The following is a 46372-nucleotide window of genomic DNA, read 5'->3' as shown; positions in this document are numbered from 1 at the left end:
CCGCCGACCGGAACCCTCCCGTCTATTTAAAGGAACAAACCAGACATTTAACATCTACACCAATGAAGCATCGACGCGTTTCGAACCGTCGGCCCTGACAATACGGACCCCCATTCACACCCGCGCGGGATCAGGGGCGATTTCCGGGCACCCCTGGCCGAGAGCCGACCGCAGTGACGTCCGTCACATCTGTGAAGTAACGGAATATTCCATTCACATGACGCCACACGCCATTTCCGTTTATCCCGCGCCGTTTCACCCCTACACTCCGCCCGGCCCCCGCACCGCGACACGGAGGGACACATGACCAATCCGGCCCCCGCGCCTCCCCAAGGACGCCGCCAACGCAACAAAGCCAGAGTGCAGGAACGCCTCTTCACCGCAGCCCTGGAACTCATCGCACACCACGGCTACGACAACACGTCCATCGACGACATCGCCGCACACGCCGATGTCGCCCGCGGCACGTTTTTCAACCACTACCCGCACAAAGACGACCTCATCACGGAATGGAACACCCGCCGCGCCACCCAGCTCCACCGCGCCCTCACCACCCGGACCGGCGAACTCTCGCCCGGTGACACCCTCACCCGCTTCCACCACTGCCTCGCCGCGCTCACCGAACTCAACGAACAGCACCAGCAGCTCAACCGCACCATGATCACCGCCGCTCACCGGACCGGTCGCCTCACCACCCACCCCTCCCCCACCGCCCGGCTCTTCACCGCCATCCTCACCGACGGGCAGAAGCGCGGAGAGATCACCGAAGACCTCGATCCGCACCGCCTCGGCCACCTCATCGACGACACCTACCACGGCGTCCTCACCCGCTGGGCGGACCCCGCCACCCCCCGGGACACCTCCCTCTACCGCGAACTCCACGAGGCCTTCAAAACCTTCCTCACCGGCACACTCCCCCGCCCCGCCCACCCCGGCGAACACCCCCGCACCACCTGAGAGGCCCGGCAGCCACGCCCGGCCCGCACCGCCGTCCTGATCCACCCGGCAAGGGAGGAGCAACCGCCCGGACGCCCCCGGCACTTCAGCCGGTGAACCGACACGTCCGGGTGGAGCGGCGAGGGACCGTGCCGCAGCGGCCGGCGACGGCCGCGTGCATGCCGGCCGGAGAAGCGCGTAGCTGCCGGGCGGAGAAGGCGGTGAGGCAGGCCGCCGCCTCCTGGCGCACCACGCCACGTCGCCTCACCACAGATTCGTACCCCAAGACCCTGGCCGGCGCGGATGCCCTGCACCTGAAACCTCCCGCGGCCCGGGGCGAGGCGCGCGGTCCGCGTCGTTCTGTCACCTTGGCCCGGAGAGAGGTGACGCACGAGCGTGTGCAAGGGAGGCGCCATGAGCATGGGTCCCGCCCGGCAGGAGAGACCGGAACACGAGGCGGTCCCCGGACGGCGGCCGCCGCGCAGGCGCTTCCTCGGAGCATGCGCCGGCCTCGGGCTCGCCTCCGTGACGGCCGCCGCCTGCGACGCGCCCGGACACCGGCGGGCGGCCGTCTCCCACCGTCCCGAAACGGAACAGGACCGTACGGGTACACCCGATTGGCGTATCGCTTCCCGAGGTCCCGCTCCGGCCGTCGCCGGCTACGCGGACCGGGTGAGCGCGACCCCGGGCGAGGAGTGCGGCCTGTACGTCTCTACGACCGCGGCGTCCTTCCGGGTCTCGGCCTTCCGCGTCGGCTGGTACGGCGGAGCCCAGGCCCGGCTCGTGTGGACGTCGGAGCGCGTCCGGGGCCGCCGCCAGGCGGAGCCCCGCCTCCTGCCGGACACCCGCACCGTGCGCGCGGACTGGCCGCGCACCCTCACGTTCGGCACCTCCGGCTGGCCGGAGGGCGCGTACCTGCTACGGCTGGAGACGGACAGCGGTCACCAGCGTTACGTCCCGCTGATCCTGCGCTCCACGCAGGGCGCCGGCCGAACCGTCCTGATGCATGCCCCGGCCACCTGGCAGGCCTACAACCGGTGGGGCGGCCACAGCCTCTACGCCGGTGCCTCCGGCGCGTACGCCACCCGCTCCCTGGCCGTCAGCTTCGACCGGCCCTACGACGCCGACGGCGCGGAGAAGTTCATGGTGTACGAACGGGCCGCGGTCGTGCTGGCGGAACGGCTCGGCATACCGCTCGCCTACACCACCGGCACCGACGTGCACCGCGACCCGGAGGTCCTGCGCGGGGCGTCCGCGGTCGTCTGCCTGGGACACGACGAGTACTGGACCCCGGAGCAGCGCCGGCACGTCACGCGGGCCCGCGACGCCGGCAGCAATCTGGTGTTCCTGGGCGCCAACACCTGTTTCCGCCGGGTCCGCCTGGAGGACGGGCAGACGCGGCCGGACCGCACGGTGGTCTGCTACAAGACCTCGCTGCGGGCCGACCCCTGCTACCCCACCCGGCCCGCCCAGGTGACCACCGACTTCCGCAGCGCTCCGGCGCCGGATCCGGAGTCGTCGCTCACGGGAGTGCTCTACGAGGGGTATCCGACGGACGCGCCGTACGTCGTCCACGCGGCGGACCACTGGCTGTACGAGGGGACAGGCGTACGGCCCGGCGACGGCTTCGACCACCTGGTCGGCGTCGAATACGACCGGATCACCCCCGCCGCGCCCGTCCCCGCGCCACTGGAGATAACGGCCCACTCCCCGCTGGTGTGCGGTGGCCGCCGCAGCCACAGCGACTCGGCCTACTACACCGCAGCGAGCGGCGCGGGGGTCTTCGCCACCGGCACCATGCGCTGGGTGGAGGCCCTCATGGCCGGCACCCGGGACGGCGGCCGCGACCACGCGATGGACGCCCGTACCCGCGCCTTCGTAACCCGCACGACCGACAACGTCCTGCGCGCCTTCGCGGAGGGCCCCGCCGCCCGGCACCGCCCGGCACCGCGCCCGAACGTCACCGAGGTGTACAAGGGCCCGGCGTGAGACATCCCCGCCTCCGGCTCGCCGGCCACCGCCAACGTTCCACAGCGGCGGCTACGGCGACACCAGCGGGAACTTGACCGGAGGTAGCCTCCGTTTTAAGCTCCTCTCGTGCGGAGGCAGCCTCCGTTTCAGTGCCCGCCGGATCGTCGCGCGAAGAGTGGGGAGCGGTGCCACAGGCAAGCGGGGCCGCTGAGCTCGCGTGGGCCGCGCGGCGCTCGAGGAGGCTGCCGCCGCACCCGGAAGCCGTGCGGGGCGTCCCTCCCTGCCCTGCCGGTGCCTCATCACACCTGCCCGCCGTCTCTCCCGGGGGACGACGCACCCCCGGAAGGACCCCTCATGAAAATCGGCATCCTCGGAACCGGAGAGATCGGGACGACGCTGGCGCGCACGTTCGGCGCCCGCGGACACGACGTCGACGTGGCGAACTCCAGGGGACCCGAGACCATCGGCAGCGCCGTGCGGGAGTTCGGGGCGCGCGCGGTGACCGCGGAAGAGGCCGTTCAGGGCAAGGACGTGGTGATCCTGTCCGTCCCCTTCGCCCGTGTCCCGGACGTGGCCGGGCTCTTCGCCTTCGTCCCCGAGGAGACCGTGGTCATCGACACCTCCAACTACTTCCCCCAACTCGGCGGTCCCGTGGACGCGGTGGAGCAGGGCCAGGTGGAGAGCCTGTGGGTGGCGGAGCAGTTGGGGCACCCCGTGGTGAAGGCGTGGAACGCGGCTCTGGCAGGCACCTTGCGGACCAAGGGCGTACCGGCGGGCACCCCGGACCGCATCGCGCTCCCGGTCGCCGCCGACTCCGGCGAGGCGCGGCGCGTCGGCATGCGCCTCGTGGACGAGAGCGGCTTCGACCCTTACGACGCCGGCGTGCTGGCCGACTCCTGGCGTCAGCAGCCGATGACACCCGCCTACTGCACCGAGCTGGGTCTCGGGGAGCTGGGACCGGCCCTCGCCGCGGCCGACCGGACCGAGGCCCCGCGCCGGCGCGACCGTCAGATGGCACGCTTGGCCGCTCTCACCTTCACGCCCACGCTGGACCAGACCGTCGAGCTGAACCGCTCCCTCCACCGCTGACACACCCGCCCCGGCACCTCGAACCACACGTCCCGGAAAGGCACTTCCTTGTCCAGCACCGTCTCCTTCTTCACCGATCTCGTGCGCGCCAGGCACTCGCCCCGGCAGTTCCTGCCCACCCCGCTGTCTCCCGCGGACATCCGCGGGGTGCTGGAGGACGCGCAGACGGCACCGTCCAACAGCAACACCCAGCCCTGGACGGTGCATGTCGTCTCGGGTGCGGCCCGGGACACCCTGAGCAAGGAACTGCTCAAGGCGGAGGAGGAAGGCCGGACTTCCCCCGACTTCACCGCCGACTACGGCGACGGTGTCTACCGCGAGCGGTCCTACCAGCACGGCGCGCTCGTGTACGGGGCCCGGGGCATAGCGCGCTCGGACCTCGAAGGCAGGCGGGAGGTGTTCCGCGAGAACCTGCGCTTCTACGGCGCACCCCATGTCGCCCTGCTCTTCATGCCGAGACTCGGCGACGGGGTACGGACGGCCGGTGACATCGGCATGTACGCCCAGAACTTCCTGCTCTCGCTCACCGCACGGGGTTTCCACGGCATCCCGCAGGCCCTGCTCGGCATGTACGCGGGAACGGTCCGCGCGTCACTGGGTGTTCCGAGCGAACTCACCATGGCGTTCGGCATCGCCTTCGGCATCGGCGACCCGACGTCACCGATGTACGACATCGGCATGGGCCGGGTCCCGTTGGGGCAGAGCGTGGTCCTGCACGACACCCCCGGCGTCCTCGACGAGCAGTAGCTCCTGCGCTCGCGTACGCGCCGGGTCCCGGGCACCCCGCCTGCCGGGGCGCGCGGGACCCGGCCCAGGTCACTCCGTTCCGGCCGGGCGCGTGCCCCCGAGCCGCCTCTCGTCCAGTGCTTTCAGCAGGTGGCGCTCGCGCTCGCCGCTGAGGCCGGCCCGGCGGGGCCGGTCCAGGCCCTGTTCCCGTTCCCAGCGCAGGATGTCCGCCAGCATCTGGGCCCGAGGCCGGTGGCGCAGGCCTGCCGCGCTCGCCGCGGCGCCGTTGCGGGCGCCGAAGCCGGACCAGTCCGGGTCGGCCACCCACAGCGCGAGGGACTCCGGACCCATGGCCTGGACCACGTTCTGTTCGAGCAGCCAGGCCTCGTCGGCTTCCCTCACCGGCCCGGTGTGGCCGCCGATCCGCCGTGACAGCGCGACCCACTCCCCGAAGGGCACGACCGGGCCGACCGCGTCGTACGTTCCCGTCGTGCCGTTCTCCGCACAGTCCAGCAGCCATGCCGCGAGGTCTCGCGCGTCGACCACCTGCGTGGGAAGGGCCGGGGAGGCCGGCACCAGGAGCGGGGCCGACGGCTCGCGGGCCGCGCGGGCGACCCAGTAGCCGGAGCGCCCGCTGTGGTCGCCGGGGCCGCCGATCAGTCCCGCCCGCGCGATGAGGAGCCGGTCGCCCACCGCGGCCGTCGCGGCCTGCTCACAGGCCACCTTGGCCTCTCCGAACAGCCCGTGGTCGACCTCGTCGCCGCGGGCGGGCGGGAGCAGTTCCGCCGACTCGTCCGCGTCCGGCCGCGCATGCGAGGCATAGGCACTGACCGACGACACGTACGACCAGTGGCCCGCCCGCTCGCCGAGCGCCGCCAGCGCCCCGCGGACGAAGCCCGGCTGCCACGACACCTCGACCACGGCGTCCCAGTCCTGGCCCTTCAGGCTGTCGTACGCCTTCGGGTCGGCCCTGTCCGCGGCGGCCAGCACCGCGCCCTCGGCCGGTTCGCCGCTCTTCCCCCGGGCCAGACAGGTCACCCGATGCCCACGTGCCAGTGCCTGCCGCGATACCTCGCGGCCCACCCACGCGGTGCCGCCCAACACCAAGATCTTCATCAGTGCACTCAACCAGAGACTGCCGGCCCAGGCCTGCCCGCTTCGCTGAGGGCATAGCGGCGTCCGCGTGGACTCGTTGCCCTCGCGTCCACGGGCGCGGCCTCGCAGTGCGGTGGCCGAACTCGCCTGATTCCACCAGGCGTTGACGGCCCCAGGCTCACCAGTGGCCGGGCGCGCTCCCGGTGATCGCCTCCGAAGGGCGGCCGTCCACCCCGGTGGGCACGTCCCCGGCGAGCATCACCCGGTGCATGATCCGCGGGGAGCCGAGGTGGGCGTGGTCGCCGGGCGCGAGGTGGACGGTGGCCCGGTTGTCCCAGAAGGCGACGCTGCCCGGCTCCCAGCGGAAGCGCACGGTGTACTCGGGGCGGACGGCCTGCTCCAGCAGCATGTCCAGGACCGCCCGGCTCTCGGCGCGGGAGAGCCCGGTGATCTGCTCGACGTAGTAGCCGTTGACGAAGAGGATCCGCTCCCCCGTCTCCGGGTGGACCCGCACCAGCGGGTGCACGGTGGCGGTCTGGTGCTCCAGCAGGTGGCGGACGTAGGCGTCGTCGCCGGGCCGCGGCTGGTAACCGACCCCGAGCCGGTGCTCGGCCCGCAGGCCGTCCACGAACTCCCGCACGGGCGCGGAGAGTCCGGCGTACGCGGCGGCCAGATTGGACCAGGCGGTGTCGCCGCCGTACGGCGGTACGGCCTCGGCGCGCAGGATCGTCGCGGCGGGCGGATCGATCCGGGCACCGTGGTCGCAGTGCCAGCCGCGCAGCAGCGAGTGGCGGCGACGCCGCAGCCATTCGTCGTGCTCCATGCCGAACCGGCCCCCGAGTTCCAGCCGGTCGGCGGTGGTCTCGACCTCGGGCACACCCGCCGGGGAGGCGCTGCCCCGCCTGGGCAGCGCGACCGGCTCGCCGAACCGGCGCGCGAACGCGACATGGGAGGCGTGGTCGAGGCGCTGCCCGCGGAAGAACACCACCTTCCAGCGCAGCAGCGCCGCGCGGATGACCGCGACCACCGCCTCGTCCAGTTCCCCGGCCAGGTCGACGCCGTCGATCTCCGCGCCGATGTATCCGGCGGCCGGCCGCACCTCCACACCGGCCGCGCGCGCCGCCCCGTCCGTCCCCGGGCTGTCCGTCGTCATGCGCACTCCGGTGGTCGTAGTCGTCCGCGTTCCCGGGTGGCGGGCGGGAGGCTGCCGTCGGCACGCCCGTGGAAGAGGGCGGAGACGGCCGCGTACGACGCCCCGGCCGCCCCCCGGGCAACGGCCCGAAAATCAGACAGGCCCAGGTCCCCGCCCGGTCCGGTCGGTCACCGCTCACCCTATCCGTGGCGCCGGCGGGACGGCAGGGACGGGAAGGAGGTCCGTACGTACGCGAGCGGTGTTCCCGGGGTCAGGAGCCGACCCGGTCCCGCCGGCGTCGGGGCAGGACGGGCCCGGAGGTCCTGGCCGTGCTGCCGCGGACGGCGGCGCGGGCGGGGCCGTCGGGCAGGGTGAAGGCGAGGACCGCCGTCGCCGCCGCGATCGCGGCGAGGGCCAGGTACGCGTGCTGGTAGGCGGTGACGGGCGGCGCCGCGGCGGTCTCGGGCGGGGTGCCGAGGACGAGGGCGGTGGTCACGGCGGCCGGCGCGAGCGCGCCACCGGTCTGGCGTACGACGGTGTTCAGCATCGTGGCCTGGGCCAGGTCGATCCGGTCGAGGGTGGCCAGGGAGGCCACCGTGGTGGGCATGAAGAAGGTGCCGATCGCGGCGCCGAACAGGAACATGTAGCCGCGGACGGTCCACAGGTCCGTGTCCGCGTCGCAGGTGGCGAGGAGCAGCAGTACGGCGCCCAGACCGACCAGACCGCAGCCGACGATCAGGCGCGGACCGACCCTGGCGTACAGGGCACCGGCGACCTGCACGGTCAGCAGTACGCCGAACGCCTCGGGGAACGTGGTCATACCCGACTCCAGCGCGCTGCGGTGCTGGGCTTGCTGGACGAAGAGAGGGGTCAGGTACAGGGCGCCCATGATGGGTATCAGGCCGATGAGATTGATCAGGTTGGTGTCGCGGAAGAGCCGGTCGGCGAACAGGCGCAGCCGGAGCAGGGGTTGGGCCGTGCGCAGTTCGACGGCGACGGCGCCGGCCAGCAGGACCGCGCCGAGCAGGAGCGTGGTGAGGATGGTGCGGGAGGTCCAGCCCTGGTTGGGTCCCTCGCAGATGCCGAACATCAAGGCGGCCAGCGCGCCCGCGCTCAGCAGCAGTCCGGGCAGGTCGAAGCGGCCGGGCCGGCCGCCCCGGCCGCCGGCCAGGAACAGGGCGCCGAACAGCACGGCGGGCAGGCCCACCGGCAGATTGACGTAGAAGACCCAGCGCCAGGACAGGTGGTCCACCAGCAGCCCGCCCAGCACGGGTGCCGCGGCCGGCGCGATCTGCTGCGGGATGATCATGTAGCGGGAGATGCGCACCTGCTCCGCCGAGGTGAAGGTGGCGAACAGCAGGGCGGTGGAGGCGGGGAAGAGGACACCGGCGGACAGGCCCTGCACCGCACGGCAGGCGACGAGCTGGCCGAGCCCGGCCGCCGCCCCGCACAGCAGCGACGAACCGAGGAAGACGGTGAGCGCGGTCAGCAGGACGCGTTTGCCGCCGAACCGTTCGACCAGCCAGGCCGAGGCCGGGATGGCCATGGCCAGACAGACCGGGTAGACGACGACCACTCCGTCCAGCGCGGCGGTGGTCAGCCCGAACTGACGGGCGATCGAGGGCAGGGCGACGGTGGTGATCGCTCCGTCGACGATCGCGATGAACGTGACGCTGACGCTGACGACGGGGACGACCAGGCGCTGGCTGAGACGGGACGGCAGGGCGGACAGCACGGAGTGGCGTCGGAGCATATGCTGAGCATACTCACTATGAGGGATCTCAGCGTATGGCGGGGGCGAGGGCGGACAGGAGAGACTGAGCGCCATGACAGTGCAGGGCAGCAGCGACATCCTGATCGACGAGCTGTACGAGACGACGCACCGGCTACGACAGTTCGTGGAGGCCCGGTTGAGGGCGAGAGGGGCGTCGGTGGCCCGACTGCGGGCCCTGCGCATGCTCGCCGGGGCCCGGGAGCCGCTCCGCATGCGGGATCTGAGCGAGAGGGCGGGCATCGCCCCGCGCACCGCCACCGCGATCGTCGACAGTCTGGAACGGGACGGACTGGTGGAGCGGCTCCGCCATCCGCAGGACCGGCGCGCGTTCCTGCTGCGGCTCACCGAGGAGGGCCGGCGCTGTCACCGCGAGGCGGAGGAGATCGACCGCCTCGCCCTCGCCGAAGCGACCGCCGGGGTGGACCCGGACGAACGCGAACAGCTACGGACCCTGCTCGCGCGCATCCGCGCCAACACCGAGTGAGGGGACGCGGAACCCCCGGCCGAGGCACTTCCCGGCGTCCGGGACGGGGCGCCCGGCACCGCCCCGCGCCGGCCGTCGAGCGTCGCCGGCTCCGCGCGGCCGTGTCCCGGGGACCTCGCCGACGCCCTCATGGAACCCTGGCCGCGAAACGCGCAGGCGCGGGCCGCGGCAGTGGCCGACAGGCCGTACGGAGCGGGCCGTTGACCCGCCGTCGTGACGTACGCCACAGCCCGGCGGCCGGGACCCTGATGAAGTGTCCCGATGCGCACAGCCACTTGTCTCTTCCTGCCGGCTCTTGCCGCACTCCTGCTGCTCACGGCGTGCGGCTCCGGACAGCCGGGCAGCCTCGGCCCGGACGTGACCGGTCCCGCGAGCCGGCCGGCTGTCACCGCGCCGTCCGTGGACGGCGTCCGGATCACCTCGGTGACCCTCCCCTCCGGCACGCCCGCCGCGAGCCCAGGTCCGGACGGTTTCTCCGTCCACCCCGACCCGCTTCCTGACCGCGTCTCCGGCGTCTCGGCCGCCTACGAGGTCACCAACGACGGCACCGCGGCCCTGACGTACACGGTCCTCTTCGCCTTCACCACGGACACCGGCGAGGTCATGGCCAGCAGGGAGGAGACCGTCCGCTCGGTCGGTGCCGGGGCGACCGTAGGCGGCACGGTCCGTCTCGGGGAACTGGTGCCCGGAGCGTCGCCGGTGACCCGGGTCAAGGTCGCCAGGGTGACCAGGGTGCCGGCCGGCGAGGCGCCGCCGGCGTCCGGTCAGTGCCCGCCTTCCGGCATCCGCCTGAGCGCCGATCAGGGCGATGCCGCGATGGGGCTGCGCGTGGTGGGACTGCACCTGGAGAACTGCGGGACACGCGCGTACGCCCTCGACGGCTACCCGCTCCTCGAACTCCTCGACGAGGACCTGTCCCCCGTCGAGGGCGTCCGGATCGTGCGGGGCAGCGGGGGCATCAGCACCGGGACCGGATTCGACGAGCCGGCCCGCCCGCTGGTCCTGAAGCCCGGAGAGAGCGCCGTTTCCGGGCTGATGTGGCGCAACACCACCGAGGACGGCGCGCCCGTCGACGTTCCGTACGTCAGGGTGCGGGCGGAACGCGGCGCCGATGCGGTGACCGTCACGCCCCACCTCGACCTCGGCACCACCGGGAAGCTGGCCGTCCGCGCCTGGGCGCGCCCGCCGCAGTAAGGCCCCGCTCCGAGCCCCGGGCCCCGGGTTCCGGGGAACCACGGTGCGGGGGCCGCGGACCGGACTGGCCGTTCCGGGCGGCGCGTTGCCCGGGCACACGCCTCGTCCGGGCAGGCTTTCGGGTGCGCGGGGAGGGCTCGGCCGCCTGGCGTCAGGCGGCCAGGGTCTGTGTCGCCCTGGCGGCCGCGGGACGGTCCGTCCGCAGCCGGTCCAGAAGGGCGTCGGCGGTGGCGAGGGCCTGGTCCACCGACTGGGTGCCGGTCATGACGCACAGCGTGTAGGTGGCGTCCTCCAGTTCGCGGCTGGAGTGACCGGTGGGCTGCAGGTCATGGCGGAAGCGAGCGTCGGCGAAGCGGGCCAGCACCGCACGCAGTTCCTTCTCCGCAGGCAGCAACACAGCGACAACCTTCCCGAAAGGCGGGCCGTTTCACGGGGCCCGCGACGTCCGTGAGCGCGCACCCTCCACGCGGCTGCGCTGCCGGGAGTGGTGGATGCGTGTCCAGGGAGCCGTCTGCCCCGGTCTGATCACCGTATGCACGTTTGCTGTCGCGTCGAACAGAGAACCGGCGAACGGCCCTCCCGCTCAGTCGGCTCCCGGCCGCCGGCCGGGGGGCACGGCACAGGCCGGCGTGCCGCCGGGGAGGCGGTGGCGGTTGCGGGCGATGACGCGGTAGACGCCGTGGGCGGCCCAGCGCAGGGGCGGCAGTCGCAGGAGCGCCCCGGCGACGGCCCAGCCGCGGCCCGCGCTCAGCAGCGCCCTGGCGACCGCCTGCGCACCGCCGTACACCCGCCCGTCGGGGGTCACCCACAGGGCCTCGTACTCGGCCCGCTGCCGGGTGACGCCGAGGGCGTCCAGCTCGGCCCGCTGGCTGGCCTCGATGTCGCAGCGCGGCTTGACCCGTCTCCGGGCGAAGGCCACCGAAGCGGAGCAGAAACCGCAGTCGCCGTCGTAGACCAGCACAGGCAGCGTTCGCATGCCCTCCATGATGCGCCCTGACGGGCCTCGGCGGCCCAGCGACCGACGGCCGGCCCGCCGCCCGCGTGTCCGCGCGGCCGCGACGGACGCCCGGAGCCGGGGACGCGCGGCCGGCCGGACGGCGTGGCCGCCAGCCGGCGTCGTCGTCAGCCGGTGCCGTGGGTCCGGGGGCTGTGCCCGGTGGGTGCCGGGCCCGCGCCAGGGCCGGCGGAGGTCGTCTCGGCGGGTGTGGTCCGGTCCGGCAGGTCGGTGCGACCGCGCCGGTCCAGCAGGGCCAGCAGCGGGCTCGTCATCACCGTCGTCACCAGGGCGACGATCACGAGCACCCCGAACAGCGCGGGCGAGGCGATGCCCGCGGCCAGGCCGACGTTGATGGCGATGAGCTGCATCAGGCCGCGCGCGTTCATCAGCGTGCCGACGCGGACCGCGACGGCCTGCGGCTCGCCCATCAGCCGCGCCATGGCCCAGCAGGCACCGAACTTGCTGACGATCGCCACCAGCACGCAGGCCGCGGTGAACAGCAGCAGCCGGCCGTCGGACAGCAGCGTGAAGTCCGTGTTGAGTCCGGAGTAGGCGAAGAACAGGGGCAGGAACACGATGCGGCTGATGGGCGCGATGGCCGTCACCGCACGGGTCACCACCGGGTCGCGGGGGAAGGCGATGCCGAGGCTGAAGGCGCCGAACACGGCGTACAGGCCGATGCGGTCGGTGTACCACGCGGCGAGGAACAGCAGCAGGACGGTGACCAGCAGCATGTGGTCGTCGGTCAGTTGCCGCGCCCGTTCCAGGGCCGCGGGCCGGACGCGGAGGAAGAGCCACAGCAGCACGGCCAGGCCCGCCGTGCCGGCCACCGCCAGCAGGAAGGTGTCCGCTCCCCCGCCCGCCATGCTGAGCACTCCTGCCAGCAGCACCCACGCCACGGCGTCGTCCAGCGCGCCCGAGGCCAGGGAGACCGCCCCGAACCGGGTGTGGGTCAGGCCGCGTTCGGTGATGATCCGGGCCATCATCGGGAAGGCGGTGATCGACACGGTGACTCCGACGAACAGCGCGCCCACCGTCGTGGAGACGCCGTCCGGGTAGAGGTCCACCGTGCCGTGCGCCGCCCAGGCCAGCCCGGTGCCCAGGACCAGCGGGACGACGATGCCGGCCGCGGAGACCGGGACCGCCGTGCGGCCCACCGACCGGAGCCGGTCAGTGCGGAACTCGTATCCGGACAGGAACATGAACACGACGAGGCCGACCTGCCCCGCCACGTACAGCACGGGGCGGATCTCGTCCGGGAACACCGCCTTTTCCAGGCCGGGCGAGACGAGACCGAGGACGGAGGGGCCGAGGGCCACCCCGGCGACCATCTCGCCGACCACGGGCGGCTGGCCCAGTCGGCGCAGCAGCCAGCCGACGAGGCGGCACACGGTGAGGATGACGGCCACGGCGAGGAAGAACGCCGGACCCGTCTCGGTGGTCGACAACGGTGACTCCTTGGTGAGGAGACGCGGAGGGGAAGGTGGGGCCCGTCAGGCTCGCCGGCCCGGGTACGGGCAGGTGCGCGCGGCCTGCTCCCGCCCCGTCCCGGTGCCGGGCAGACCTTGGTCGCCGTCGAGCGGGCGGCCCTCGGTGTCGTGCCGGGCGAAGTACGTCGCGGCGGGCCTGGTGCGGTGGGCCTCCAGCACCATCCAGGTGCCGAAGAGGAGTTGCAGCAGGCTGCGTCCGACGTCCTCGGCCCGGTCCCGGACGGTCAGCGCCGTCCGCAGGACGCCTCGCAGAGGCCGTGGGAGCGGGCGGTCGCGGGGGACGAGCAGGCAGGGGGCGCGGTGCGGGATGGAGCGGGTGTGGCCGACGGGAGAGTCGAGTACGTACCGGGCCAGCACCTCGCGGGTCGCGGCGCGCATGACGACCGGGGCCAGGCGCCAGGCGGGGCAGGGCCGGTTGGCGGCGACGCCGAACGGGATGTGGTGGGCGTCCCGGGCGGAGAGCGACTCCCAGCGCGCGGGGTCGAAACGCTCGGGGTCCGGGTAGCCGGTGGCGTGGTAGTCGGGGTAGCTGAAGGCCAGGACGGAGCCCGCCGGGATGACCGGCAGGCCGTCGAGGGCGAGGTCCGCGGTGGTGATCCGGTGGGCCACCCCGAACAGCGGGTAGAGGCGGAACGTCTCGTTCATGACGTGCGTCAGGTAGCGGTCGTCGGCGGGGGTGGCCGCCACCCGCCGCTGTGTCTCCGGGTGCTGGGCGAGGACCAGCAGGAGGTGGGCCATCGCCTCGGACATCTGGACGACCGCGGTGTTGAAGAAGGTGCCCTGGAGGTAGAACGCCTGCTGGCGGCGGGTCAGGCCGGCGGGCAGCGCGTGGGGCACGTCCCCGGCGGCCAGCCGGCGCAGCAGATAGCGGGTCAGCCGGTTCCGGCGGCGCATATGGCGCAAGCGGGTGCACTTGAGGGCGTTGACGACGTCCTCGGCGTGGGCGACGATCAGCCGCCGGGCCTCGGCCGGGCACGGCTCCTCGAAGACCAGCCCGTAGAAGAACTCGGCCCACACCGGCATCATCAGGTCCCGCAGCCGCACCGCGCGCACGCGGCCGGTGCCGGCCGCTTCCAGGGCCTGCCGGGTGTGCCGGGCCGCGGCGGCGGACAGCCGCGCCGACGGGCCGGAGAGGATGTCGAGGGTGCGCCGGGCGACCTCGTCGTAGCGGGGGCCGGCCTCCAGGTGCTCCTGGTGGACGTCGGCGCCGGGCGCGAGCCAGTACCAGAACAGGTCGGACAACGCCGCGCCCTTGCTGCGGCCGGCGGCGGCCGGATGGCCGTAGACCTCCTGGAAACGGTCGGGCCCGAAGACGGCGTCGGGCAAGAGCATGCCCTCGTCGCCGTTGACGCGGGCGAAGACCTTCGTCCGCAGGGCGACGACCCGGTCGGGCAGCCAGGCCGGGGAGGACAGCAGCAGCGCGCCGCCCGCGGCCAGTGCCGCCGCCGTCGTCCTGCTCACCATGTCCGCTCTCCTTCCGGTGGCCGGTGCGGGAACCCGCGCGGGACCACCTGGTCGGCCGTGAGGTCCCCGGGCCGGTGTCCGCCGCACAGGGCGAGCACCCGGCCGAAGTCCTCGCGCAGCGCCGTCAGGGTCTCCCGCACCCCGTCCTCCCCGGCCGTGGCCAGGGCCCACAGCACGGGCCGGCCCACCCCGACGGCCCGTGCGCCGAGGGCGAGGGCCAGGGCGATGTCGGTGCCCCGGCGCACCCCGCCGTCCATGAGCACCGGCACCCGTCCGGCGACGGCGCGGGCCACGGCCGGGAGCGCCTCGACGGCGGCGGGAGCGGCGTCGAGCTGTCGTCCCCCGTGGTTGGAGACGAGCAGCGCGTCCACGCCCCGCTCGACGGCCACGCGGGCGTCCTCGGGGTGCAGTACGCCTTTGAGGACGAGGGGCAGACCGGTCAGTTCGCGCAGCCGTGCCAGGTCGTCCCAGCCGGCCGGCCACATGGTGATGTCACGGGTGCCGCCCGGCGCGGTGCCGGGCAGGTCCCGCATGTTCTCGGCCGCGAGTCCGGGCGGCAGATCGTGGAAGCCGTTGCGCAGGTCACGGGTGCGCGGGCCGAAGACGGGCGAGTCGACGGTGACGACGAGCGCGGAGCATCCCGCCCGTTCGGCGCGGCGCACGAGGGCGGCGGTGACCTCGGTCTCCGGTTGCAGGTACAGCTGGAACCAGACCACGGCCTCCGGGTCCGTCCCGCGGGCGGCGGCGACCACGTCCGCGACGGCGGTGGTGGCGGCCATTGGGGTCACCAGCGGGGTGCCGGTCGCGGCGGCGGCCCGCGCGGTGGCCAGTTCGCCCTCGGGGTGGGCGAGGCGGTGGAAGGCGGTGGGCGAGACGAACAGCGGCGCCGGCCACTTCCGGCCCAGCACGCCCACTTCGGTGTCGCGGCCGGCGCCGCCGCGCAGCACCCGGGGAAGCAGGGCGAGCCGGCCGAAGGCGTCCTCGTTCTCCCGGAGCGCCGTCTCCTCGCCCGCGCCGCCGGCGATGAAGTCGTAGTGCTCGGGGCGGAGCCGTTCGCGGGCCCGCTCGGCCGCGTCGCGGGAGCGGGCGGGGCGCGGGCGGGTCATGCCGGGGGCGCGGCGGGTTCCGCACCGGCCGGGAGGTCGTTCCCGGCGGGCAGCCGGGAGGCGAGGAAGGAGCGGAGCGGGCCGACGTGCACGTCGGGGTTGTCCCACTCGTTCTCCAGGTTCTCGGTGAGGTGGTGCTGGGCGACCGTCTCGCCGGTGCCGTCGGGGCGGAACTGCCGTACGACGGGGTGCAGATACCGCGCGTCGAGGCCGCCGGTGTCCTGCTGGGGCGTCCTGCGGACGGTGATGTCGAAGGGGTCGACCCGGTCGTGGTCGGCGCCGTACTCCAGCGTGACGGTGAAGTAGGAGGCCAGGTCGCCGAAGTCGCCGCGGGCGGCGGCCTCGTGCAGATGCGCCACCGGGACCTCCTCGCAGTAGCGCACCCGGCCGTCGGTGCCGGCCAGCACCGCGTCGCCGAGGAATCCGAACAGCTGCCACAGGGCCGAGGTGCGGTTGACCCGCTGGACGACCGCGCCCGTCACGGCGCCGGCGGAGGCGGGCAGAACGGTGTGCGGCCATTCCCGGCCGTGGTAGCGGCGTTCGAGTATGCGGTGCAGCGCCTTCACGCCGTACCGGAAACCGTGAATGAAGCCGTTGGTGGACTTCCTGAAGTCCAGGGACTGGGTGATGGTACCGGCGAAATACAGACCGGGCACGTTCACGGATTCCCAGGCGGGGGTGAGTCGTGGGAAGCGGTCCTTGACGACGAGGTCGGGACGGCAGTCGTCGTCGAACACCGATGCGTCGAAGCGGAATCCGGTGGCCAGAATGACCCGGTCGTACGGGATGTCCTTCACCACTTCCTCGACCCGGGCGAATTTCACGCTCACCACATAGGTGCCGTCCGGATTCCGCGCTATGCGCAGGATGTCACCGTCCAGTACGGCGTTCTGGGACTTGAGCTGGTAGGTGTCCAGGAAGTTGTTGTTGACGGCCCGCAGGTGTCCGACGAAATGCGTCCGCCAGGCCAGCTTGAGCGAGCCGGGGCCGGCGACGTGGATGACCGCTGCGGTCTCGATGAGGTTGTCCGCGGTTTCGAACGCGGAATTGCCACGCCCGACGATCAGCACCCGCTTGTCGGTGAACTCGGCCGGGTCGACGGACACCTCGGCGTAGTGTTCGGCCTCCTCGGCGCCCTCGATGGGCGGCACGTAGGGCCGCGAGACGCCCGTCGCGACGATGATCCGCCGGGCCCGGACAACGTTGCCATGCTGGTCCGTGGCGACGAACAGGCTGCCCTCGGACCGGCCGACGCGACACACGCGGGTGTTGAACCGGATGCGCAGCTCGTGCGTCCGCGCGAAGTCCGCCAGATAGCGGACCATGTCGTCGGCCGGGGGGAAGTACCGCGGGGAGTAGGCGGTGAACAGCGGCCCTTCGTCCGAGAGCAGCGAGTTCCAGTCGACGCGCAGCCGCAGCTCCGGATCGCTCCAGCCGGTGTGCACCTTATTGGAGGAGATAAGCGTCCGATGCCTGGGAAAACGGGTGAAGAAAGCGCCCGGAGCGTCACTCTCTTCGACGACGAGGTAATCTCTGCCGCTTTTCCCTAGAAAGTACCCGGCCTGAAGTCCGGCGGGACCGCCGCCGATGACGAGATAGTCAACCTGTCCTAAATCAGACATGGTTTTCTGCCTTCCGTGGGGGCGACGAAGACGATACTTGATGATTAAAGGACGAGGCCAGTCCGCCTCAACGTGATGTAGGTCACTCCCCCTCCGATGGGGTGAATTCTCCTGGTCGGATAACGTGGGCGGGTCATTGGCGGGTCATGTGCGCTCCCCCCTGCCCGGCATGGACGTTTTCCAGTCATTCACAGCGCCTTTACGTCGGTTTTTCCGGCCCACAAGGAGCCGAAGTGGACGAAAAGCCCGGAGAAGTCTTCCCGCGAGCACTGCTCGACGCGTTCCGCGACGCCCCCGGCCTGACCGCGTTCGAGTACGCGGGACGCGCGGTCACCCGCGGAGAGGTGCTCGTCTCGATCGCCGGCTTCGTGCGTGGCCTGCGCGGCGCGGGCCTGACGGCGGGCTCCCGCGTGGCCCTCGACACCGGGGTCACACCGCAGGCGTTCGCCGTCCGGCTGGCCGCCCATGTCGTCGGCTGCCAGGTCGTCGGTCTGCGACCGGGGCTGACCGGCGAGCACCTGCGCGACATCCTGGCCCGCGGGGTCGACGCCGTGGTGACGGACGACGCCGCGAGCCGGCCCCACCTGGCCGCTGCGGCGGACGGCATCCCGGTGCTGGAGACCGGCGGCGCGCTGCGGCCCCCGGCGTCCTTCGTCCCCGGCCCCGACGACCTCACCGCGCGGGGCGAGCCCGACGGCATCGGCGTTATCCACCTCACCAGCGGGAGCACCGGCCGGCCCAAGGGCACGCTGGTGACCTACGGCGCCCTGTCGCGGGGCTGGGCCCTGCAACCCGCCCGCTGGACCGACCGCACCCGACGCCTCGCGGCACGCTACGCACGGTTCCTGCTCTTCGGGACGCTCACCAGCGCCGTCATGTTCGAACACCTGGTCCTGGCGCTGCAGGGCGGAGGCACCGCCGTCATCCCGGCACAGCCCCTGCGGTTCCCCGAGGTGTTCGCCGACCTGCGCATCACCGCCTGCATGACGACGGTGCCGCGGCTGTACGGCATCCTCGACGCCGTACGCGACCGCGCCGTGGACACGAGCAGCCTGCGCGCCCTCGTCGTGGCCGGATCCCCCCTCGCGCCCCACCGGCTGACCGAGGCGGCGGAACTGCTCGGACCGGTGGTCCACCACGCCTACGGCCAGACCGAGACCGGGATGCTCACCCTGCTGGAACCCGACGAGCTGGCGGCCGATCCCGGCCTCGCCGACAGCGTGGGACGACCGCTCGACACCGTCGAGATGGCCGTGCGCGACCCGGACGGCCGGGACCTCCCCCGGGGACGGACGGGCGAGGTGTGGGTCCGGCTGGCGGACGCGTTCTGCGGCTACTGGGAGGACCCGCGGGAGACCTCGGAGGTGCTGCGGGACGGCTGGGTCCGCACCCGGGACCTCGGCCGGCTCGACACCCGAGGGCACCTGCGGCTGGCCGGACGCACGCGCGACATCGTCATCGTCGACGCCGTCGTCCACTACGCGGGCCCCATCGAGCGGGCCCTGGCCTCCCACCCCGGCGTCGACCAGGCGTACGTCGTCGGGATACCGGACGAGCGGACCGGCGAGGCGATCCACGCCTTCGTCGTCCCGCAGCCCGGCGCCGCCCCGGAGACGGACGCGCTGCGCGAGCTGGTCGCCCGGGAGGTGGGCGATGCCTGCGTCCCGGCCTCGATCGTCCACCTCACCGAGGTCCCCACCGCCCCCAGCGGCAAGCCGGACAAAGCCGCGCTACGGGCCCTGCTCACACCCCGCTGAACGACTCTGCGACGCTGCTGGGAGACGGCCGCGCACAGCCGGTGCCGGGCTGCCGTACGGCCCGCGATCCGTGGTGGGCGGGCGCCCGGCGGACCCGGGTTGACGGGCCGCCCACGGGGACGATCCACGGCGGACGGGCGTCAGCGGTCCCGGGCGTCCGCCACACGGAGGTGCTCCGCGTTAGGCGGGCGTTCCGCGTTAGGCGGGCGTCGACGGTCCGGGCGCGGGGAGCCGAGGGCGGAGCCGTATCGCGGAACGCGGACGCGAAGCCGGGTCCAGGCATCCCGACACCGGGAGCCGGCCGCGGACCCGGAGCCGGAGCCGGATCGCGAACCCGGACGCGGTCCCGGAGCGCGGCCACGAAGCCGGTACCCGGACCCTGACCCGGATCGCCGCGCCCCGACGGCGGCGGGGAGTCGTGGTCCAGTGGTTTCCGCACCGCGGGCGGGGCGGCGCTGTCAGCGTCGTCCAAGAGGGAAGCGCACGGGCAAGGGGCCCTGCCGGTCCCAGTCCGGCGGGGCCCCTTGCCGAGGCGGGGTGATCAGTCCGTGCCGGATTCCATGGCGGCGCGGTCCAGGGCCTCGTCTTCCTCCGAGACCGCGCCCCGGGAGGCGATCGCCTCGGCGCCGCCCTGGGGCATCGCGCCGATCAGACCGGTGGAGGCGGCCTGGGCCGCGCCGATCAGCGCGGGGTGCTCCGTGCCGACCATGCCGAGGTCCGCGTACTGCTCCAGCCGGGCGCGGGAGTCGGCGATGTCCAGGTTGCGCATGGTGAGCTGGCCGATGCGGTCGGACGGGCCGAACGCGGAGTCCTCGGTCCGCTCCATGGAGAGCTTGTCCGGGTGGTAGCTGAACGCCGGGCCCGTGGTGTCGAGGATCGAGTAGTCCTCGCCGCGCCGCAGTCGCAGCGTCACCTCACCGGTGACCGCGGCGCCGACCCAGCGCTGGAGCGACTCGCGGATCATCAGCGCCTGCGGGTCCAGCCAGCGGCCCTCGTACATCAGGCGGCCCAGCTTGCGGCCCTCGTTGTGGTACTGGGCGAGGGTGTCCTCGTTGTGGATCGCGTTGACCAGGCGCTCGTACGCGGCGTGCAGCAGCGCCATGCCGGGCGCCTCGTAGATGCCGCGGCTCTTGGCCTCGATGATCCGGTTCTCGATCTGGTCCGACATGCCGAGCCCGTGCCGGCCGCCGATCGCGTTGGCCTCCATGACCAGTTCGACCGGGGAGGCGAACTCCTTGCCGTTGACCGTCACGGGGCGGCCCTGGTCGAAGCCGATCGTCACGTCTTCGGGGGCGATCTCCACCGACGGGTCCCAGAACCGCACACCCATGATCGGGTCGACCGTCTCGACGCCGGTGTCCAGGTGTTCCAGCGTCTTGGCCTCGTGGGTGGCGCCCCAGATGTTGGCGTCGGTCGAGTAGGCCTTCTCCGTGCTGTCGCGGTACGGCAGCCCGTGCGCGAGCAGCCACTCGGACATCTCCTTGCGGCCGCCCAGCTCGGTCACGAAGTCGGAGTCCAGCCAGGGCTTGTAGATCCGCAGGTGCGGGTTGGCGAGCAGACCGTAGCGGTAGAACCGCTCGATGTCGTTGCCCTTGAAGGTGGAGCCGTCGCCCCAGATCTGTACGTCGTCCTCCAGCATCGCCCGGACCAGCAGCGTGCCGGTCACGGCGCGGCCCAGGGGGGTGGTGTTGAAGTAGGCGCGCCCGCCGGAGCGGATGTGGAACGCGCCGCAGGCGAGCGCGGCCAGCCCCTCCTCCACCAGGGCCGCCCGGCAGTCGACCAGGCGCGCGATCTCGGCACCGTAGTTCGTCGCGCGGCCGGGCACCGAGGCGATGTCGGGCTCGTCGTACTGGCCGATGTCGGCGGTGTAGGTGCACGGGACGGCGCCCTTGTCGCGCATCCACGCGACGGCGACCGACGTGTCGAGGCCGCCGGAGAAGGCGATGCCGACGCGCTCGCCGACCGGAAGGGAAGTGAGGACCTTGGACATAGGAAGAGTATGCACCCTTCCACATAGACATGCATAGTGCGGGTCGCTTTCGAGACTCTCCAAGATCCTCTGGCCGGATCCGGTACCGCCGCCGGCGCTGCGTCCGTCACCGCGGCGCGGGCCGCGCCGCGGCGGTCACGGGACGCCGCTCGCGGCTCAGCCGCCGGCCAGTTCGCCCAGCAGCGCGAACGTCCGGCGCTGGTCGGCCTCCCCGCCCAGGTCGGTCGCCGTGAACACCACCTCCGTCGCTCCGGCGTCGCGGTAACGGCGTACCTCGGCGGCGACGTGCTCCTCGTCGCCGATGACGGCTACGTCGACGGCCCGGGTGCCGCCGGACAGCTCGATGACCCGCTGGTAGGACGGGAACCTCTCGTAGAAGGAGAGCGTCTCGACCGCCGTCCGCCGCACCTTCTCGGCGTCGGAGGTGACCACGCCGGGCACGAAGGCGACGATCCGCGGCGCCGGCCGGCCCGCCGCCTCGGCCGCCGCGGTGACGGCGGGGACGATGTGCTCGGCCAGCGCGCGCGGTCCGGCCAGCAGCGGCAGGATGCCGTCGGCGAGCGTGCCGGCGACGCGCAGGGCCTGCGGTGCCATGGCGGCGACCAGGACGGGTACCGGCGGTTCGGCGCCGGGCACGGTGGCCGGGAGCGGGGTGCTGGCGGTCAGCAGCTCGCCGTGGAAGTCGGTGCTGCCCGTCTCCAGCAGCGGCCGCAGCGCGGTCAGGAACTCGCGGAGCCGGGCGATGGGACGCTCGTACGGGATGCCGAAGCCGGTCTCGGTGAAGTGTTTGGTGCCGAGCGCGAGCCCGAGGTGGTACCGGCCGCCGGTGGCGGCCTGGGCCGTCTGGGCCTGACTGGCGACGAGCAGCGGATGACGGCCGAAGACCGGGATCGCCGAGGTGCCGACCTGGAGGCCGGGCACCTCGCGGCCGACGATCGCGGCCAGCGCCGGGGAGTCGTAGGAGAAGGTCTGCCCGAACCAGGCGGACGTCAGTCCGGATGCACGGGCCTCTCGGGCGAGTTGCACGATGGTGTCGATCGGGTCGAGATGAGAGAGCGATACTCCGATGGTCATGTAGACGGCAACGAGGCCGCGTGGGACGTCATTCCGGCCCGTTTGTGTCAAGCTCGTGACGGCTGGGAGACCGGTCCGGCGTGGTCGCGCGGGACGGTCGCCGTCACCCATGCCCCTGGCACAGGCGGTGGTTGACCCGACGGGCGCGGGTGGCGGCGTCCCCGGCCACCCGGCGACGGGCGGCCCGGCCGTCGGTCACTTGGCATGCGCGGCGATGGTCCGTGCGCAGTCCATCGCCTCCGCGTGTGTGGTGTCCACCTCCAGGTCGTAGCTCACGCCCTGGTGGACCAGTGCCGCCTGGGCGGCGGCCATGCCGACGGTCCGGTCACCGCGGGCGATCTCGCGGCCCGCGGCCACCGCGGCGTCGCACCTGACGCCGACCCACAGCACCCGCAGTCCGCTCAGGGCCTTCTGCCAGCGCTGCTGTGAGTACGCTCCGCCGAGGAAGACCTCGTCGACGATGACCCGGGCGCCCGCGCGGGCCATCGCTGCGACGCCCTCGGTCCACGCCGCTTCCAGCGCCCGGAACTCCGGGCCGACGGTCACCTCTCCGTCCGGAGCGAAGCCGATGCCGCCGTCCGACGCCTCCAGGGACGCCGGCACCGCCTCCACCAGCGTGTCCGTCCCGAGGGCCAGCCACGGATCCGGCAGGACCGCCTGCAGACACCGGACGATGCCGGACTTCCCCGAGCTGGAACCACCGTTGACAAGGATCACCTGAGTCTCCACCGAGCCACCGTAGAGGCGCCGGGACACCGTGGGAAACGGATTTCCGAGGGACTCCGCACCGCCTGCCACAGCCGGGCGGACCCTCCCGGCAGGAGACCCCAACCCGCCTGCTCCGAAAGACATTTCACGGCTCCACCCGGTGGCCGGTACGGTCCGCTCCATGGACTGGAATTTTCTGACGGCCGAAGACCTCATCACTGCCTTACGGGCCGGTGACGTGACCTCGGCGGAACTGACCGACGAGGCGATCGCCCGGATCGAGCGGGACGACAAGGCGGTCAACGCGATCTGTGTGCCGGACTTCGACCGCGCGCGGGCCGCGGCGCGCGACGCCGACCAGGCGCGCGCCCGCGGCGAGGACCGGCCGCTGCTCGGCGTTCCGGTGACGGTCAAGGAGTCCTACGACGTCACCGGGCTGCCCACGACCTGGGGCATACCCCAGCACCGGGACCATCTGCCGGCCGAGGACGCGGTACAGGTGTCGCGACTGAAGGCCGCGGGCGCGGTGGTGCTCGGCAAGACCAATGTGCCCGTCGGACTGCAGGACATCCAGAGCTTCAACGACCTCTACGGCACCACCAACAACCCGTGGGACCACCGCCGTACGGCGGGCGGGTCGTCCGGGGGGTCGGCGGCGGCCCTGGCGTCCGGGTTCGGCGCGCTGTCCATCGGCTCCGACATCGCCGGTTCGCTGCGCACCCCCGCGCATTTCTGCGGTGTCTACGCGCACAAGCCGACGCACGGGCTGGCGTCCACCCGCGGGATGGTCCCGCCGGGCACCCCGGCCCTGCCGGCCGACCCCGACCTCGCCGTCGTCGGTCCGATGGCGCGCAGTGCCCGCGACCTCGCGCTCCTGCTCGACGTCATGGCGGGACCGGACCCGCTGACGCTCGGTGTGGCGCACGACGTGACGCTGCCGCCCGCACGCCACGAGCGGCTCCGCGACTTCCGGGTGCTCGTCCTCGACGAGCACCCGCTCATCGCCACCGCGGCCGCCGTGCGGGCGGGCGTGGACCGGGTGGCCGGCGCGCTCGCCGCCGGCGGCGCCCGCGTGGAGCGGCACAGCGCGCTGCTGCCCGACCTGGCCGAAGCCGCGGTGCTCTACATGCAGTTGCTGTACTCCGGTTTCTCCGCGGGCTTCCCCGTCGAGACGTACGAGCGGCTCCGGATCCGCGCCGCCGGGCTGGACGCGGACGACCGGAGCCTGGAGGCCACCCGGCTGCGGGGCATAGCGTTCAGCCACCGCGAGTGGATCCAGGCCGACGCCCGCCGCGAACTGCACCGCCACGGCTGGCGGGGGCTCTTCGCCGAGTTCGACGCCGTGGTGTGTCCCGTCACGCCCACTCCCGCGTTCCCGCACGACCACCACCCCGATCCCACGGAACGCCGGATCGACGTCGACGGTGTCTCCTATCCGTACTTCGACCAGCTCGTGTGGGCCGGTGTGGCCACCATGCCGGGGCTGCCCGCGACCGCCGTACCGACGGGCCGGTCCCCCGAGGGGCTGCCGGTGGGAGTGCAGCTCGTCGGGCCGATGTTCGAGGACCGCACCCCACTGCGGCTGGCCGAACTGCTGGAGCAGGAGATCGGCGGTTTCGAAGCGCCCCGGTAGGGCGTCGCCGTCGCCGCGGGCCGGCGGCGGGACGGTCCGGTACGGCCGGACCGTCCCGCTCCAGCCGGCCGGCTGCCGTGGTGCTGCGGGCCGGGGACGCAGGGGCCTGCCGGCCGCGTCCGGCGGGCCCCGGCCGCTGTCCCGTACGCCGTACGGCGTGGCCTGGAAGCACGGGGAGGCCGGCCCCGGCTGCACCTGAGCCCTGCGTGGCGGATGCGCGGCGCGCGGTGGCGAACCGGCGACAGCTCCCGCGCGAAGACGCGGCGGAGGGCCTCGTAGCTGGGGAAGCCGGCCAGGGACGCCGCCCGGGGGGGCGGTGTGCCCCTGGTCGAGGAGCGACTTCGCGGTGTCGAAGGTGCCGGCGCGCACGTAGATGGCGTCGGGTTCGACACGGGTCCCCGGATGCCGGGCAGCGAGTTCGCCGGCGATCTTCCAGTGGGTGGTGGCCCGCTTGCCGTCCGGTGAGCCGGCCGCGCCGAGGACGAACGCGCCGGAGCACACCGAGGCGACCCGCCCGGAGCGGGCCGCCAGACCGCTGGTGGCTTCGACCAGGTCACGCGGGACGGGAGTGCGCGGATAGAGGTCCCCTCCCGGCATCAGGAACGTGCCGGGATCCGGCTCCGCGGCGGCGCTGCCGTCGACGGCCATCCGCATGCCGACCGAGGAGGCGACATCGGCACCGGTCGCCGACACCAGGACGATCCGGTAGTCGGCGCCGAGCAGGTTCGCTTCCCCGAACATCTCGGCGGGACCGGCGACGTCCAGCAGTTTCACCCCGTCGTAGACGAGGGTCGCCACCCGATGCGCACCCGGGCTCACTGGACCATCCTGAGGTGACCGCATTCGAGTGGTTCCTGGCCGGACCGAGGCGGCGCCGGGGGCCGGCCGGACGGCACCGTGGAGAACGGACGCACGGTCCGCTCCCAGCACATCGCACCGGAAAGCACGGACATCATGACGGACATCATCGCAGGGGTGGAGATCCCCGGGACCCCGGCCGTCGCGGAGGCCACGGACTTCCTCCGGGACCGGACGAACCCCCTGCTCTTCCACCACTCCCGGCGGGTATTCCTGTTCGGTTCCCTGCACGCGCGCGAGCTGGGCCTGCGGCCGGATGCCGAGCTGCTCTACATCGCGGCGATGTTCCACGACACCGGCCTGCTGATCCCGTTCTCCGGCGCGCGGCAGCGTTTCGAGCTGGACGGCGCCGACCACGCGCGGGCGTTCCTGCGCGACCGCGGGTTCTCCCGGCAGGCCGGCGACACCGTCTGGACGGCGATCGCCCTGCACTCGACGCCGGGGGTTCCCGGCCGGATGGGCCCGGAGATCGCCGCCACGAACTACGGGGTGCTGACCGACGCGGTCGGCTGGGGGCTGGACCGGCTGGACGACGGCCGGCTCGCGGAGATCGTCGCCGCTCATCCGCGCGGCGATTTCAAGAAGGAGTTCCTCCAGGCCTTCGTCGACGGCCTGAAAGACCGCCCGGACACCACCTACGGGACCGTCAACGCGGACGTGCTCGAACACTTCGTTCCCGGATTCCGCCGTACGTCCATGGTCCAGCGCGTCCTGGACGCCCCCTGGCCGCGGTGACCCGGCCGGGGCCGGGCACACGAACGTCTCCCGAGCACGCCAAGAGAGGACCCCTCGTGCGAGCGATCACCGTCCGAGACCGCGAAGCCGGAGTCACCGGGCTGACCCTGGAGGACCTTCCCCGTCCGCACGCCGCCGAGAACGACGTCATCGTGCGGGTGCACGCCGCGGGCTTCACCCGGGGAGAACTCGACTGGCCCGGGACCTGGTCCGACCGCGCGGGCCGCGACCGCACCCCGAGCGTGCCCGGCCACGAGGTGTCGGGAGTGGTGGCGGAACTCGGCTACGGGACCACCGGGCTCACCGTCGGCCAGCGGGTCTTCGGGCTGACCGACTGGACCCGCGACGGTTCGCTCGCCGAGTACGTCGCCGTGGAAGCCCGCAATCTGGCCCCGCTCCCGGCGGACGTCGGCCACACCCTCGCGGCCGCGCTGCCGATCTCCGGGCTGACCGCCTGGCAGGGCCTGTTCGACCACGCCCGCCTCGCCACCGGCCGTAGCGTGCTGGTCCACGGCGCCGCGGGCGCTGTCGGCTCGATCGCCGTGCAGCTCGCGCGGGAAGCGGGCGCCCGCGTGGTCGGCACGGGCCGCTCCGCCGACCGGGACACCGTCCTGGACCTGGGCGCGCACGCGTTCCTCGACCTGGACGCCGACCGGTGGGAGGACACCGGCCCCGTCGACGTCGTGTTCGACGTGATCGGCGGTGACGTCCTCGGCCGCTCGGCCGCGCTCGTGCGCCCCGGCGGCACGCTGGTCACCATCGCGCACCCGCCCGCTGTCCGCCCCGACGACGGCCGGGCCGTGTTCTTCGTCGTGGAACCCGACCGCGCGCGCCTCGCCGACCTCGTCCGGCGGCTGCGGGAGGGCCGGCTCCGGGTACGGGTGGGCGCGGTCCGGCCGCTGGCCGAAACCGCCGCCGCCTTCGCACCGGGACAGCGCGTCCCCGGCCGCACGATCATCCGCGTGGCGGAGGACTGAGGAGGGCAGACGGGCCGGCCGCACCGGCCGGGACGCCCGCCGCTGCGGCGACGAGTGCGGTCAGGCCGCGTACGGCGCCGACTCCGGGACGTGCTACTCGGCCCAGGGCGAGTCCAGGATGACGCGCACGAAGTCCTCCCGCCGGAAGCCGGGCACGAAGTGCTCCAGCACGCCGGCCTTGACGTTGCCGAAGGTGGTCTGCGGCCGGGAGCGGATGCCGTCGGTGAAGGCCGCGAGGATGCGTTCCTCGAAGCCGGGCCGGGGGTGCAGGGCGACGACGTCCGCGCGGTCCGCGTCGGAGACGACCTCGTACCCGATTCCGGGGACGGGGTTCCGGGATCCGGGCCGGCACCAGTGTTCTGCGCCGCGCGGTGCCCGGACCACGTTCGCACGGCCACATGTCCCCCAGATGCGGACACGAGGCGCCAGCCGTCTTCCGCCTGGCCGCCGGCACCTCGCGCCGCTCTCCCGGCTCATGCCGCTTCATGCGTCATCCGGGAAATTCCCTTCTTTCGTGTGCACCTGTCCGGCTTCCCGCGCCGGTGCCCGCACGGCGGGCCGATAGTGATGGGGCCGTCGCGGCCCCGCCCGGGGAAACGGCGGCGTCCCCGCCCGAGCGCCGCTCCAGAGGAGGCACCATGCCCACCACCGAGGCGAACGACCGTGTCCAGCTCGTCTTCTCCCTGTTCGACGCCGACGGCAACGGCGTTCTGGAGGCCGACGACTTCGAGCTGATGGGCAAGCGGGTCGTCGCGGCGGTGCCCGAGGCCGGGGACACGGCGCGGGACAGACTGCTCGACGCCTTCCGGGGCTACTGGGAGACGCTCGTCCGTGAGCTGGACACCGACGGCGACGGGCGGATCAGTCCCGAGGAGTTCACCGCCGTGGTGCTCGCCCCCGAGCGGTTCCACGCCACGGCCGACGCGTTCGCGGACGCCCTGGCCGCCCTGGGCGACCCGGACGGCGACGGCCTGGTCGAACGCGGCCACTTCACCGCCCTGATGACGGCCATCGGGTTCCGGCGGCCCAACATCGACGCCCTCTTCGACGCCTTCGGCCCGGTCGACGGCGACCGGGTCCCCACGGCCGTCTGGGCGGACGGCATCCGGGACTACTACCGCCCGGAGAAGGCCGGCATCCCCGGCGACCACCTCACCGCCGGCACGGCCCGGTGAGCGACCCCAGCGTTCCCGCCCCGGCAACGGAGGCGCGCGTCGCCAAGCCCGTCATCGGTCTGGCGGTGGGCCGGGGCACGGGACCGGAGGTCGCGGACGTCTTCGAGCGCGTCCTCGGCGCGCTGACCGCCGGGCATCCGCACGGCGTGACGATCGAGCGCTCCCCTCGCCTGTACCACTCCTACGTCTCGCTCCGCGCCGAACGGGACGTGGCCGCAGTCCAGGCGCTGACCGCCGAGGACGCGGACCATTACGAGCGGTTCTGCCGGACCCGGGCCGAGCAGGGCACCGAGGCGATCTTCCGCACCGCCGTCAACGCCCAGTCCCTCTACCTCGTCCGGCAGCGGCTGCGCGCCGTGAAGGTGGACCTCCTCACCGACGCCGGGCGCTCCCTGCTCCTCGTGCGGGACCAGGCCCAGGGGTTCTACACCGGGGACAACCGGCACATGCCCGGCGAGGTCACCCGGACCATGACCTTCAGCCGGGAGATCACCGAGGCCGTGGTCGCCTACGCCCTGCGGCGCGCCCGGCGGGAGTGGCCGGACGGACGCCTCGACCGCATCGTCATGGCGTACAAGTTCCACCTGCTGGACGGCGCCCTCGACGCCTGGGTGGCCGGCCTCGCGGACCGGCTCGGCATAGCCGTCGACCTGTTCCAGCCCGACACGGTCAACCGCAACCTGATCACTCACGGCCTGCCCGACCGCACGCTGATCGTCGCCGGGAACGAGTGGGCCGACATCATGCACGTCATGCTGCTCGACCGGTTCGGCTCCGACCGGCAGGAGAACCGCTGCACCGAGAACGTCTGCCTCGCACCGGGCCTGGCCGGCCTCGTCGAGTACCAGACGGTGCACGGGTCCGCCGACGACCTCGCCGGGCGGGACCTGGTCAACCCGGTGGCGACGGTCCGCGCGGCCGCGCTCGTCGCGGAACGCCACGCCGGGTGCCCCGGGGCGGTGCGGGCCACCGAGCGGGCCTTGCGCACGCTGGCCGAACGCGGGGTGCGCACTCCGGACCTCGGCGGACGGCACTCCACCACCGCCGTGGTCGACGCGCTGCTCGGCTGCCTCGACGTGCCCGGACCCGACGGCACGCCGCGGGACGCCGCCCTGGTCGGCGGGTCGTGACCGGCGGGGAGGCGGCCGGGACGGCGCTCGTCGTGGTGGACGTGCAGAACGACTTCTGCACCGGCCCGACGGCCCTGGCCCGGTTCGGCGAGGACCCGGCCGTGCTGGACGCGGCCGTCGCGGGGTGCGTCCGGGCGGTGGCCCAAGCCCGCGAGCGGGGTGTGGAGGTGGTCTTCGTACGGTTCGTCGGCGACCCCGAGTTCCAGGGGGCCGCCTGGCGGCTGCGGGACCGCGCCCTCGGCAAGCGGCCCACGTGCAGGGAGGGCTCCTGGGGCGCGCGGTTCCACGCCGTCGCCCCGGCCCCGGGCGAGCGGGTCTTCACCAAGCGCGCCTGCTTCGACGCCTTCCTGGGCGACGGCTTCGAGGAGCACCTCACCGCGCGGGGCGTGGGCCACTTGGTCCTCGCCGGGCTGTACGCGGACGTGTGCGTGGACTCCACCGCCCGTACGGCGTTCCAGAAGGGCTTCCACGTGACCGTCCTGGCGGACTGCACCGCCGCGCTGCACCTGCCGTACGAGGCCGTGCTGAGGTTCATGCGCCTCGTGTACGGCGCCCGGACCACCACCGCGGACGACCCCCGGGCGTGGACGGCGTCCGTGTCCCGGCCCGGGGAGGAGAGGCTGTGTGTGCCGCCGCCGAGGTGACCGCCGGTGTGGCCCGGGGTGTGGCCCGTACCGCCCTGCTGGTGGCCGCGGCCCGCGCCATCGAGACCCATCGCCCCGACGCCCTGGCCCGGGACCCGTTCGCGGAGCACTTCGTGCGCGCGGCACCGGTCTCGGCCGGCTGGCCGGTCCGCCCGGAGCAGGTGCCCGCCGGTGAGGCAGATCCGCTGTGGGGCCGCCTCGGCCGGTACTTCGGCCTGCGCACCCGTGTCCTGGACGATCATCTGCTCCACCGCGCGGACCGGGGCGTCCGGCAGGTGGTGCTGCTGGGAGCGGGCCTGGACTGCCGGGCGTTCCGCCTATGCTGGCCGCCGGGCTGCACGGTGTACGAGGTGGACACGGCCGGTGTGCTGGCGTTCAAGCAGGCGGTGCTGGACCGGACCGGGGCCGTCCCCGCGGCCGGGCGCCGTACCCTCGCGGCCGACCTCCGGCTCGACTGGAGCGAGGCACTGCTCGGCGCGGGCTTCGATGCCGCCGCGCCCACGGCGTGGCTCGCCGAGGGACTGCTGCTCTACCTCCCGGCGGACGCCGAGCGCCGCCTCATGACCACGATCGGCCGGCTCAGCGCGGCGGGCAGCTCCCTGGCCTACGAGATCAAGGAGATCGCCGAGTCACCGCGGGTACGGGCCAGTCCCGTCTACACGGCGGCACGGCGGCGCCTCGGCATCGACCTGCTCGCCCTGTTCGACAGCCGGGCGCGCCCCGACTCGGCCGGTGCACTCGCCGAGCGGGGCTGGTCGGTGGCCGTCCACACGCCGTACGACTTCACCGCCCGGCACGGCCGCGGTCCGCGCCCGGAGCCGGACGACGCCCTGGCGGCCAACCGCTGGATCTTCGCCGCGGCACCGGAGTAGTCGTTCCGGCGGGCGGCCGGGACGGGCCGGTGGTTCAGCGTTCAGTCACTCGGTGTCCAGTGGTCCACGGTTCAAGAGGGGTCCGTCGTCCCCTCCGCGGTACCAGGTACGTGCCAGCCACTTCCGCCCACTCATCGGAGGTTCTCATGCAGCGTGTCCGGAACATCGCCCTGTGCGTCGCGGCCGGCGCCCTGGTCTCCTCCCTCTCCACCGCCGTCCCCGCCGGGGCGGTTCCCGGTGCAGGCTCGCCTGCCTGCAAGAACGTCACGCTGTCCTGGGCCGGCGGTACGGCCAGGCCCGGCGGTGGCAGCGACCGGCAGGAGACGGCGCGGGTCCAGGTGCGCAACAGCGGCGACCGTGCCTGTTCCCTGCTCGGCGCGCCGTCGGTCATGCTCACCACCGACGGCCCGCCGGAGACGCTGTCCCAGCGGCCCGGGGGCGACAGCGTGCACCTCGCGCCCGGAAAGAGCGCGCGGTTCACGATCACCTTCCTCAGCGACGCCGGGAAGAACGGGAACGAGGTCATCCGGCCCGACCAGGCCGTGGTCACCCTGCCCGGCGGCACCGTGAAGACCCTCACCTGGCTGTGGGGCGGTGTCACCCGGCAGGAGGCCGCCAGTCACCCCGGCAACTTCGTCGGCCCGATCGCCTGACCTGCTCTTCCCCGCCGGGAGCCGGACCGTTAGCCAGACCCTGCGGTCGTCCGTGACCGCCGTTCACGGACGACCGTCAGAGCTGCTGCGCCCGCAGGCCGCTCCGTTGAGGCTGAAGGCCGTCGGGGCGGAGGCGTCGCCGGTGTGGGTGGCCTGGAAGCCGAGGGTGGCCGAGGCGCCGGGGGCCAGAGTGGCGTTGTAGGGGGCGTTCCGCGCGGTGACGGTGCCACTGGCGGGTGCGTACTGGGCGTTCCAGCCGGAGGTGATGGTCTGCCCGGCCGGGAGGGTGAACGTCAGCGCCCATCCGTCGACCGGCGCGGTGCCGGTGTTGGTCACGGTGACCGCGGCCGTCAGCCCGGTGTTCCATGTGCTGGTCGTGTAGGTCACCCGGCAGGCGCCGGCCGGTGTGGTGGGCGGGTCGGTCGGCGGGTCGGTGGGCGGCGGGGTGGTCGCGGAGTCCAGTCCGAAGAAGGAGATGGCGCGGGCGGCCATGCCGGTGGTCGGCAGGGCGTGTCCGACGCCCTGGAGGCTGATGGCCTCGACGGGGGCCTGGGTGCCGGTGCCGCCGTAGCGGGTGCGGGTCCAGGCGGACTGCGGGTGGTCGGTGGACGCGGGCGTCTGGCTCACGCCGAGGACGTTGGTCCACTGCTTGATCTCTTCGCCGAAGTTCGGGTAGCGCAGCGTGGTGTCGTCGGTGCCGTGCCACAGCTGCATCCGGGGCCGGGGGCCGCTGTAGCCCGGGTAGGCGCCGCGGGCGAGGTCGCCCCACTGCTGCGGCGTCTTCGTCACGGTTCCGTTGGCGCACGCGGTGTTCCAGCTGGAACCGTCGGTCGTGGCGAAGCAGCCGAAGGGCACGCCCATGAAGGCGGCTCCGGCCTTGAACACGTCGGGGTAGTCGCCGAGCAGGACATTGGTCATCATGGCGCCCGACGAGGCGCCGGCGACGTAGACGCGGTCCGGGTCGGCGCCGTAGTGCTGCTCGGCGTAGGTGACCATCGACATGATGCCGACCGGGTCGCTGCCGCCGCCGCGCTTGAGCGCCTGCGGCGAGGAGACGTCGAAGCAGCCGCCGCTGCGGGTGACGGACGGGTAGATGACGAGGAAGCCGTACCGGTCGGCCAGCGAGGCGAACTCGGTGCCGGAGTAGAAGGCCGGACCGGAACCGGTGCAGTAGTGCACCGCCACCAGGACCGCGGGGCGGGCCGGCGCGCTGTCCGGGCGGTAGACGTACATGCGCAGGTTGCTCGGGTTGGCTCCGAACCCGGTGACCTCCGTCAGGGAGGCCGCGTGGGCGGCCGGCGCGGACAGGGTCAGCGCGGCCAGCAGCGACACCAGGCCGGCGAGCAGGGCGGTCAGCAGGGACCGTGGCCTCGGCCTTCTTCGGATCATGTCAGCCTCCTTCACCTCGGAACAGCGAAACATTCGGACCTCTTTCGGAACGCGCTGCGTCACGTTAGGGGCGCCGGAAAGCGGCGTCAACCACTCCTACAGGAGCACAACTCCCCCGCGAGCCAAGGCGGGGTCGACCTTCGGCCAACCGCTCGAAGTGCTGCGCGAACCGTTGACCGCTGTCCCGCTGGTTCGTAATCTGCGCGTCACATTCGATAACTGATGCGAAAGTTTCGAAGAAACGGAGCTGGCATGTTCATGTCTAGAGCACTTCCCAGGCGGGCGGCCGGGGTGTTCACCTCGGTGCTGCTCGCCGCGACGACGGCCACGGCCCTGTCGCACAGCGCCGCCGCCGCCGACGGCACCCTCGGCTCGGCCGCCGCCGCGAAGGGCCGCTACTTCGGCACCGCCGTGGCGGCGGGCCACCTCGGCGAGTCCGCGTACACCGGCACGCTCGACCGCGAGTACAACGCGGTGACGCCGGAAAACGAAATGAAGTGGGACGCCACCGAGTCCACCCGGAACACCTTCACCTTCGGCGCCGCCGACCAGATCGTCGGCCACGCGCAGAGCAAGGGCATGAAGATCCGCGGACACACGCTGGTGTGGCACTCCCAGCTGCCCTCCTGGGTCTCCGGTCTGGGCGCCGCCGATCTGCGCACGGCGATGAACAACCACATCACCCAGGTCATGCAGCACTACAAGGGCAAGATCTACGCCTGGGACGTCGTCAACGAGGCCTTCCAGGACGGCTCCAGCGGCGCCCGGCGCAGCTCGCCCTTCCAGGACAAGCTGGGCAACGGCTTCATCGAGGAGGCGTTCCGCACCGCCCGGTCCGTCGATCCCGACGCCAAGCTCTGTTACAACGACTACAACACCGACGGCGTCAACGCGAAGAGCAACGCGGTCTACAACATGGTCAAGGACTTCAAGGCCCGCGGCGTGCCGATCGACTGTGTGGGCTTCCAGTCCCACTTCAACAGCGCCTCGCCGGTCCCGTCCGACTACCAGGCCAACCTGCAGCGCTTCGCCGACCTCGGCGTGGACGTGCAGATCACCGAGCTGGACATCGAGGGATCCGGCACCGCGCAGGCCAACAACTACGCCAACGTGGTCAAGGCCTGCCTGGCCGTCACCCGCTGCACCGGCATGACCGTCTGGGGCATCACCGACAAGTACTCCTGGCGCAGCAGCGGCACCCCGCTGCTGTTCGACTCCAACTACGCGAAGAAGCCCGCGTACGACGCCGTCCTGACCACGCTCGGCGGTACCGGGGGCGGTGACGGGGGCGGCGGTGGCGGCGGCAACGGCGGCGACCCCACTGCGGCGTGCACCGTCGCCTACGCCCGGACCTCCGACTGGAACGACGGCTACAACGGCCAGGTCACGGTGACGGCCGGCTCCGCGCCGATCACGAACTGGACGGTGACCCTCACCTTCCCCTCCGGACAGCAGGTGTCCGCGCTCTGGAACGGCAGCCCGACCTGGAACGGCAGCACCGCGACGGTCCGCTCCACCTACAACGGCAGCCTCGCGGCGGGCGCCTCGACCGATTTCGGCTTCACCGTCATGAAGAACGGCAACGCGGCGGCTCCCACGCTCGGGACCTGCACGGCGTCCTGAGCACCGGACCCCGTCCGGCCGGAGCCCAGGCCCGCGCGGGTCCGGGCGGCCGGTCGTCAGGGGGGCCGGTCGTCAGAGGGGCCGGTCGTCAGAGGGGCCGCCGGCGGGCGGCTCCCCCGGCCGGCGGCGAGGCCCTGACGCCGCGACGCCCGCCCCGGCCGCGGGCGGAGCGAGGACGGTCGCGGCCGGCGGGTCCGGGACCAGGGCCCGCAGGCCGCCTGACCTACGAGGCGGCGGCCGGGCCCCGCCACCCGCGTGCGCACCGCGCCGCGGGCACCGCGCACGCCCGGGTGCCTCAGGCCGGGCCGCACCGTGTCCGCACGGACGTGGCCGTGGCGCACGCGGAGGCGTGGCGCGGGTGCCGCCGTCCGGCCCGTGACCCGCGAGGAGTGCCCTCAGCTGCCGGCGCGCGGGGTCTGCTCCTCCGCGCCGAACGCGGCGAACAGGCCGTGGGGTGTGTCGTCGCCGAAGAGGAGCGCGTTCACCCGGTCGCCCTCGACCGCGGCTTCGGCACTGCGCGGGAACATGGCCCGCTCGTAGGCGGCGAGCGCGGCTTCGGTGTCGCCGGGGTGCGCGGCGAGCGCCTCGCCGAGTTCGGCACCGTCGTACATGGCCAGGTTGGCGCCTTCGCCGTTCGGAGCCGAGAGGTGGGCGGCGTCGCCGATCAGGGTCACCCCCGGGACCCGGTCCCACCGGTGCTCGGCCGGCAGCGCGTACAGCGGGCGCAGGAGCGGCGCCGTGTCGCTGTCGGTGATCAGCGCGGTGAGTTCCGGCGCCCATCCGGCGAACTCCTCGGCGATCCGCTCGGCGGCCGCGGTGCCATCGGTGAAGTCGATGGCGTCGAACCAGTCCTGCTCTTCGGTGAGCGCCACGTAGGTGTGCAGGGTGCCGCCCTTCTCCCGGTGCGTCTGGATGGCCTTTCCCGGCGCGAGCGCGAACATCGACCCGCCGCCGGCCGTCTTGGCGGCGGCGGGGTGCCGGGTGTCGCTGTCGTACAGGTACGTCTCGACGCACGACCTGCCGACGTACTCGGGTACGGCGTCGGAGAGCAGCGGCCGGACGCGGGACCACGCGCCGTCCGCGCCGACCAGCAGGCTCGTGACGACGGTGGCGCCGTCGGCGAAGGCGACCTCGTGGCGGCCCTCGCCGAGGGAGCGTACGGCGCCGACCTTGCGCCCCCAGCGGACGGTCCCGGCCGGGAGCGAGTCGAGCAGGAGCTGCCGCAGCTCCCCGCGCTGCACCTCCGGGCGTCCTCCGGTGCCGTCGTCGGCCTTGTCGAACAGGACGGTCCCGTCCCGGTCGAGGAACCGTATGGCCTGGCGGCCGGGCAGGACGAGGCCGTGGAACTCGTCGATCAGACCGGCCGCCCGCAGGGCGATCTGACCGTTGTAGTCGTGGATGTCGAGCATGCCGCCCTGCGCGCGGGCCGTCGGCGAGACCTCCGCCTCGTAGACCGTGGCCGGGATGCCGTGGACGTGGAGGACACGGGCGAGGGTCAGTCCTGCGAGCCCGGCGCCGATGATCGTGACGTCCGTGGTCATGGTGAGTCCTTGTCTGTCGCACGCCTGCCGGACGGGATCCGGCGGGATCACCGGAAAGGTCCCAGACCACACCGACAGCCGGCCGACACCCGGCCGACAGCGCCGACACCCGGCCGACAGCCGGCTCCGCCGCGCGCGGAGGCGCGGCGGAGCCGGTGGGTGCCGATCGCCGCCGGGTCCCGACGCGGCCGGGGTCAGCTGCCGACGTGGATGCCGGGACGGCGCTCGGGATCGGGCTCGTTCCTGCGGATGATCTCCCGGGTGACGGGCGCGGTGTCGCCGCGACCAAGGAGGAAGTAGCGGAACATGTGCTTGAGCGGGCTGCCTTCGGCCCAGGCGAAGTAGCAGTGCGGGCGGACGCCTGTGGCGTTGCGCAGGGCCAGCAGGATCGCGGCGATGGCGTTGGGGGCGGCCGGGGCCTGGGCGCGCAGGACGCGGTAGCCGTCGACCTCGACACCGTGGACGGTCAGGGTGTCGCTGAAGTCGGAGGGGTCGACCACGTCGATCTCCAGGAACAGGACGTCGGCGCGGCCCGGCACCGGGTTCGCGCCGCGCTGTTCGCGTTCCTTGTCGGCGTACTCGGCCCGGTCGCCGGCCTGGCGCCGGTTGGCGATGATGTTGAGGGAGTGGTCGTAGGCCAGGCTGTCGGCGACGAACCGGCGTGCCGCGGCGTCGAACTCGATGCTGTCGGCACGCAGTTCCGTGGTGCGGGTGATCCGCGAGACCAGGGAGACGAGGACGATGCCGGCGATGAAGACGCCGGAGATGGCTATGCCGTCGGGCTTGTCGACGATGTTCGCCACCAGCGCGTACAGCAGCGCCGCGGTGAGCGCGGCGAAGCCGGTGCTCCGGGCGCGCTGCCGGCGGCGGGCGGCGGAGACGGTGACGGCGAACGCGCCGGAGACCATCATGGCGAGCACGCCGGTGGCGTAGGCGCCGGCCTGGGCGTTGACGTCGGCGTCGAAGGCGATGGTGATGCCCACGCAGATGGCCGTGTAGACCAGGACGACCGGCCGCACCGCCCGTCCCCACTCGGGGGCCATGCCGTAGCCGGGCAGGTAGCGGGGCACGATGTTGATCAGTCCCGCCATCGCGGAGGCGCCGGCGAACCAGAGGATCAGGATAGTGCTGATGTCGTAGACGGTGCCGAACGCCTCTCCGACGTGCTCGTGGGCCAGCCAGGCCAGGGCCCTGCCGTTGGCGCCGCCCCCCGCTTTGAACTCGTCCGCGGGGATGAGCACCGTGGTGACGAAGCTGGCGGACAGCAGGTAGACGCTCATGACGAGTGCGGCGGCGGTGAGCAGCTTGCGGGTGTTGCGGATGCGCGCCGCCAGCCGCTGCTCCGCGTCGGCGCCGTCGGCGGTCACCAGCGGCATCATGCTCACCCCGGTCTCGAACCCGGACAGGCCCAGCACCAGCAGGGGAAACGCCAGCAGCGCGGGGCCGGCGAGGTCGCCGAAGCCGCCCCCGGTGTCGCGCAGGGCACCGGTCCACGCGGCCCAGGCGCCGTCGGTGGTGAAGACCTGGACCAGCCCCACGGCGATGACGACGGCGTTGAGGGCGAGGAAGGCGGCCACCAGCGGGATGGCCACGCTGACCGCCTCGCTGAAGCCCAGCAGGAACACCGCGCCGAGCAGCACCAGCAGGCCCACCGTGATGAGTACCTCGTGACCGTGCAGGGCGTGGGGCAGATAGGGGTTCTCCACCAGGTGCACGGACGCGTCCGCCGCGGAGAGAGTGATGGTGATGATCCACGAGGTGGCGACGAAGCCGAGCAGCACCAGCACGAACAGCTTGCCCTGCCAGAACGGCAGCAGATCCTCCAGCATCGCCACCGATCCGGCGCCGTGCGGGCTCTCCCGCGCCACCCGCCGGTACATCGGCAGCATGCCCAGCAGGGTCAGCACCACGATGATCAGCGTCGCCAGCGGAGAGACGGCCCCGGCCGCCAGGGCGGCGATCGCCGGCACGTAGGCCAGGCTGGAGAAATAGTCGACGCCGGTCAGGCACATCACCTTCCACCAGGCATGCGACTCGCCGTGCCCCTCACCGGCGGCCGGCCCGACCGGCTGCACCCGGTGCCGCAGCAGCCAGCCGGCCAGCCGGCCGGTGGGCTGGGCGCGCAGCGCGGGACTGTCCACCACGGCCGGCAGGACCGGCTCCTTCTCGTTCTTCACGGCCTTCAGCCGTCCTCTCCCCGTACGACTCGTCGGCACCACTGGACGCTCCCCCGCCGGACGGCCGCCACGCGTGCGTCTCGGCTCCTGTCGCCCCGGCCGGGTGGACATCCAGTGCCTGATAGTTGTTACCCACGGGCGGTGAATCATTCGATCAAGCCCGCGGCGATCCGGCACCGGCCCCGGTCCCCGGCGGCCACGGCGGCTCCCGGCGGTCCTGGCGGTCCTTGGAAGGGCAGCGATCCCCATCCTGGATCACAATGGGACACATGTGACGGCCGACTCGTGGAGGCGCGGTGATGGAGGGCAACGCCGGGGACGAGGAGGAGGCCGTCGAGGAGCGTGACGGGTACGACGGCGAACTCGACGACAGCGAAGCCGACGCCGGGGAGACCGACGAGTACACCGAAGCCGACGCGGACATCGACGAGTACACCGAACCCGAGCCGTACGACGTCGAGCCGGAGCCCTACGGCAGGGCCGCCCCGGCGCGTGAGACCGCGGTCGGCCCCGCCGGCGAGACGGCCGGCGTCCGCCTGCGGGCCGGTGTGGACCCCGATGTCTTCCTCGACGTCCCGGTACTGAAGGTCGACGAGATCGAGCTGGACGTCGAGGACCTGCGCGCGCACGTCTCGCTCCAGGCCGAGGTACTCGATCTGGTACGACTGAACGTGGGCGCCGATGTCTCGCTGGGCCGGGTGCACCTGGGCATCTCGGGCGTGGACGCGCAGGCCCAGCTCCGGGTGCGTCTCGACAACGTCGCGGCGATCATCAACCGTGTGCTCACCACGCTCGACCGCAATCCGGAGATCCTGCACGAGCTGGCCCGGGGCGTCGGGTCGGCTGTGCAGGACGTGGGCGGCGGAGCCCGCCGGGCCATCGGCGAGCTGGGGACGGGGGCCGGAAGCGCCGTGCAGGATGTCGGGCTGGGCGCCCGGGCCGCCGTACGGGACGTCGGGCGCGGTGTCGGCTCGGCGGCGCGGGACGTCGGCCGGGGAGCCGGAGCGGCCGTTCAGGACGTGGGCGGCGGCGTGGGCTCGGCGGCGCGGGACGTCGGGCAGGGAGCCGGAAGCGCCGTCGGGGATGTGGGCACCGGTGCAGGGCGCGTGGTGGAGGACGTCGGCGGTGAGGCGGGCCGGACGGTCGGCGCGACGGGCGCGGTGGCCGGCGGCACCGGCGCAAGGGCGGCCGAGGAAGCCGCGGGGGTAACCGAGGTGGCGAACGAGGCAGGCCGGACCGTCCGCACGACGGGCGCGGCGGCCGGCGGCACCGGCGCAAGGGCGGCCGAGGAAGCCGCGGGGGTAACCGAGGTGGCGAACGAGGCAGGCCGGACCGTCCGCACGACGGGCGCGGCGGCCGGCGGCACCGGCGCGAGGGCGGTCGCCAAGGAGACTGCGGCGGAGGAGGCGGTACGGGACAGCCGTGCGGCCGTCGCGGACAGCGTCCCGGCCGCGGCGGCCGGTACCGCGCACCCCGCCGATTCCGCCGGGCGGGGCGCGGTCCGCAGGCCCGCGGAGGAGGGCCGACGCCGGGCCGTCCGGGGTCAGGAAGGCACCCGTGCGCGCCGAGCACGCACCGAGGACGGCAAACCGGCGGCCCGGCCCCGTCGCCGCCGGCCCGCCGAGGAACCGGACGAGCCGCCGTGAACAGGGGGCGCGGAGACGGAGAGCGAGGTGTGGGACATCTCGTTCCGGTCGACGGTCCGTGCCGAACGTCTCCGCTTCACGGAGGAACCGCGGACGGCCGTCCGCTTCCCCGGCACCGGGGCGCGGCAGTCGGTGAGCCACAGCGACCGCACCAGCCTCCCCGACCGGATCGAGCCCGGCCGGGAGTACCGCGACGTCACCGTCTCCTACCGCCTCGCCACCCGGCTCACCGGGGCGGAGGACACAGAGAACGGCTCGGAACCGCTCGGCGGTCCCTGAAGTCCCCCGCGGATAGCAGTGTTCCGTTTCGCCTGCACCCCCGCACCACCGCCTCCACACCTCTGGCCGCAACGGTCATCGGTGCCTGACGGAGGCCCCGCCTCACCGACCGCCTACCGCCAGCCGGACGGCCGCTCAGCTCCGCCCGGCCGGCGTCCACGGCTTCTCGGGCGGCGGCGGGCCCTCCAGAGCGCTGCGGATCTTCTCCTTCAGACTCTTCGGCGAGGCTTCCTTCTCCTCCGTCACATGCATGAGCCGTGCGACGGACACCCGTATGTGACACTCGCGGTGGCGCTGCCTGACGAGCACCACCCAGCTCCCGTCCCGGGTGAGCAGTGCGTGCCGGGCCGGCTCGTCTCCGGGCCGGGCGTGCCGGGCGAGCACGTGCGGTGTGTAGTGCAGCGCCGCGTCCTCCGCGGCTGCCACCGCCTGTGCCTCGTCCCCGTCGATGGGATGAGTGCCCACCAGCATCCAGCGGTGCAGTCTCAGTTCCACGCCGTCGACGCGTTCGGTCTCACGAGTGTCCTCTTCGATGAGGACGTACCAGGCAGCAGTCACGGCTGGGGCCTCTCTGTCTTCCGGGGCCGAGGCCAGCCAGCGGGGTCACCCGGCGAATATACCTTCCGGACCTGCCGGAACGCGGTGCCTCAGGGGCGGCGGCGGTCGGTGCGGGGGGCTTGCGGGCACGGAGGGCGGTTCCGGGGCGGGCCGGTCGGCTGGGACGGCGGCCGGCGGGCGGCGGCCAGGAGCGCGGTGACCCGTGCGGGGTCGGAGCCGGTGATGGTGGCGATGCGGTCGATGCTCAGCCGGAGGTCGTCGTGCAGGAGCGCGGTGTCCTCGGCCGGGCTGGGGGTGCGGCCGGCGCGCTGGGCGACGGCCCGGGTGTGCCGTTCCCAGGCCCAGGCGGAGGGGCACCGCCTGGTCATGACCCAGGTCCAGTTGCCGGCGACGAGGTCGAAGAGCTGGGCGACGCTGACCTGGGCCTCCTCTTGTGGCAGGCGTGCGGCGGCGTAGGCGTGGTAGACGGGGCGGTGCAGGTCGCAGAAGGCGTGGAAGGCCGTGGTGAGTACGGCCGAGGTGGGCGGTGTGGGCTCCATGGTCCTTCCCTGGCGATGGACGGACGAGTCGGCTGTGGGCGGTGGGGCGTTCTTCGGCGGCTGCGTGAGCGCGGGGCCGGCCGGTGGCGTCGGGAGGCTTCGCCGGGCGACGGTGAGCCGACCGGTTCCCCGTAGGGCCGGGGACACCCCGGACGTACGGCGCCCGGCCGGGCGGAGACGCGCGGACCGGCCGGCGCGCGGCCGAGGCCGTCGGCGCTGACGGGGTGCTGGGTGGCGGCACGGATGACCACGCGTCGCGGACGATCTCGACGTACCTCCGGGAAAGATCACGCTGGCCTGAGGGCATGCGGGAGACGAAGGACTCGCGGATGCCCCCACGTATGGCGGGTTCCCGCTGACGGCGGTCCGAGCCGTCCCTCGTACAGGTGAAGGCGCGAGCCGGACGCTGACGCGGGCGGCGCACGTCCGCATGCCCCGGGGAGCGCGCGCTCAAGCGGCGCGTGCCCCGGGGGACGCGCTCAGACGCCGGATGCCCCGGAGTGCGCGCTCAGACGTCGAATGGCCCGGGGGCGCGTTCAGCCGATCCCGTACCGTGCGCCAATCCCCGCGACGACGAGCGCCAGACCCTCCTCGAACTGCCGGTCGTAGTCGTCGAAGAGGAGCCTGCCGGCCTCGGCGGCGAGGGGGAAGTCGGCCATACGACGGGCGCGTTCCTCGATGTCGAAGCCCTCCCGGGGCTCGCCCGGCAGGGGCCGTACGCCCTGTTCCTCGATGACGAAGCCGATGGTGTAGGCGTTCACCGTGCGGCCCGCGTCGACCGCCTGCACCAGGGTGAACCCGGCCTCGGTCAGCAGCCGCAGGTTCGCCTCCAGGGCGGGGGCGTGGTCCGTGCCCGTGAACCGGGAGCCGCTGAACACCTTCGCGCCGTCGCGGTAGCCGAGCAGCGCGGTCCGCAGTCCGTGGCTCATGGCGAGCAGCCGTTCCCGCCAGGTGTCGGCGGGGTCGAGCACGGTCCCGGCGACCATCCGCCGGTACATCTGGGTGGCCATCTCGTCCAGCAGCGCCTGCTTGTCCCGGAAGTGCCAGTACAGGGCGGGTGCCTTGACGTCCAGTTCCTTGGCGATGGCGCGCAGTGTCAGCCCGTCCAGGCCGACCTCGTTCAGCAGCCGCAGGGCCGTGTCGGCGACCCGCTCGCGGTCGAGGGGGGTGCGTTTCTCCGTACTCACACTTGACAGCTTAACAACGTTAAGTGCAGTCTCGACCCGTCACTTAACGACGTTAAGGGGAAATCTGATGGATACGGCAAATGCGAGGGACGTTCTCGTCGTGGGCGCGGGCCCGACCGGTCTCACGCTCGGGATCGACCTGGCGCGGCAGGGCGTGGACGCGCTGGTGGTGGAGCGCGGGGAGCACCTGTTCCCGGGGTCGCGCGGCAAGGGGATCCAGCCGCGCACCCAGGAGGTCTTCGACGACCTCGGCGTGCTGGACGCGATCCGGGCGGCCGGCGGCCGCTACCCGAACCGGATGATCTGGAAGAACGGCGAACGGATCGGCGAGCAGCCGATGTTCGAGACGCTGGACGCGGACGACGGCACGCCCTGCACCGAACCGCTGATGATCCCGCAGTGGCGGACGCAGGAGGTCCTGTACGCGCGGCTGACCCGGCTCGGAAGCGAGGTCGCCTTCGGACACGAGGTGACGGCCCTGACACAGGACGGACAGGGGGTGACGGCCCGGTTCGCCGACGGTACGGCAGTGCGCGCGCGGTACGTCGTCGCGGCCGACGGCGGGCGCTCGGCCGTCCGGCAGGCGCTGGGCGTCGGGATGGCCGGGGAGACGGTCGACCCGGCGCCGTTCGTGGTGGCCGACCTGCGGCTGACGGGCCTGGACCGCGACCACTGGCACGCCTTCCCCGGGGACGACGGCAGCGTCCTGGGCCTGTGCCCGCTGGCCGGGACGGAGGACTTCCAGCTGGCGGCGCGCCTGCCGGTGGGAACGCGCCCGGACCTCTCCCCGGGTGGCATCCGCGAACTCGTCGCCCATTACACGCACTTGGGCGCGGCAGACGTGACGGAGGTGCGCTGGGCGTCCGGCTTCCGGCCGCGGGCGGCCCTGGCGGACCGGTTCCGGGTGGGCCGGGTGTTCCTGGCGGGAGACGCGGCGCACGTGCACTCGCCGGCCGGTGCCCAGGGTCTGAACACCAGCGTGCAGGACGCCTACAACCTGGGCTGGAAGCTGGGTGCGGTGCTGCGGGCGGAGGCGCCGGACGCGCTGCTGGACACCTACGAGGAGGAGCGCCGGGCGAATGCCGTGGCCATGCTGGAGCTGTCGACGGGCGTGCACCGCGGGGAAGTGCGGCGCGGCAAGGCGACGGTGCAGCTCGGGGTGGGTTACCGGGAGTCGTCCCTCAGCGTCGACACGCGCCCGGAGGCCGAGGGCCTGCGCGCGGGTGACCGCGCCCCCGACGGCACGGTGGCGGGCGTACGGCTCTTCGACGCGTTCCGGGGGCCGCACTGGACGCTGCTGGGGGCGACCCTTCCGGGACTCCCCTCACTCCCCGCTCCCCCGCGCTCGTACGGTCCGGGCGTCTTCCTCGTCCGCCCGGACGGATACGTGGGCTGGGCGGGCGACACCACGGAGGGCTTGCGCGCGTACGCGGAACGGACGGGGGCTGTCATCGCGCCGTGAGGCGGAAACCGCGTGAAGCGGACACCGTGAGGGGCGGGAACCGCATGAGGCGGGAGCCGTGAGGGGCGGGAGCGGGGTCGCGGCGGTCGGCGGCGCGGGCGCGGGATGCGCTCGACCCCGTTCCCGGTCGACCGGTGGCGCCAGGTCACCGCGGTGGCGGGTCATCCCCGGCGTGGGTCCCGACTCTCTGAGACCCGACTCCCTCAGTCCCGACTTTCCGCGCGGCCGGCCACCTCGTCGACCAGGGGCTGGACCCGGTACGGGATGACCGCGCTCAGGGCGATGACCGTCGTGCTGCGGCGTACGCCCGGCACCTCCAGGACGTGGTCGATCACCTCTTGCACCTGCTGGTTGCTCGTGCCGGCGATGCGGCACCAGATGTCGCCGGGGCCCGTCACGATGTGGGCCTCGAGGATCTGCGGCACGGCCCGCAAGCGCGCGGTGATGGCCGCGCGGGCCGACTGGTCCACCTCGAACGTGGTGAACGCCTCGACCCCGTGGCCGAGCGCGGCGACGTCCACGTCCGGGCCGTAGCCGGTCACCACGCCGGAGCCGGTCAGCCGGTCGAGCCGTGCCTGCAACGTGCCGCGTGCGACGCCGAGTTGGCGGGCGATCTCCAGCAGGCCCTCACGCGGGCGCTCCCGGAGCAGGCGCAGCATCCGGCCGTCGAGCGGGTCGAGCCCCTGTCGCGCCACCGTACCTGCCGATCTGTGCCCTGCCAGGCACCTCAGCCCCTCGTTCTTTGTCAGATTAGCAACGGGAGGAAGTGTCTGTTGCCTATTCGGCTGCCGGTGGCCCACGCTGTGGCCCCCGGTCCGTGAGGAGCAGTCGTGAGGCAGCACACCCATCCGTTCATCCCTTACCGGCCCGACCGGTACGACGAGGCCGAGATGGTCCGGCGCGGGAAGGAGTTCGTGTCATTCCTCGACGGCCGGCGCAGCGTGCGGTTCTTCAGTGCCGAGCCGGTCCCGCGCGCGTGCGTCGACCTCGCCATCGCCGCGGCGAACACCGCCCCTTCCGGGGCCCACTTCCAGCCGTGGAAGTTCGCCGTGATCGGCGACACCGGGACCAAGCACCGCATCCGGGTCGCCGCCGAGCAGGAGGAGCGGGTCAATTACGAGGGCGGACGGATCCCGCCCGAGTGGCGCGCCGCGCTCGCGCGCCTCGAAACGAGTGCGGACAAGAGCTACCTCGACGTCGTGCCGTGGATCGTGGTCTGCTTCGCCGAGAAGAGCACCGCGCTGCCGGACGGTTCGCTGCGCAAGAACTACTACGTGAACGAGAGCGTGGGCATCGCGTGCGGCTTCTTCCTCGCCGCCCTGCACGCGATGGGGCTGAGCACCCTGACCCACACGCCCAACCCGATGGGCTTCCTCACCGAGATCTGCGGGCGGCCCGGCAACGAACGGCCCTACATCCTCTTCCCCGTCGGCTACGCGGCCGCCGACTGCGAGGTCCCGGACCTGGCACGCAAAACGCTGGCGGAGGCGACCGCCGAGAGCCCGGGCCCGCGCTGACGGCCGGGCCCTCCTCATCGGGGCGGGGAGCCGGTCCGGTTCAGTCGACCAGGCCGAGGCGGACGGCGGTCACCCCGGCCTCGAACCGGCTGGAGGTGCCGAGTCTGCCCATGATCTGGCGCATCAGGCGGCGCAGGGTGCGGTCGGAACAGCCCAGCCGGCGGGCGATGGCGTCGTCCTTGGCGCCGGTGGCCAGCAGCGTCAGTACCTCGCGTTCGAGCACGGACAGTTCGGGTCCGGCGCATCCGGGCCCGGCGGACCCCGTCCCGGTGGTCCGCTCCGTGTGCGGCCGGGCGAGGTCCCAGGCGTGGAGGAAGACCTGGGCGAAGCACTGCGCCACGGGTGTGCTGTGCAGGATGACGTCGCCGCCCTCGCCCCGCGGTCCGGCCCCCACGCCGATGACGACGACCGTACGGTCCATGATGTTCATGTGGAGCGGTACGGTCGCCGTGACCCGCACCTCGACCCCGGCGTCGATCAGCGCGTGCAGATAGCGGGCCGGCGCGGGTGAGCGCAGCGCCTGCTGGGAGGTCAGCACGCGCATCCGGATGCCGCTGGCCGCCATCTCCAGGTCCCGCACGAGGCTGGCGTCCAGGACGCGCGCGTCGGGGAAGGCGTTGCGCATCGCCAGGAACTCCTCCCGGCTCAGCGCGTCCAGTTCCTCCAGCCGCTGCCGGGTGCGTGCGCGGTCCGTGAAGAACTCCGTCTCCACGGTGTCTCGGGGGCCGGGCCGGGGGGCCGCCAGCAGGGACAGCACGTCGTCCAGCGCCCGCGCGTCCCGGCTGAGCCCCTCGACCGTCTCCCGCAGGCGGCGCCGGTGCTCCGCTACGACGTGCCGCAGGGCGCGCTCCGGAGGGCTGAGCCGTTCGCCGCTCGCGTCCAGGAGCCGCCGCTCCGCCAGCCACCGCGTCAACTCGGCGGAGATGTCCCGCAGTTCCTCCTGCTCGGTGGTGCCCCTCGCGTCGGATGCCTCGATCCGCTCCACCATGGCCAGGTAGGCGTCTTTCGCCTCGGAGTCCGCCGGCCGGCGACCCCGCGAAGGGTTCTGCTGCGCATGCATGCGCGCACGATACGGGCGCCTCACAACCGACGACCAGCCCGGCCCCCGGGCCCGGGGGCCGCGCCGGGGGCGGGAGCGAGGCCGGAGTCGCGAGGGCGGGCGAGGGCG

Annotated in this window: 40 protein-coding genes and 2 pseudogenes; 20 read left to right on the top strand and 22 right to left on the bottom strand. The window is 73.2% G+C overall.

All coding sequences use genetic code 11. The features are described 5' to 3' along the window. Positions 1–360: 360 nt before the first annotated feature. From ACH4OA_RS30305 to ACH4OA_RS30290, 4 genes are all read left to right on the top strand, one after another. Complete coding sequence (locus ACH4OA_RS30305; protein WP_397940826.1) at positions 361–957, top strand: TetR/AcrR family transcriptional regulator; 597 nt, start codon at positions 361–363, stop codon at positions 955–957. 399 nt (positions 958–1356) lie between these two features. Then, entirely contained in the window at positions 1357–2925 is a 1569-nt protein-coding gene (locus ACH4OA_RS30300) for a N,N-dimethylformamidase beta subunit family domain-containing protein (RefSeq protein ID WP_397972402.1), read from the top strand. A gap of 336 nt (positions 2926–3261) precedes the next feature. Then, positions 3262–3996: an NADPH-dependent F420 reductase gene (locus ACH4OA_RS30295; protein WP_397972394.1), complete on the top strand. Its 735-nt coding sequence runs from the start codon at positions 3262–3264 to the stop codon at positions 3994–3996. A 48-nt stretch (positions 3997–4044) separates the two neighbouring features. Further along, on the top strand, positions 4045–4743 hold the full coding sequence (locus tag ACH4OA_RS30290; protein ID WP_397972391.1) for a nitroreductase: 699 nt from the start codon (positions 4045–4047) through the stop codon (positions 4741–4743). Positions 4744–4812: 69 nt separating this feature from the next. Here ACH4OA_RS30290 and ACH4OA_RS30285 read toward each other — a convergent pair whose 3' ends face one another. The 3 genes from ACH4OA_RS30285 to ACH4OA_RS30275 form a co-directional block, all read right to left on the bottom strand. After that, on the bottom strand, positions 4813–5838 hold the full coding sequence (locus ACH4OA_RS30285; protein WP_397940832.1) for an NAD-dependent epimerase/dehydratase family protein: 1026 nt from the start codon (positions 5836–5838) through the stop codon (positions 4813–4815). Positions 5839–5995: 157 nt separating this feature from the next. Further along, positions 5996–6970 (bottom strand): TauD/TfdA dioxygenase family protein, encoded by a 975-nt coding sequence (locus tag ACH4OA_RS30280; protein WP_397946815.1) that lies wholly within the window; start codon positions 6968–6970, stop codon positions 5996–5998. A 250-nt stretch (positions 6971–7220) separates the two neighbouring features. After that, positions 7221–8702, bottom strand: a complete 1482-nt coding sequence (locus ACH4OA_RS30275; RefSeq protein ID WP_397972389.1) for a DHA2 family efflux MFS transporter permease subunit — start codon at positions 8700–8702, stop codon at positions 7221–7223. Positions 8703–8775: 73 nt separating this feature from the next. Here ACH4OA_RS30275 and ACH4OA_RS30270 point away from each other — a divergent pair, with 73 nt between their 5' ends. Then, the gene (locus ACH4OA_RS30270; RefSeq protein WP_397940838.1) at positions 8776–9207 is read left to right on the top strand and encodes a MarR family winged helix-turn-helix transcriptional regulator; all 432 of its coding nucleotides are present in this window, start codon (positions 8776–8778) and stop codon (positions 9205–9207) included. Between the two features lie 261 nt (positions 9208–9468). Then, positions 9469–10401: a DUF4232 domain-containing protein gene (locus tag ACH4OA_RS30265; protein ID WP_397972387.1), complete on the top strand. Its 933-nt coding sequence runs from the start codon at positions 9469–9471 to the stop codon at positions 10399–10401. A 151-nt stretch (positions 10402–10552) separates the two neighbouring features. Here ACH4OA_RS30265 and ACH4OA_RS30260 read toward each other — a convergent pair whose 3' ends face one another. From ACH4OA_RS30260 to ACH4OA_RS30235, 6 genes are all read right to left on the bottom strand, one after another. Then, on the bottom strand, positions 10553–10798 hold the full coding sequence (locus tag ACH4OA_RS30260) for a DUF5133 domain-containing protein (protein ID WP_365881041.1): 246 nt from the start codon (positions 10796–10798) through the stop codon (positions 10553–10555). A 186-nt stretch (positions 10799–10984) separates the two neighbouring features. Then, positions 10985–11377 (bottom strand): DUF393 domain-containing protein, encoded by a 393-nt coding sequence (locus tag ACH4OA_RS30255; RefSeq protein ID WP_365941687.1) that lies wholly within the window; start codon positions 11375–11377, stop codon positions 10985–10987. 146 nt (positions 11378–11523) lie between these two features. Next, complete coding sequence (locus ACH4OA_RS30250; RefSeq protein ID WP_397946818.1) at positions 11524–12846, bottom strand: cation:proton antiporter; 1323 nt, start codon at positions 12844–12846, stop codon at positions 11524–11526. A gap of 45 nt (positions 12847–12891) precedes the next feature. Further along, positions 12892–14352: a cytochrome P450 gene (locus tag ACH4OA_RS30245; protein WP_397972384.1), complete on the bottom strand. Its 1461-nt coding sequence runs from the start codon at positions 14350–14352 to the stop codon at positions 12892–12894. Further along, positions 14346–15458, bottom strand: coding sequence for an alpha-hydroxy acid oxidase (locus ACH4OA_RS30240; RefSeq protein ID WP_397940849.1), 1113 nt, complete (start codon positions 15456–15458; stop codon positions 14346–14348). Before ACH4OA_RS30240 ends, ACH4OA_RS30245 begins: the two co-directional genes overlap by 7 nt. Continuing rightward, positions 15455–17080, bottom strand: a complete 1626-nt coding sequence (locus ACH4OA_RS30235; RefSeq protein WP_397972381.1) for an NAD(P)-binding domain-containing protein — start codon at positions 17078–17080, stop codon at positions 15455–15457. Before ACH4OA_RS30235 ends, ACH4OA_RS30240 begins: the two co-directional genes overlap by 4 nt. A gap of 233 nt (positions 17081–17313) precedes the next feature. Here ACH4OA_RS30235 and ACH4OA_RS30230 point away from each other — a divergent pair, with 233 nt between their 5' ends. Then, entirely contained in the window at positions 17314–18837 is a 1524-nt protein-coding gene (locus ACH4OA_RS30230) for a class I adenylate-forming enzyme family protein (RefSeq protein ID WP_397972379.1), read from the top strand. Between the two features lie 541 nt (positions 18838–19378). Here ACH4OA_RS30230 and argG read toward each other — a convergent pair. The 3 genes from argG to cpt form a co-directional block, all read right to left on the bottom strand. After that, a complete protein-coding gene (gene argG / locus ACH4OA_RS30225) occupies positions 19379–20827 on the bottom strand; it encodes an argininosuccinate synthase (RefSeq protein ID WP_365883733.1) in 1449 nt (482 codons plus the stop codon). Positions 20828–20983: 156 nt separating this feature from the next. After that, positions 20984–21901 carry a TIGR03564 family F420-dependent LLM class oxidoreductase gene (locus ACH4OA_RS30220; protein WP_397972376.1) on the bottom strand — a complete coding sequence of 306 codons (918 nt, stop codon included), beginning with the start codon at positions 21899–21901 and terminating at the stop codon, positions 20984–20986. A 195-nt stretch (positions 21902–22096) separates the two neighbouring features. After that, positions 22097–22630, bottom strand: a complete 534-nt coding sequence (gene cpt / locus ACH4OA_RS30215) for a chloramphenicol phosphotransferase CPT (RefSeq protein ID WP_397972373.1) — start codon at positions 22628–22630, stop codon at positions 22097–22099. Positions 22631–22790: 160 nt separating this feature from the next. Here cpt and ACH4OA_RS30210 point away from each other — a divergent pair, with 160 nt between their 5' ends. Beyond that, on the top strand, positions 22791–24242 hold the full coding sequence (locus ACH4OA_RS30210) for an amidase (protein ID WP_397946825.1): 1452 nt from the start codon (positions 22791–22793) through the stop codon (positions 24240–24242). Between the two features lie 402 nt (positions 24243–24644). Here ACH4OA_RS30210 and ACH4OA_RS30205 read toward each other — a convergent pair. After that, positions 24645–25085: pseudogene (locus ACH4OA_RS30205) on the bottom strand (DJ-1/PfpI family protein); the annotation flags it as partial. Between the two features lie 111 nt (positions 25086–25196). Here ACH4OA_RS30205 and ACH4OA_RS30200 point away from each other — a divergent pair. Beyond that, positions 25197–25835: an HD domain-containing protein gene (locus ACH4OA_RS30200; RefSeq protein WP_397946826.1), complete on the top strand. Its 639-nt coding sequence runs from the start codon at positions 25197–25199 to the stop codon at positions 25833–25835. 56 nt (positions 25836–25891) lie between these two features. Further along, complete coding sequence (locus ACH4OA_RS30195; RefSeq protein ID WP_397972370.1) at positions 25892–26812, top strand: NADP-dependent oxidoreductase; 921 nt, start codon at positions 25892–25894, stop codon at positions 26810–26812. 93 nt (positions 26813–26905) lie between these two features. Here ACH4OA_RS30195 and ACH4OA_RS30190 read toward each other — a convergent pair. Then, positions 26906–27139, bottom strand: a pseudogene (locus ACH4OA_RS30190) (diguanylate cyclase); the annotation flags it as partial. A gap of 311 nt (positions 27140–27450) precedes the next feature. Between ACH4OA_RS30190 and ACH4OA_RS30185 the strand changes: the two are divergent. The 5 genes from ACH4OA_RS30185 (at position 27451) to ACH4OA_RS30165 (ending at position 31286) form a co-directional block, all read left to right on the top strand. Then, the gene (locus tag ACH4OA_RS30185) at positions 27451–27987 is read left to right on the top strand and encodes an EF-hand domain-containing protein (protein ID WP_397940862.1); all 537 of its coding nucleotides are present in this window, start codon (positions 27451–27453) and stop codon (positions 27985–27987) included. Further along, the gene (locus ACH4OA_RS30180; RefSeq protein WP_397972367.1) at positions 27984–29117 is read left to right on the top strand and encodes an isocitrate/isopropylmalate family dehydrogenase; all 1134 of its coding nucleotides are present in this window, start codon (positions 27984–27986) and stop codon (positions 29115–29117) included. The genes ACH4OA_RS30185 and ACH4OA_RS30180 overlap by 4 nt, the downstream gene beginning before the upstream one ends. Next, on the top strand, positions 29114–29761 hold the full coding sequence (locus ACH4OA_RS30175) for a cysteine hydrolase family protein (protein ID WP_397972364.1): 648 nt from the start codon (positions 29114–29116) through the stop codon (positions 29759–29761). The genes ACH4OA_RS30180 and ACH4OA_RS30175 overlap by 4 nt, the downstream gene beginning before the upstream one ends. Continuing rightward, the gene (locus tag ACH4OA_RS30170; RefSeq protein ID WP_397972361.1) at positions 29740–30633 is read left to right on the top strand and encodes a class I SAM-dependent methyltransferase; all 894 of its coding nucleotides are present in this window, start codon (positions 29740–29742) and stop codon (positions 30631–30633) included. The genes ACH4OA_RS30175 and ACH4OA_RS30170 overlap by 22 nt, the downstream gene beginning before the upstream one ends. 146 nt (positions 30634–30779) lie before the next feature. After that, positions 30780–31286 (top strand): DUF4232 domain-containing protein, encoded by a 507-nt coding sequence (locus tag ACH4OA_RS30165; protein ID WP_397940870.1) that lies wholly within the window; start codon positions 30780–30782, stop codon positions 31284–31286. A 63-nt stretch (positions 31287–31349) separates the two neighbouring features. On the opposite strand, the gene ACH4OA_RS30160 is transcribed toward ACH4OA_RS30165, so the two are convergent. Next, positions 31350–32675, bottom strand: a complete 1326-nt coding sequence (locus tag ACH4OA_RS30160; protein WP_397972358.1) for a PHB depolymerase family esterase — start codon at positions 32673–32675, stop codon at positions 31350–31352. A 258-nt stretch (positions 32676–32933) separates the two neighbouring features. Between ACH4OA_RS30160 and ACH4OA_RS30155 the strand changes: the two genes are divergently transcribed. Further along, the gene (locus tag ACH4OA_RS30155) at positions 32934–34298 is read left to right on the top strand and encodes an endo-1,4-beta-xylanase (protein WP_397972355.1); all 1365 of its coding nucleotides are present in this window, start codon (positions 32934–32936) and stop codon (positions 34296–34298) included. A gap of 395 nt (positions 34299–34693) precedes the next feature. Here the strand turns inward: ACH4OA_RS30155 and ACH4OA_RS30150 are convergent, their stop codons facing one another. Then, positions 34694–35839, bottom strand: a complete 1146-nt coding sequence (locus tag ACH4OA_RS30150) for an FAD-dependent oxidoreductase (RefSeq protein ID WP_397972352.1) — start codon at positions 35837–35839, stop codon at positions 34694–34696. Positions 35840–36033: 194 nt separating this feature from the next. Continuing rightward, positions 36034–38016 (bottom strand): amino acid transporter, encoded by a 1983-nt coding sequence (locus ACH4OA_RS30145; protein ID WP_397972350.1) that lies wholly within the window; start codon positions 38014–38016, stop codon positions 36034–36036. A 299-nt stretch (positions 38017–38315) separates the two neighbouring features. Between ACH4OA_RS30145 and ACH4OA_RS30140 the strand changes: the two genes are divergently transcribed. Further along, complete coding sequence (locus tag ACH4OA_RS30140) at positions 38316–39662, top strand: hypothetical protein (RefSeq protein ID WP_397972347.1); 1347 nt, start codon at positions 38316–38318, stop codon at positions 39660–39662. Positions 39663–39689: 27 nt separating this feature from the next. Then, on the top strand, positions 39690–39941 hold the full coding sequence (locus tag ACH4OA_RS30135) for a hypothetical protein (protein WP_397946834.1): 252 nt from the start codon (positions 39690–39692) through the stop codon (positions 39939–39941). 135 nt (positions 39942–40076) lie between these two features. Here the strand turns inward: ACH4OA_RS30135 and ACH4OA_RS30130 are convergent, their stop codons facing one another. The 3 genes from ACH4OA_RS30130 to ACH4OA_RS30120 all read right to left on the bottom strand — a co-directional run bounded on the left by ACH4OA_RS30130 (position 40077) and on the right by ACH4OA_RS30120 (position 42225). Beyond that, positions 40077–40499: a hypothetical protein gene (locus ACH4OA_RS30130; RefSeq protein WP_397940880.1), complete on the bottom strand. Its 423-nt coding sequence runs from the start codon at positions 40497–40499 to the stop codon at positions 40077–40079. Between the two features lie 89 nt (positions 40500–40588). Then, on the bottom strand, positions 40589–41038 hold the full coding sequence (locus ACH4OA_RS30125) for a hypothetical protein (protein WP_397946835.1): 450 nt from the start codon (positions 41036–41038) through the stop codon (positions 40589–40591). A 536-nt stretch (positions 41039–41574) separates the two neighbouring features. Next, positions 41575–42225 carry a TetR/AcrR family transcriptional regulator C-terminal domain-containing protein gene (locus ACH4OA_RS30120; RefSeq protein WP_397972346.1) on the bottom strand — a complete coding sequence of 217 codons (651 nt, stop codon included), beginning with the start codon at positions 42223–42225 and terminating at the stop codon, positions 41575–41577. A gap of 67 nt (positions 42226–42292) precedes the next feature. Between ACH4OA_RS30120 and ACH4OA_RS30115 the strand changes: the two genes are divergently transcribed. Further along, positions 42293–43687 (top strand): FAD-dependent monooxygenase, encoded by a 1395-nt coding sequence (locus ACH4OA_RS30115; RefSeq protein WP_397972343.1) that lies wholly within the window; start codon positions 42293–42295, stop codon positions 43685–43687. 203 nt (positions 43688–43890) lie between these two features. Here the strand turns inward: ACH4OA_RS30115 and ACH4OA_RS30110 are convergent, their stop codons facing one another. Further along, positions 43891–44382, bottom strand: a complete 492-nt coding sequence (locus ACH4OA_RS30110; RefSeq protein WP_397940888.1) for an Lrp/AsnC family transcriptional regulator — start codon at positions 44380–44382, stop codon at positions 43891–43893. Positions 44383–44517: 135 nt separating this feature from the next. Here ACH4OA_RS30110 and ACH4OA_RS30105 point away from each other — a divergent pair, with 135 nt between their 5' ends. Further along, a complete protein-coding gene (locus ACH4OA_RS30105) occupies positions 44518–45204 on the top strand; it encodes a nitroreductase family protein (RefSeq protein WP_397940890.1) in 687 nt (228 codons plus the stop codon). A 40-nt stretch (positions 45205–45244) separates the two neighbouring features. Here the strand turns inward: ACH4OA_RS30105 and ACH4OA_RS30100 are convergent, their stop codons facing one another. Continuing rightward, complete coding sequence (locus tag ACH4OA_RS30100; RefSeq protein ID WP_397946838.1) at positions 45245–46264, bottom strand: LuxR C-terminal-related transcriptional regulator; 1020 nt, start codon at positions 46262–46264, stop codon at positions 45245–45247. Positions 46265–46372 lie beyond the last annotated feature (108 nt).

Source organism: Streptomyces sp. NPDC017095 (assembly GCF_044332325.1).
Classification (GTDB): Bacteria; Actinomycetota; Actinomycetes; order Streptomycetales; family Streptomycetaceae; genus Streptomyces.
This window is presented reverse-complemented; position numbering and strand designations above follow the sequence as displayed.

Excerpts from the sequence above, each read along its gene's own strand:
- ACH4OA_RS30300 (WP_397972402.1), top strand. The coding sequence starts at position 1,357 with ATGGGTCCCGCCCGGCAGGAGAGACCGGAACACGAGGCGGTCCCCGGA.
- ACH4OA_RS30295 (WP_397972394.1), top strand. The coding sequence starts at position 3,262 with ATGAAAATCGGCATCCTCGGAACCGGAGAGATCGGGACGACGCTGGCG.
- ACH4OA_RS30285 (WP_397940832.1), bottom strand. The coding sequence starts at position 5,838 with ATGAAGATCTTGGTGTTGGGCGGCACCGCGTGGGTGGGCCGCGAGGTA.
- ACH4OA_RS30280 (WP_397946815.1), bottom strand. The coding sequence starts at position 6,970 with ATGACGACGGACAGCCCGGGGACGGACGGGGCGGCGCGCGCGGCCGGT.
- ACH4OA_RS30275 (WP_397972389.1), bottom strand. The coding sequence starts at position 8,702 with ATGCTCCGACGCCACTCCGTGCTGTCCGCCCTGCCGTCCCGTCTCAGC.
- ACH4OA_RS30270 (WP_397940838.1), top strand. The coding sequence starts at position 8,776 with ATGACAGTGCAGGGCAGCAGCGACATCCTGATCGACGAGCTGTACGAG.
- ACH4OA_RS30265 (WP_397972387.1), top strand. The coding sequence starts at position 9,469 with ATGCGCACAGCCACTTGTCTCTTCCTGCCGGCTCTTGCCGCACTCCTG.
- ACH4OA_RS30255 (WP_365941687.1), bottom strand. The coding sequence starts at position 11,377 with ATGCGAACGCTGCCTGTGCTGGTCTACGACGGCGACTGCGGTTTCTGC.
- ACH4OA_RS30245 (WP_397972384.1), bottom strand. The coding sequence starts at position 14,352 with ATGGTGAGCAGGACGACGGCGGCGGCACTGGCCGCGGGCGGCGCGCTG.
- ACH4OA_RS30240 (WP_397940849.1), bottom strand. The coding sequence starts at position 15,458 with ATGACCCGCCCGCGCCCCGCCCGCTCCCGCGACGCGGCCGAGCGGGCC.
- ACH4OA_RS30235 (WP_397972381.1), bottom strand. The coding sequence starts at position 17,080 with ATGTCTGATTTAGGACAGGTTGACTATCTCGTCATCGGCGGCGGTCCC.
- argG (WP_365883733.1), bottom strand. The coding sequence starts at position 20,827 with ATGTCCAAGGTCCTCACTTCCCTTCCGGTCGGCGAGCGCGTCGGCATC.
- ACH4OA_RS30220 (WP_397972376.1), bottom strand. The coding sequence starts at position 21,901 with ATGACCATCGGAGTATCGCTCTCTCATCTCGACCCGATCGACACCATC.
- ACH4OA_RS30210 (WP_397946825.1), top strand. The coding sequence starts at position 22,791 with ATGGACTGGAATTTTCTGACGGCCGAAGACCTCATCACTGCCTTACGG.
- ACH4OA_RS30200 (WP_397946826.1), top strand. The coding sequence starts at position 25,197 with ATGACGGACATCATCGCAGGGGTGGAGATCCCCGGGACCCCGGCCGTC.
- ACH4OA_RS30185 (WP_397940862.1), top strand. The coding sequence starts at position 27,451 with ATGCCCACCACCGAGGCGAACGACCGTGTCCAGCTCGTCTTCTCCCTG.
- ACH4OA_RS30165 (WP_397940870.1), top strand. The coding sequence starts at position 30,780 with ATGCAGCGTGTCCGGAACATCGCCCTGTGCGTCGCGGCCGGCGCCCTG.
- ACH4OA_RS30160 (WP_397972358.1), bottom strand. The coding sequence starts at position 32,675 with ATGATCCGAAGAAGGCCGAGGCCACGGTCCCTGCTGACCGCCCTGCTC.
- ACH4OA_RS30155 (WP_397972355.1), top strand. The coding sequence starts at position 32,934 with ATGTCTAGAGCACTTCCCAGGCGGGCGGCCGGGGTGTTCACCTCGGTG.
- ACH4OA_RS30150 (WP_397972352.1), bottom strand. The coding sequence starts at position 35,839 with ATGACCACGGACGTCACGATCATCGGCGCCGGGCTCGCAGGACTGACC.
- ACH4OA_RS30140 (WP_397972347.1), top strand. The coding sequence starts at position 38,316 with ATGGAGGGCAACGCCGGGGACGAGGAGGAGGCCGTCGAGGAGCGTGAC.
- ACH4OA_RS30125 (WP_397946835.1), bottom strand. The coding sequence starts at position 41,038 with ATGGAGCCCACACCGCCCACCTCGGCCGTACTCACCACGGCCTTCCAC.
- ACH4OA_RS30115 (WP_397972343.1), top strand. The coding sequence starts at position 42,293 with ATGGATACGGCAAATGCGAGGGACGTTCTCGTCGTGGGCGCGGGCCCG.
- ACH4OA_RS30100 (WP_397946838.1), bottom strand. The coding sequence starts at position 46,264 with ATGCATGCGCAGCAGAACCCTTCGCGGGGTCGCCGGCCGGCGGACTCC.